We start from the raw sequence: 57,671 nt of genomic DNA, 5'->3' as shown, positions 1-57,671 counted from the left end.
ATTATCGAAACGCTCTCCAACCCCTATGGTATTGCCACCGTTTTCAATCTCAACGCCGAAGAGACCAAAAATATCGTGCCAATGGCGCGGGCGCTGATTGGCAATCGTTCGGCCGTAGTGGTGAAAACCCCCTCCGGCGACGTCAAGGCACGGACTATTCCGGCGGGGAATCTGCTGCTCATCGCTCAGGGGCGCAGCGTACAGGTTGATGTGGCCGCCGGGGCGGAAGCCATCATGAAGGCGGTTGACGGCTGCGGCAAACTGGACAACGTCGCGGGAGAAGCGGGCACCAATATCGGCGGCATGCTTGAGCATGTGCGCCAGACCATGGCTGAGCTTACCAATAAGCCAGCTCAGGAGATCCGCATTCAGGATCTGCTGGCCGTTGATACGGCGGTGCCGGTCAGCGTGACCGGTGGCCTGGCGGGGGAGTTCTCGCTGGAGCAGGCGGTGGGTATCGCCTCGATGGTCAAGTCGGATCGCCTGCAGATGGCCCTGATCGCCCGTGAAATTGAGCACAAACTGCAGATTGCGGTTCAGGTGGGTGGCGCTGAGGCGGAAGCGGCCATTCTCGGGGCGCTCACCACTCCCGGCACCACGCGCCCGCTGGCGATCCTCGATCTGGGCGCCGGGTCGACCGACGCCTCCATTATCAATGCGCAAGGAGAGATCAGCGCCACTCACCTGGCCGGCGCCGGCGATATGGTCACGATGATCATCGCCCGCGAGCTGGGGCTTGAGGACCGCTACCTGGCGGAAGAGATCAAAAAATACCCGCTGGCGAAAGTCGAAAGCCTGTTTCATCTGCGTCATGAAGACGGCAGCGTCCAGTTTTTTCCGTCGGCCTTACCACCGGCGGTATTTGCCCGCGTCTGCGTGGTGAAACCGGATGAACTGGTTCCCCTGCCCGGCGATCTGCCGCTGGAGAAAGTGCGCGCCATTCGCCGTAGCGCCAAATCACGCGTCTTTGTCACCAACGCCCTGCGGGCGTTACGCCAGGTGAGCCCTACCGGCAACATTCGCGACATCCCGTTCGTAGTGCTGGTGGGCGGCTCGTCCCTCGATTTCGAGATCCCCCAGCTGGTCACCGACGCGCTGGCGCACTACCGGCTGGTTGCCGGGCGCGGCAACATCCGCGGCAGTGAAGGCCCGCGCAATGCGGTCGCCAGCGGATTACTCCTTGCCTGGCAAAAAGGAGGTACGCATGGAGAGTAGCCTCGTCACCCCCGCCATCGTCATTGCGGTCACTGACGAATGCAGCGAACAGTGGCGCGATGTCCTGCTGGGCATTGAAGAGGAAGGCATTCCTTTCGTTCTGCAACCGCGGACCGGCGGCGATCTTGTCCATCACGCCTGGCAGGCGGCGCAGCGTTCGCCGCTGCTGGTGGGCATCGCCTGCGACCGGGAACAGCTCATCGTGCACTACAAAAATTTACCCGCATCAACTCCGCTGTTTTCGCTGAGGTATCACCAGGACAGGCTGGCCCGGCGAAACACTGGCAACAATGCGGCTCGTCTCGTCAAAGGGATCCCATTTCGGGATCGCAATGCTTAATCCACAGGAGAACACAATATGAATAACGCACTAGGACTGGTTGAAACGAAAGGCCTGGTTGGCGCCATTGAAGCCGCTGATGCAATGGTGAAATCCGCCAACGTGCAGTTGATTGGTTACGAAAAAATTGGCTCCGGGCTGATTACCGTGATGGTCCGCGGAGACGTCGGTGCAGTGAAAGCCGCCGTTGACGCCGGGAGCGCGGCGGCCAGCGTGGTCGGCGAGGTCAAGTCCAGCCATGTGATCCCACGCCCGCACAGCGATGTCGAGGCCATTCTGCCGAAATCCGTCTGACCTTGAAACAAGGAGCACTGCGTGAAGCAATCACTGGGATTACTTGAGGTCAGCGGCCTGGCCCTGGCCATCACCTGCGCCGACGCCATGGCGAAAGCGGCCGCCATCACGCTGCTCGCCCTGGAAAAGACCAACGGCTCCGGCTGGATGGTGGTGAAGATCGCCGGTGATGTGGCCTCTGTCCAGGCGGCGGTGATGACCGGGGCCGAACTCGCCGACCGGCAGCAGGGGCTGGTGGCGCAGAAGGTTATCGCCAGGCCCGGCGCAGGCCTGCTGCCAGCCCGCGTCGAAGCGCCTTCACCAGCACCTGACGCTGCTCTGGAAGAGGAGAACGCCACCGTAATGGATGAGCGCAGAGATCCCGCAGACACCCTCCCCCGCCCTGCGGAGCAGGTGACCTGCAACCTGTGCCTGGACCCGCACTGTCCACGGCAAAAAGGCGAACCTCGCTCGCAGTGCCTGCACGCCGGTAAACGAGGTGACGCGTAATGGATAAACAACAGCTGGCTTCAACAGTCAACAAAGTGCTGGATGAGATGCGCCAGCGTCCCATCCCTATCGGTATCTCCAGTCGCCATATCCATTTAGCGGCGGCTGACTACGCCAGGCTCTTTCCCGCTCAGCCTATCCAGCCGAAAAAAGCGCTGCTGCAGCCCGGACAGTATGCTGCAGAGCAGACGGTGACCCTGGTTGGCCCCAAAGGACGATTAAACAACGTGCGCCTGCTCGGCCCTTTGCGCCAGACCAGCCAGGTGGAAATCTCACGCACCGACGCCCGGACCCTCGGTATCGCCGCGCCGCTGCGCATGTCCGGCAATCTGCAGGACACGCCGGGGATCCGCCTGATAAGCCCCTTTGCCGAACTGGAGCTGAGCAGCGGGACGATCGTCGCCCAACGACATATTCATATGTCCCCGCTCGATGCCCTGATCCTGCGCGTCGCCCATGGCGATAGCGTCGCGGTGGCGATCGAAGGCAGCGACAGGCGGCTTATCTTCGACAATGTAGCGGTCCGCGTAGCCCCGGATATGCGTCTTGAGATGCACATCGATACTGACGAAGCCAATGCGGCAGGCGCTGACGCTGCGCAGGCCTGGGCTACGCTGGTGACGAAGCCATGAACCACGCGATGCTGCAGCGTATCGTCGAAGAGGTCGCCGCCCGCCTGCGTCGTCGCGCCCGGAGTACGGCCACGCTCAGCGTGGCCCAGCTCGGCGAAGCGGATATCCACAGCCTGCTGTGCCAGCACGCTTCGCTGCGCATCGTGCAGGTGGATTTACCGCTGCTGGAGCAGCTTACCGGCCAGCGCGCACTGACGGCCGCCGGTTGCGCGTTGCATGAGGCGATGGCCTGGGGCGTTCGGGTACAGCTAACGCTGCTTCCCGCCCTGCTCCCCGCGCTGGCGGTAAAAAAACTCGCCCGTTTGCCGCTGACGTTCAGCGACCCGCCTGGCCAGCCCGTCAGACTTCACGCCGCGTCGGTGCTCACCTACGCCGATGTAGCCCGCCTCCACGGAGGTTATCTGGTGCTGCGCCGCCGCCCCATTATCACCGCCCTCGCCCGCGAAGCGGCCGTCGCGCGGCATGTTCAATTGATTACGCAGGAGTGAACTATGCATCTGGCACGCGTGACCGGCGCCGTCGTCTCGACGCAAAAATCGCCCTCTCTGAACGGCAAAAAACTGCTGCTGGTACGCCGGGTAAGCACAGACGACGAACATCCATTTCCGCCCGCGAGCGGCGATGAAGTGGCGGTAGATTCGGTTGGCGCTGGCGTCGGCGAGCTGGTGCTGCTCTGCAGCGGCTCGAGCGCACGCCACGTCTTTAGCGGCCCGAATGAGGCTATCGATCTTGCCGTTGTGGGCATTGTTGACTCACTTTCACGCTAAGGGGGCGCCTGTGGCTATTTATACCCGAACCGGCGATGCCGGCAGTACATCACTCTTTACCGGCCAGCGGGTCAGCAAGACGCATCCGCGCGTCGAAGCCTACGGCACCCTGGATGAACTGAACGCGGTGCTGAGCCTGTGCGTCTGCGCCGTCGCTGAAGAAGAACATCGCGTCCTGCTCGAAGCCCTGCAGCAACATATTTTCTGGTTCAGCGCGGAGCTCGCCAGCGACAGCGAACAGCCATCACCGGGTAAGCGCTATATCAGCAGCGAAGAGATTGCCCTGCTGGAGCAGACCATCGATCGCGAGATGGCCCGCGTGCCGGCGCTGCACCAGTTTGTGTTGCCCGGACGGTGCGAAGCCGCCAGTCGTCTGCACCTGGCCCGCACCGTTTCCCGTCGGGCGGAGCGCCGGCTGGTCGAGCTGGCGGCAGAGGTCACTATCCGTCAGATACTGCTGCGTTATCTGAACCGCTTATCTGACTGCCTGTATGCCCTGGCGCGCAGCGAGGATCAGGCCGATCACCAGCGCCGCCTCGTGGCGGAGATTGCCGCCCGCTACCTGGCCGCCAGCGGGTCGCCTGCGTCCGACGCGCCCAAAGCCCAGGCCGGGTCGCTCTCCTTTCACGAGCTGCATCAGCTTACCCGTCAGGCTATCGAACACGCCCGCCAGCTGCAGGTGCCGGTGGTGGTGAGCATCGTTGACGCACACGGTACCGAAACCGTGACCTGGCGAATGCCCGATGCGCTGCTGGTCAGCAGCGAGCTGGCGCCGAAAAAAGCCTGGACCGCCGTCGCCATGAAAACCGCCACCCACGAGCTCGCGACGACCGTACAGCCAGGCGCTGCGCTGTACGGTCTGGAGAGCCATCTGCAGGGCAAAGTCGTCACCTTTGGCGGCGGATATCCGCTGTGGCGCGATGGCCAGCTAATAGCCGGCCTCGGGATTAGCGGCGGCAGCATCGAGCAGGATATGGCTATTGCACAGGCTGCTATGGCGGCCATTAACGTGAGAACACATCAATGAATACAGCAGAACTGGAAACCCTTATCCGCACCATTCTCAGCGAAAAGCTCGCGCCCGCCCCCGTTTCTCAGGAACAGCAGGGCATTTTCCGCGACGTCGGCAGCGCCATCGACGCCGCCCATCAGGCTTTTCTCCGCTATCAGCAGTGTCCGCTAAAAACCCGCAGCGCCATTATCAGCGCGCTGCGGGAGACGCTGGCCCCCGAGCTGGCGACGCTGGCGGAGGAGAGCGCCACGGAAACCGGCATGGGCAACAAAGAAGATAAATATCTGAAAAATAAAGCTGCCCTTGAGAACACACCGGGCATTGAGGATCTCACTACCAGCGCCCTCACCGGCGATGGCGGGATGGTGCTGTTTGAGTACTCACCGTTCGGGGTTATTGGCGCCGTGGCGCCCAGCACCAACCCAACGGAAACCATTATCAACAACAGTATCAGCATGCTGGCGGCGGGTAACAGCGTCTATTTCAGCCCCCATCCCGGCGCGAAAAAGGTCTCGTTAACGCTTATCGCCAGGATCGAAGAGATCGCCTACCGCTGCAGCGGGATCCGTAACCTGGTGGTGACCGTTGCCGAGCCGACCTTTGAAGCCACCCAGCAAATGATGGCCCACCCGCTGATTGCCGTTCTGGCTATCACCGGCGGCCCTGGCATTGTGGCGATGGGCATGAAAAGCGGTAAAAAAGTGATCGGCGCTGGCGCCGGCAATCCGCCGTGCATCGTTGATGAAACGGCCGATCTCGTCAAAGCCGCCGAAGATATCATCAGCGGCGCCGCCTTCGATTACAACCTGCCCTGTATCGCCGAAAAAAGCCTGATCGTCGTCGCCTCCGTCGCTGACCGCCTGATCCAGCAGATGCAGGATTTTGACGCGCTGCTGTTGAGCCCGCAGGAGACCGATACCCTGCGCGCCGTCTGCCTGCCCGACGGCGCGGCGAATAAAAAACTGGTTGGTAAGAGCCCGGCTGAGCTGCTGGCGGCCGCCGGTCTCGCCGTCCCTTCCCGCCCCCCTCGCCTGCTGATAGCCGAGGTGCAGGCGAACGACCCCTGGGTGACCTGCGAGCAACTGATGCCGGTGCTGCCGATCGTCCGGGTCGCCGATTTTGATAGCGCCCTGGCCCTGGCCCTGCGCGTTGAGGAGGGTCTGCACCACACCGCCATTATGCACTCGCAGAATGTCTCGCGGCTCAATCTGGCGGCACGCACGCTGCAGACCTCCATTTTTGTCAAAAATGGTCCGTCTTACGCGGGTATCGGCGTCGGCGGCGAAGGGTTTACCACCTTCACCATCGCCACGCCAACCGGAGAAGGCACCACCTCCGCGCGGACGTTCGCCCGCCTGCGGCGCTGCGTGTTGACCAACGGTTTTTCCATTCGCTAACCGGGGGCGCCATGCACACCTTTTCTCTGCAAACGCGCCTCTACAGCGGCCCGGGCAGCCTGGCCGCGCTGCAGCGCTTTAGCCATCAGCACATCTGGATCGTCTGCGACGGCTTCCTGGCGCGCTCGCCGCTGTTCGAGCGGCTGCGCGCCGCGCTGCCCGCCAGCAACCGCGTCAGCGTGTTCAGCGATATTACACCGGATCCGACCATTCACACCGTGGCGAAAGGGATAGCGCAGATGCAGGCCCTGCGTCCGCAAGTGGTGATCGGCTTCGGCGGCGGCTCGGCGATGGACGCCGCCAAGGCGATCGTCTGGTTCAGCCAGCAGGGCGGGCTGCCTGTCGACACCTGCGTGGCGATCCCCACCACCAGCGGTACCGGGTCGGAAGTGACCAGCGCCTGCGTCATCAGCGACCCGGAAAAAGGGATCAAGTACCCGCTGTTCCATGAGGCGCTCTGTCCCGACATGGCGATCCTCGACCCAACGCTGGTGATCAGCGTACCGCCCACCATCACAGCCCATACCGGACTGGACGTCCTGACCCACGCCCTTGAGGCATGGGTATCGCCGCAGGCCACCGATTTTACCGATGCGCTGGCGGAAAAGGCCGCCAGGCTGGTGTTTCGCGCCCTACCCGTTGCGGTTCGCCAGGGCGACTGCGTTGCGACCCGCAGCAAAATGCACAATGCTTCAACCCTCGCCGGTATGGCCTTTAGCCAGGCTGGCCTTGGGCTCAATCATGCTATCGCCCATCAGCTTGGCGGCCAGTTTCACCTTCCCCATGGCCTGGCCAACGCGCTGCTGCTGACCGCGGTGATCCGCTTTAACGCCGGCGAGCCGCGAGCGGCGAAGCGCTATGCGCGCCTGGCCAGGGCCTGCCGGTTCTGCCCGCCGGAAGCTGGCGAACAGGAGGCTCTCCAGGCGCTGCTTGCCGCGGTGGAAACACTGAAACAGCAGTGCGCCATTCCCACCCTCAAGGGCGCCTTGCAGGAAAAATATCCCCTTTTCTTATCGCGAATTCCCGCCATGGTGCCGGCCGCGCTGGCCGACGCCACCCTGCGCACCAACCCGCGTCCGGCCGATGGCGCGGCCATCGCGCAACTGCTGGAGAGCCTGCAATGAGTGAAGCGATAGTGCCACTACCAGACATGGACGCGGCGGAGATCCGCGAGCGCATCCGGGCCGCCGGCGTGGTGGGCGCCGGTGGGGCGGGCTTTCCGACCCACATCAAACTGCAGGCCAGGGTGGATACCGTGCTGGTGAACGCCGCTGAATGCGAACCGATGCTGAAGGTTGATCAACAGCTGATGGCGCAGCAGGCTGACCGGCTGATTCGCGGCCTGGGTTACGCAATGACCGCCACCGGCGCCCGGGAAGGGATCATTGCCCTGAAAGCGAAATATACTCCGGCGATTGCGGCGTTAACCCCGCGACTACCGGAATGGGCCCGGCTGCATATTCTGCCTGATGTCTATCCGGCCGGGGATGAGGTGCTCACTATCTGGCTGGCGACGGGTCGTCGCGTGCCGCCTGCCGCGCTGCCGGTCAGCGTCGGCGTAGTGGTCAATAACGTGCAGACGGTGCTCAATATCGCCAGAGCCGTGGAGCAGGGCTATCCGGTGACCCGCCGGACGTTGACCGTCAATGGCGCTGTCGCCCGTCCGCTGACGCTGACTGTCCCGCTGGGCATGTCGCTGCGCGAGGTGCTGGCCCTGGCCGGCGGCGCGACGGTTGCCGAACCGGGGTTTATCAACGGCGGTCCGATGATGGGCGCACTCATCACCTCCCTCGAGACACCGGTCACCAAAACCACCGGCGGCCTGCTGGTGCTTCCGGGCAACCATCCGTTGATCCAGCGGCGGCGGCAGGATGAGCACACCCTGCTCGCCATCGCCCGCACCGTCTGTGAGCAGTGCCGCTTATGCACGGATTTATGCCCCCGGCACCTGATCGGCCATGAGCTTTCTCCCCACCTGCTGGTGCGGGCGGTGAACTATCGCCAGGCGGCCACCCCGTCGCTGCTGCTCAGCGCCCTGACCTGCTCGGAGTGCAACGTTTGCGAGAGCGTCGCCTGCCCGGTGGGGATTTCCCCTATGCGCATCAACCGTCTGCTGAAACGTGAGCTGAGAGCGAAAAATCTGCGCTACGAAGGACCGCTGCGTCCGGCGGACGAGATGGCGAAGCACCGCCTGGTGCCGGTCAAACGGCTCATCAGCAAACTGGGGCTTGATCCCTGGTATCAGGAGGCGCCGCTGACGGCGGTGGAGCCGGAGGTGGGCTGCGTCACCCTGCCGCTGCGCCAGCATATCGGCATCAGCGCCGTCCCCTGCGTCGCGCCGGGAGAGCGAGTCACGCGCGGCCAGCTGCTGGCAGACATCCCTGCCGACGCCCTCGGTGCGCCGGTACACGCCAGTATTGACGGCCAGGTCTCCGCCATCACGGAGCAGGCCATTACGCTTGTAAGAGGTTAATCATGACCCAGGCTATCGGAATTTTAGAACTGACCAGTATCGCCAGGGGAATGGAGCTGGGCGACGTCATGCTGAAAAGCGCGAACGTACAGCTCCTGCTCTGCAGAACCCTTTGTCCCGGGAAATTCCTGCTGATGCTCGGCGGCGACGTCGGCGCCGTGCAACAGGCAATCGCCGCCGGCACGGCGCGCGCCGGGGAGATGCTGGTGGACAGCCTGGTGCTGGCCAACATTCACCCCAGCGTACTGCCGGCGATCAGCGGACTCAACGTGGTCGAGCAGCGGCAGGCGGCGGGGATCGTCGAAACCTGGAGCGTGGCAGCGTGCATCAGCGCCGCCGACCGCGCGGTGAAAGCGGCCAACGTCACCCTGGTGCGCATCCATATGGCGTTTGGTATCGGCGGCAAGTGTTACATGGTGGTGGCGGGTGATATCGCCGATGTCGACAACGCCGTCACGGTGGCCAGCGACAGTGCAGGCGAGAAAGGATTACTGGTTTACCGGGCAGTGATCCCGCGACCGCACGACGCGCTGTGGCAACAGCTGATGGAGGGATAATGGAACCGCAAACCCCTACCGAACGCATGATCCAGGAGTATGTCCCGGGTAAACAGGTCACTCTGGCGCATCTCATCGCCAATCCGGGCAAAGATCTGTTCAAAAAGCTGGGTCTGCCGGACGCGGTCTCCGCCATCGGCATTCTCACCATTACCCCCAGTGAGGCGTCAATCATCGCCTGCGACATCGCCACCAAGTCTGGCGCGGTGGAGATCGGCTTTCTCGATCGCTTCACCGGCGCGGTGGTGTTGACCGGCGATGTCTCCGCGGTGGAGTACGCGCTCAGGCAGGTCACACGCACCCTTGGTGAGCTGATGCGCTTCACCGCCTGTCCAATTACCCGGACCTGAGCCCATGAAACGCCTGATGCTTATCGGACCCAGCCAGTGCGGCAAAACCTCGCTGACCCAGGTATTGCGTGGCGAAACCCTGCGTTATCAAAAAACGCAGGCCATCGTCTGGACGCCGGCCGCCATCGACACCCCGGGGGAATATCTGGAAAACCGCTGCCTGTACAGCGCACTGCTCACCAGCGCCTGCGAGGCCGATGTCATCGCGCTGGTACTGAATGCCGATGCGCCCTGGTCACCCTTTTCTCCGGGGCTTACCGCTCCGATGAACCGCCCGGTCATCGGGGTGATCACCAAAGCCGATTTAGCCGCCCCGCCCCGTCTGCAACAGGTCCGGGCATGGCTCGAGGCAGCAGGCGCCGAACATATCTTTATCACCAGCGCGTTAACCGGCGACGGGCTTGATGACCTGCTCGCCTGCCTGAACGCAGAGGAATATCAATGACCTATAAAATCATGGCGATCAACGCCGGCAGCTCCTCCCTGAAGTTTCAGCTGCTTAACATGCCGCAGGGAGCGCTGCTCTGCCAGGGGCTGATCGAACGTATTGGCTTGCCCGAGGCCCGCTTCATGCTGAAAACGTCGGCACAGAAATGGCAGGAGACGCTGCCCATCGCCGATCACCATGAGGCAGTGACCCTGCTGCTGGAGGCGCTGACCGGCCGCGGGATCCTGAGCAGCCTGCAGGAGATAGACGGCGTTGGCCACCGCGTCGCCCACGGCGGCGAACGCTTCAAAGACGCCGCGCTGGTCTGCGACGACACCCTGCGGGAGATCGAACGCCTGGCGGAGCTGGCGCCGCTGCATAACCCGGTCAATGCGCTGGGCATTCGCCTCTTTCGCCAGCGGCTGCCGGCGGTACCGGCGGTAGCGGTCTTTGATACCGCCTTTCACCAGACCCTGAAGCCGGAGGCCTGGCTCTATCCCCTGCCCTGGCGCTATTACGCCGAGCTGGGCATTCGCCGCTACGGTTTTCACGGCACCAGCCATCACTATGTCAGCAGCGCGCTGGCGGAAAAGCTGGGCGTACCGCTGAGCGCCCTGCGGGTAGTGAGCTGCCACCTGGGCAATGGCTGTAGCGTCTGCGCCATCAAAGGCGGGCAGTCGGTGAATACCTCAATGGGCTTTACTCCCCAGTCCGGGGTGATGATGGGCACCCGCAGCGGCGATATCGATCCGTCGATTCTTCCCTGGCTGGTGGAGAAAGAGGGGAAATCCGCCCTGCAGCTCAGCCAGCTGCTGAATAATGAATCCGGGCTGCTGGGCGTCTCCGGCGTGTCTTCTGATTACCGCGACGTCGAACAGGCAGCCGACGCCGGCAACGAAAGGGCGGCTCTGGCGCTGTCGCTGTTTGCCGAACGCATTCGCGCAACTATCGGCAGCTATATCATGCAGATGGGAGGTCTGGACGCGCTGATCTTTACCGGCGGCATAGGCGAGCATTCCGCCCGGGCGCGGGCGACAATCTGCCGCAATTTGCACTTTCTCGGCCTCGCGCTGGACGACGAGAAAAACCAGCGGAGCGCGACCTTTATTCAGGCGGATAATGCGCTGGTCAAAGTGGCGGTGATCAACACCAATGAAGAGCTGATGATTGCCCGCGACGTCATGCGTCTTGCCTTGCCGCAGGCGCGCGAGCTGGCGGTGTCGGCATAAACGACGCGCCTCCTCTTGCGGAGAATCATGGTAACCGGCGGGTCGCCATGCCACTATGCGCCCTGGCGAAGGTAAGCGGAAAGGTGAAAACGTGGCTGTTGCACAATGTCCCGCCTCGTGCGGAGAACTTATCCAGGGCTGGATCCTCGGCAGCGAGAAACTGGTCTCCTGCCCGGTGGACTGGTACAGCACCGTCGAGGTCGAGACCGGGGTGCCGCGAAAAGATGAGCGGCCGCTGTCACGGGCGATGGTCGACCAGTTGCTGGCCCACTGGGGCTACCCCCCAGCGCTGAGCCAGCAGATCCGCATCACCCTGCACTCAACGATCCCGGTGGCCAAAGGGATGGCCAGCAGCACCGCCGATATCGCTGCCACCGCCGTCGCCACCGCCCATCATCTGGGCCATCTACTGGATGAGCCGACGCTGGCGCGCCTGTGCGTCGCGCTGGAGCCTACCGACAGCACCCTGTTTCGCCAGCTGACGCTGTTCGACCATAATACCGCCGCCACGCAAATCGCCTGTCCCCCTCCGCCAGCGCTCGACCTGTTAGTACTGGAGAGCCCGCTGACGCTGCGCACCACCGACTACCACCAGCTGCCGCGCGAGGCGGGTCTGTTGGCTAACGCCTCCCGGCTGCAGCTGGCGTGGGAGAAAGTACAGCAGGCCTGCCATTGCGGCAGCCCACAGCTACTGGGCGAAGCGGCGACCATCAGCGCCATCGCCAGCCAGCAGCTGTTGCCCAAACCGGGGTTTGACGCGCTACTGCAACTGGTGGAAAGCGCAGGATTGTATGGCCTTAATGTAGCGCACAGCGGCAGCGTCGTCGGCCTGCTGCTGGACCGCCGTCGTCATGACGTCGAATTTCTGCAATGGCGACTGGCAGACAGCGACATCGCCGCCCACTGGCCGCAGCAGCATCTGCTGGCGATGGTGCGTGGGGGCGTCACCCTGCAGTAGCCCTCAGGCCAGCACCCGCTGCAGCGCCGCCAGCAGCTGGTCATTTTCGCTGGCGCTACGGATCGCCACCCGGAAATAACGGCTATCCAGCCCCGGGTAGTTGGCGCAGCTGCGGATCAGCACATGCTGGCGCAACAAGGCGTATTGCAGGTCAAGCCCTTGCCTGTCGCAGCGCAAGAACAGGTAGTTAGCACGCCCGGGCCACACGGTCAGCCCGGTAATCTCTTTCAGTCGTGAATAGAAACGCGCCCCCTCCTCCTGCAGCCACTGCCAGGTGGCCCGCTGATACGCCCGGTCCTGGAGAATAATTTCCCCGGCCAGGGCGGCATAGGCATTGATGGACCACGGCATTTGTCGCTCGCGCAGTCGGGCCACTGCCTGGGCGTCAGCGTTGAGCAGGTAGCCAAGACGCAGCCCAGGAATGGCATAAAATTTGGTGAGAGAACGCAGAACCCAGACGTGCGGGTGCTGCGCCAGCAGGGGAATAAATCCCGGCTGGTCGGGCATAAAATCGAGGAAGGCCTCGTCAAGGATCAGGCTGATGTTCAGCGCCCGACAGCGCTGCGCAATGGCTTCCAGCAGGCCCCGCTCCGGCAGCAGGCCGGTGGGGTTATTCGGGGTGCAAAGAAACAGGCAGTCCAGCGCCGGAGTCAGGGCATCGAGGATGGCGTCAGTCAGCTGCCAGCCATCGCACTCCCGGAGGGCATACTCCACCACCTCGCAGTCCACCGTCTGCAGCGCCCGCCGGTACTCCGCGAAACCAGGAATGACGATCATCGCCCGCCGCGGCTTAAGGCCGTGGACGAGGGTGAAGATCGATTCAGTTTCGCCGTTGCCGGCAAGGATATGCGCCGCCGGCAGCTGATGGTGGGCAGCCAGCGCCTGATGCAGCTGTTGATATTCAACGTCAGGGTAGCGCTCGGCGCAGCCTGGGTTGTCGACGATCGCCTGCCTGAGCGAAGCTGGCATCCCCAGCGGATTGATGTTGGCGCTAAAATCCAGCAGCTCGCCGGGCGCAATACCCAGCAGGGCGGCGGCCTCGCGGATGTTACCGCCATGGGCGCTTTTCAGTAAGGCCATATCCCTTTCCTGTGTGGTTATCCGCGACGGGCCAGCGTCGCGCCGTCGGCGAAGTAGGCTTTAATCCCGGCGAGGATCGACTCGGCTACCTCCTGCTGGAATTTGGCCGTTTTCAGCTTCCGCTCTTCTTCCACGTTACTGATAAACGCCGTCTCCACCAGAATGGAGGGGATATCCGGCGCCTTCAGCACCGCAAAGCCCGCCTGCTCTACCCGATTCTTGTGCAGGTTATTGATATTGCCCATTTTCTCCAGCACCGCCTTGCCAAATTTGAGGCTGTCGGCGATGGTCAGGGACTGCACCATATCGAACATGGTGTGGTCGACATAGCGGTCGCCGCTCTTGCTGACCCCACCGATCAGATCCGAGGCGTTCTGCGTCTGGGCGAGATATTTTGCCGCGGTACTGGTGGCCCCCCTGGTGGAGAGGGCAAACACTGAGGAACCGCTGGGCTGGCGGCTGGTAAAGGCGTCGGCGTGAATAGATACGAACAGGTCGGCGCGCTGCTTCTGCGCCTTGGCGACACGCACCTTCAACGGGATAAACACGTCTTCGTTGCGGGTCATATAGGCCTTCATATTGCCTTCTTTGTCGATCAGCGCCCGGAGGCGGCGGGCAATCTGCAGCACCACATCTTTCTCGCGGGTGCGATACTTCCCCACGGCGCCGGAGTCTTCGCCGCCGTGTCCGGGATCGAGCATAATGACAATTGGCCGGTCACGCCCGGCTTTGCCCGGCTGTGGTCCGCTTTGCGCCGGCGGCACCTGACGCTCCAGATCGCCTTTGTTGTAATCCTCGAGCAGCGCCAGCAGCGGATCCTGAACATCGGTGGCGTTGGCGGGGTAGAGGTCCATCACCAGACGCTCTTTAAAGCCAGCCACCGGCGCGAGGGCAAACAGCTGCGGCTTAACGTTCTGCTTGAGCTCAAAAACCATGCGCACGGTTTGCGGATCAAACTGGCCCACGCGGGCGGACTGAATAAAGGGGTCGTCATCGCGGATCTGCCCCCCCATGCCCTTCAGCACTGAGTTCAGGTTAACCCCTTCCAGATCCACCACCACCCGCTCCGGGTTACTGAGGGCAAACTGCCGGTATTTCAGCACATGATTCGATTCTACCGTGACGCGCGTGTAGGTCGATGCTGGCCAGACGCGAACAGCGACCACCCGCGCATCGGCAGCCAGCCCCACAGGGCTCACGCTCATTAACCACATGGCGCCCGCGCCCTGCAGCAGACGGCGACGGCTTAATCCAGAGTTGTTTCCCGACATGCCACTCCCAAGCAATAAAAACGCATTTGTACCCAAAACAAACAGATTGACCAGAAACTTTAACGAAAGGCATATAACCTGTCATCTATAAAAGGGTAAACATTCATTGACACCCTGCGCCGGGTCACATGTTTTTCGTGGCTTAGCCTAAAATTGGCACTTGCGTTTAACAGCAAAACAGAATAAAAATACAATAATTACGAATAATCATGCATTGAGGGTTTGTCATGGTGAAGGAACGTCGCACTGAACTGGTAGAAGGATTCCGCCATTCTGTTCCCTATATTAATGCCCATCGGGGAAAAACGTTTGTCATCATGCTGGGCGGCGAAGCCATTGAGCATGAAAATTTCTCAAATATTGTCAATGACATAGGATTATTGCATAGCCTGGGCATTCGCCTGGTCGTGGTCTATGGCGCCCGCCCGCAGATTGACGCTAACCTCGCCGAGCACCACCACGAGCCGGTCTATCACAAGCAGACGCGAGTGACTGACGCTAAAACGCTTGAGCTGGTTAAGCAGGCGGCGGGGATGCTGCAGCTGGAGATCACCGCCCGCCTGTCGATGAGCCTCAACAATACCCCGCTGCAGGGGGCCCATATCAACGTTGTCAGCGGCAACTTTATCATCGCCCAGCCGCTGGGCGTCGATGACGGCGTCGATTATTGCCACAGCGGACGCATTCGCCGCATTGACGAAGAGGCGATTCATCGTCAGCTCGACAGCGGCGCCATTGTCCTGATGGGGCCGGTCGCGGTGTCGGTCACCGGCGAGAGCTTTAACCTGACTTCGGAAGAGATCGCCACCCAGCTGGCCATCAAGCTGAAGGCGGAGAAAATGATCGGCTTCTGTTCGTCGCAAGGGGTTTACAACCAGGCCGGGGAAATCGTCTCCGAACTGTTCCCTAATGAGGCGCAGGCCCGCGTCGAAGAGCTGGAAGCGGACGAAGATTATAACTCCGGCACCGTGCGCTTCCTGCGCGGGGCCGTGAAGGCCTGCCGCAGCGGCGTGCGGCGCTGCCACCTGATCAGCTATCAGGAAAATGGCGCGCTGCTGCAGGAGCTGTTCTCACGCGACGGCATCGGCACCCAGATCGTCATGGAGAGCGCGGAGCAGATCCGCCGGGCGACCATCAACGATATCGGCGGTATTCTTGAGCTGATAAGCCCGCTTGAGCAGCAGGGCATCCTGGTGCGCCGCTCCCGCGAGCAGCTGGAGATGGAGATCGACAAATTCACCATTATTCAGCGCGATAACACCACTATCGCCTGCGCTGCCCTCTATCCTTTCCCGGAAGAGAAGATCGGCGAAATGGCCTGCGTGGCGGTGCATCCGGATTACCGGAGCTCGTCGCGGGGAGAGGTGCTTCTGGAACGTATTGCCGCTCAGGCCAGACAGATGGGACTGAGCAAGCTGTTCGTGCTAACCACCCGCAGCATCCACTGGTTCCAGGAGCGCGGCTTCACGCCGGTGGATATCGACCTGCTGCCGGAGAGTAAAAAGCAGATGTATAACTATCAGCGCCGGTCGAAGGTGCTGATGGCCGACCTCGCTTAAGCCCTTCTTCACCCTTTCTAACGGCCCGGGATAGCGCGACGCTTATCGCTTTATCCTGGGCCGGTCTCCCGCCACTCTTCGCGCCAGCACTCGTCTGCGGTACGCGGGCTAAATTCCTGGTTTCCGCGCAGACCATTTCTTTCTCGCTGGCTCACCGATATGCTACTGGCTGTCGACAGGACGTCGACTGGCGCCACGGCCGCCACCCGCCCTGCAAGGATCGCTGAAATAATGGAAACCAAACCGAACTGGCTGGTCAGACATATCAACCTCATTACCGCCACGGTCACCCTCTATCCGTGGTTGCTGATGATACTGCTCCTCTGGGATAACCAGCGCCATCATCAGCATGGTTATGCCGCACTCGGCGCCGCCATCGCGATATTATTCCTGCTGGCCCTGACGTCCGGCATGAATGTTCTCATCTCCTCGCTGGTGATTTTTGTTGCCCGCTGTTCCACCCCACCGCTGGCCAGCGGCGCGGCAGTCCGCTTTTTCGCGATGAATTCGATATCACTATTGTGGCTCGGACTGCTGGCCATATGACCTTAAAGCGCCCCTCCGTCATCATGATTCAGGCGAAACGCACGATAAATAATTCATTACGCTAAGGACAGATAATGACTAAGAAAAGGCAGCCCAACTGGGTGATCAGAAACATCAAAAACATCGTGCTGGTCATCTCCCTCTATCCCTGGGTACTGTTGCTGATAACGATGATGGCGGGTAGCGGAGGCCCCTCATCCGGTGCCATGGCGGCCGGGCTGATGGGGGTATTGCTGTTTATCGTCATGTCGATAGCCAACCTGATTATTTCACTGGTTGTTATCGTTATTGCCGATCTCTCAACGTCATCACTCCCCATGCGCTATGGGGCCTATTTTTGCGCCATGAACTCGATATCGGTGCTCTGGCTCATCCCCCTGGTCTTCAGCTACTGATTTTTCTGCCAGTCCGGGCAACGGGCTGCATTATTTTCCCATCGCCCGGATGCGGCCTCTCAGGGGGCTTCGCGCCCGGCGAAAATCTCCGCCAGGCCGCTGCGCCGCTCGGTTCGCGTCACAATGGCCTGGGAGAGCACCTGCTCGTCGGCATAGAGCGACAATCGCTGTTTCGCGCGGGTGATCGCCGTGTAGACCAGTTCGCGGGTCACCAGCGGGACGCTGCGCGCCGGCAGGATCAGCGCCGCATGTTCGAACTCGGAGCCCTGCGATTTATGCACGGTCATCGCCCAGGCGGTATCATGCTCCGGCAGGCGACTCGGTTGCACCGACTTGATGGTGCCGTCGGGCATCAGGAACCACACCCGCAGCTCGCCGTTGCGCTCCAGCGCTATCCCGATATCGCCGTTAAACAGCCCCAGCGCGCTGTCGTTGCGCGATATCATGATCGGTCGGCCGTCATACCAGCGGGAGTGGCGCGGCAGGGCGATCGCCCGCTGGCGGTTGAGCCGCTGCTCCAGCCGCTCATTGACGCCGCTCACGCCGTACGGCCCTTCACGCAGCGCGCACAGAAGCTGGAATTCGCTGAAAGCGGCCAGCATGGCCTGCGGTTCGGCCCGCTCGCGGCGCAGTTGCAGGTAGCGTTCATAGCCCTGCTGGGCCGCGCCGAGCATGGCCTCGTACTCTTCGGTCGTGCTGAGGGGATGAAGCGCGATGTCGTCAAACGGCTGGCGCAGCGTGGCCTTCACCTCCGCGCGCGCGCCAGCATTCACCGCCCGCGCCAGGCTCCCGATGCCGGAGTGACTGCCGAAGCGATAGCTCTTTTGCAGCAGGCACAAGCTGTCTCTCAGCGCGCCAGCGATAGCCCCCTCGCCCGCCGGCACCGGCGAACCGGTCAGCCGGGTCAGCTCCTGCGCCCGCGCGACAGTGTAGCCCGAGCTCGCCCAGGCGCAGATATCCCCCAGCACCGCCCCCGCTTCCACGGAGGCCAGCTGGTCGCGATCGCCGAGGAAAATCACCCGCCCGTGGGCCGGCAGCGCGTCGATAAGCCGCGACATCATCGGCAGGTCAATCATCGAGGCTTCATCCACGACCAGCACATCCAGATGCAGCGGGTTGCCGGCGTGATAGCGCATGCGCTGGCTGCCGGGCTGGGCGCCCAGCAGACGATGCAGCGTGCTGGCCTCGGTGGGAATTAACGCTTTCTGCGCGTCGGTCAGCGGCAGCTTTCTCAGCGCCGCGCCCAGCGATTCGGTCAGGCGCGCCGCCGCTTTCCCCGTCGGTGCCGCCAGGCGAATACGACAGCGTGGACTGTCGTCAATCTGGATCAGCGCCGCCAGAAGCTTCGCCACGGTGGTGGTTTTCCCGGTCCCGGGACCGCCGGAGATCACCGAGATACGGCGAGTCAGCGCCACCGCCGCGGCCACTTTTTGCCAGTCGGTTTCGCCAGTGGCGGGAAACAGCGCATTTAGCGTTGACGCCAGCCGCGCCTCATCCATCTCCAGCACCCGGTTGGCTTCGTTAAAGAAGCGGGCGACGGTCAGCTCGTTGCGCCACATCCGGTTCAGATAGAGCCGGTCGCCGCACAAAATCATCGGCGCCGGAGCATCGCCGCAGCTCACCGCCGACGAAGCGAGCAGCAGCGCGGGCCAGTCCTCCGGCGCGCCGGCTTCGGCCAGCAGCCGATCGCGGATCTCCCCCGCTTTTCCGCTCAGCGCCTCGTCGCCGCTCAACCGCGACAGCGGCAGGCAAACGTGCCCCTCGCCAGCATCCCGGCTCAGCAAGGCCGCCGCCAGCATGACCGCCGGCGGGTCGTTTTGCGCCACCATCAGGGCAAACTGGACGTCCAGCGGCCGCAGCAGACGCTGCTCCACCGCCGCCAGCAGTAATTGTTCGAAAGTCATGAGGTCTCCTCCTGAGTTTCTCCGGCAAAAAGCTGATCCAGACCGTCAATCAGCGGTCTCACCGGCCGGGTGGTGAAGATCCCCTGCCCCCCCTCCTGCCCGTCCATGCCGCGCAGGAAAAGATAAATCACGCCGCCGAAGTGGCGGTCATAGTCATAATCGGCCAGCCGGTGGCGCAGATAGCGGTGCAGCGCCAGGCTGTACAACTGATACTGCAGATCGTAGCGGTGGGCACGCATCGCCTGCTCCATTGCCGGCCGGGTGTAGGCCTCGCGGTCTTCCCCCAGCCAGTTGGATTTGTAATCCAGCAGGTAATAACGGCCTTCGTGGCGGAAGACCAGATCGATAAAGCCCTTCAGCATGCCACGCACCTGGCGGAAATCCAGCGGTGGCGTGTCGGCGGAGAGGGGATCGTACTGGCGGATAAGCGCGTCAAGGCGCTCCGCCGTCAGCAGCTGAGCGATAGGCAGATAAAACGCCATCTCCACCTGTTTATCCCGCGCCGCAAGCTGATTGAGCGCAATATCCGCTCCCGGCAGGCGAGTCTTCAGCACGCCCCCCAGCCAGTCGGTCAGCACCGGCGCCCACTGCGCGTCAAACCCGCTCAGCTGCAGCTTCTCCGCCATCCACCCGTCCGGCACCGGCTGGGTGAAGTCCAGCTCCTCAAACAGGCTGTGCAGGAAGGTCCCCGGCGCGGCGCCGCGCGGAAACTGGTGCGGAGTCAGCTGCGGCTCTTCCACGACTTCGCCGACGCCGGCGGCATCGACATCCAGACGCGGCAGCAGATCCTGCCCGCCGCTGAAACCATGCTGTTGCAGTCCGGAGTAGCTGGTCACCCGCCAGTCGTCGGCGATGCGGCGCTGCAGCTCGCGCGCCGACAGCGGGGGGATGGTCGCCGCGGGCGCCTGCCACGGGGTCAGATCCAGCTCGCCCGGTCTCTGTAATGCAATATCGCCATGACAGAAGTCCGCCAACCGCGCGGCCAGCCCGGCGGCGTCCATGGCTTCGCCCGCCTGCAACAGCCGCCCCAGCGCGCTGAGGTGGAAATCGCTGTTGCCGGATTTCCGGCTGCTGAGCGGCGCCACGCCGAGGCTGCAGTGCCAGACCGCACGGGTCAGGGCGACGTACAGCAGGCGCAGATCTTCCGCCAGCCGTTCCGCCTCCGCCAGCTCGAGACTGGCCTCATCCTGGCCCAGATCCAGTACCGCCGCGAACGTCTCGCGATCGTGGTAGAACGCCTGGTCCTGTTTACGAAACCGGGCGATAAACGGCAGCCAGACCAGGGGGTACTCCAGCCCTTTTGACTTGTGAATGGTGACAATTTGCACGAGGTGCTTATCGCTTTCGAGACGCATCTGCTGGCTGGCGGCGTTGCTGTCCGGCTCGGCGATATGCTGCGCCAGCCAGCGCACCAGGGCATGCTCGCTTTCCAGCTGGCTGGCCGCCTCCTGCAGCAGTTCGCTGATATGCAGAATGTCGGTTAAGCGCCGCTCGCCGCCGCGGGTCGCCAGCAGATTCTCGGCGATATGCCGGGCCGTCATCAACGCCCGCAGCATCGGCATCACTCCGCGCTGACGCCAGATCTGGCGGTATTCGCTGAACTCTTCCACCAGCGCGTCCCACGCCTGCTCATCCTGGTTCAGGTTTTCAATATCCAGCGCGGTCAGGCCAAACATCGAGGTCGCCAGCGCGCTGCGCAGGGTATTTTCCCGCTCCGGGGCCAGCACCGCCTGCAGCAGCCAGAGCAGCTCCTGGGCCTCCAGCGTCTCGAAAACGCTGTCGCGGTTGGAGAGGTAGACCGAGGGGATGCCCAGCGTCTGCAGCGCTTCACGCACCTGCGCCGCCTCCAGCCGGTTGCGCACCAGCACGGTGATATCCGAGGCCTGCACCGGGCGCGAGGTTTCCCCGCGCCACAGCAGCGCGCGCCCCTGCTGACCGGCGCTCAGCCAGTCGCGGATCTGCGTGGCGCAGAGCTGCGCCATAAACGTTTGGTAATCGCCAGACCCGACGGTGTCGCCGGGCATCAGCCAGACGTTCATCGCCGGTACGTCCGCCGCGTCAACGGTAAAGCGCAGCCCCTGATTCTTTGCCGCCGCCTTCACCGGCAGGAACGGGATCTCACGAAACATGAAGGGGTTATCGCTGAGGCCGAACAGCCGGTTGACGCTGCCCACCATGCCCGGCGATGAGCGCCAGTTGGTATCGAGGGTGTAGTGCGCGGCAACGTCGCCGCGCGCTTTCATATAGGTAAAGATATCGGCGCCGCGAAAGGCGTAGATGGCCTGCTTCGGATCGCCGATCAGCAGCAGCGCCGTCTCCGGCTGCCGGCGCCAGATGCGGCGAAAAATCCGGTACTGCTGGGGGTCGGTGTCCTGAAATTCATCGATCATCGCCACCGGAAAACGCTGGCGAATGGCGCTGGCCAGCGTCTCGCCGCTGTCGCCGCGCAGCGCCTCGTCAAGCCGGCTGAGCATATCGTCAAACCCCAGCTCGCCGCGGCGGCGCTTTTCGCGGGCGACCGCATCGCGGATCTCGACCATCGCTCTCGCCAGCACCAGATCGGTGAGCGTCAGCGAGGAGGCCAGCAGCGACTCCACGGCGCTAAACAGGGGATGCACCGGTGGTTCGCCACCGGCTTTGGTGCGCTCGAGCAGAAACGACTGGGCAAATTTCTCCAGCGCGTCGGGCAGCTGGTAGCTTAACGTCTCTTCCTGCGCCCAGGCGTTCACTTTCTCAAGCCATTTGCCCTGGTTGCCACGATTGTATTTCCGCCGGTCGAGCCCGGAGTTTTCCAGCACGCCTTCGATCTCGCTCACCTGCTCGCGCCACTGCTGCTTGAGCGAGTCAATGCGGGCGATGATCTGCTGATGGCGTTCGGCCAGCGTCTCGTCGGGGGCCGGCGGCGACTTAAGCTGCGGCGCTTCGCCCTGCAGCCAGCGGTCAAGAGACTTCAGCAGATCGCGCGGCCCTTTCCAGACGTCGTGGATCACCGCCGCGATATCGCGGGTCAGCGGATAGCAGTGGCGGCGCCAGAAGTCAGCGCAGGCCTGATAGCGCAGGCGGGATTCATCCTCGATCAGCTGCTGCTCGAACAGCATGCCCGACTCGAAGGCGTTAAGGCTCAGCATCCGCTGGCAAAAGCCGTGGATGGTGAAAACCGCCGCCTCGTCCATCTGCCTTTCGGCCAGCAGCAGCGTCTTCGCGGCGTCGTCTTTGTCGGCGATCTCCGCCAGCAGCGAGCTGTAGAGCGGGTTGTCGGATTCGCCGCGCAGGCAGGCGATGCGCAGTTCGTGGATGTTGCTGCGGATACGCCCGCGCAGCTCTTCGGTCGCCGCCTCGGTAAAGGTCACCACCAGCAGCTCTTCGACACTGATAGCGCGGGAATAGGCGGACTCGCCGCCCAGCCCCAGCAGCAGCCGCAGATACAGCGCGGCGATGGTAAAGGTTTTTCCGGTGCCCGCAGAGGCTTCTATCAGGCGCTCGCCCCTCAGGGGCAAGCGCAGGGGATCCAAAGACTCAGCGGTGTCGGTCATTCATTCTCTCGCATCAGGGGTAAGGATTGCTGCAATGCGCTGACGTTTTCCCACACTTTGCCGCCTTTCGGCTGGGCATAGTCCGCTTTGCCATTCTGGCTACCGGAAATCTGGGACAATATCGTCATGCCCTGCGGATCCACCACCGTCTGATGGAAGAAGTCGGCAAGTTTTTGCGGCGTCAGCAGTTTAATCTGAGCCACTACTTTATCACGTGAATCAAAACGCATATTACCGCGATCGAAATCTTTGCTCAGTTTCGAGGCTTCATCGCCCAGCGTCTGCGGCGCCTGCAGCATCTGGCTTATCACCGCCTGCTGGAGCTGAGCAAACTCTTCCGGCTTCATCGCCCGCAGCTTCGCCTCCGCGGTGGGAAAGAAGGCCTGGAACCGCTGCCAGAGGAAGGCCGGCTGCTTATCGCTACTCTGCAGCAGGAAGCCCATGCCCCACTGGCGCCCCACGTTCATCGGGAAGGCAAAGACCGCATAGCCGAGCTGCTCTTCGGTACGCAGCTGGTTGTAGAACCACGGCTGAATAATCTGCCCCAGCAGGGTGCTGGCGGCGGTGCTGCTGAACTCATCCACGTTGGGCGGCGCGAACACCGCGGCCAGCGCGGAGTCGGTGCTGTTGCCCGCTTTGTTGAAGATCGCCAGCTGCTGCCGGTTCACCACCACGTCTTTATTGCGGCACCATTCGTTGCCGTCAGCGCCCAGCTGCTGCTGGATCTGGCGGGCCAGCGTCGTGGCGGCATCGGCGGTCATATTGCCGATCACCATCAGTTCAGGACGCCCCTTGGTTTTCAGGTTGGCGCGGTAGTCGAGCACCTCTTTAAGAGTGATGGAGGGCAGCAGCGCCCGGCGCACTTCGCGCTGGAAGTACGGCACCTGGGAGACCATCTGGATCGGCATTATCGCCTGATCGTAGGCTTTGCCTTTCTCGGCGGAGTCCATCATCTGCGCATACCAGGATTTGGCCTGCTCCAGCTGTTCCTCGGTCGGCGTATAGCTGAAGTATCCCTGCAACAGATCGCTGAACAGTGCCGGAAGGTGCTGGGTATAGCCGTTGGCATTAACCATTAATCCGTTATTAGCGCCGGTGGAGAACGAAATGCCGCCGACCGCCGCCTGGTTACTGAGCTGGTCGAGGGCGATGCCGGCGAGATAATCGTTGAGGGCAAACATCACCTGCCGGCGAGCGCTGTCCATCGCCTGGGGGTTACGCAGCACCAGGGAGATATCCGCCTTCGGCTCGCTGGCAAAATACTGGCTCGGGGCATACACCACCCGCAGCGTCGGTTCATCAAGGATCAGCTGCGGATGCGGCCAGGCTTTATCGCTTTTGATGAGGGTGAAATCATCCGGAATATAGGGGTTGAGCACCGGCAGCTGTAGCTGGATGGCCTGCGATTTTTGCTGCCAGTCAGCGAACGTCTGCTCGCTAATCTTATCCACCTGATACGGCGCATCGACAAAATAGGCCGTCTTGTTATGCGGCTCCTGGGGGCTGATATACCAGATACGGGCGTTCTGCGGGGTCATCATCGCCAGCCGATCTTTGATCGCCTGCGGGTCGTACTGGTCGGCAATATTCACCACGTCCAGCGCATGCTCGACCGGCACCCGGATCATGGTATCCGCCAGCCATTCCACGTAGTCCATGTCGCGGTTGATCGACGGATAGCGGAAATCCAGCGCCAGCACATGCGCCAGTTCGTCGAAGTACCGTTTGTCGATGCCCTGAGTACGCAGGAGGTCGAGATAGCTGAAAATGGCCGCCGTCACTTCGTCGCGGTGCGCCAGGCCTTTATCGGTGAGGGTAGCAGAGATCGCCAGTACGCCGCTGTTGCCGTTTACCACCGGATCGGAATCGGCGCGGATACCTTCCGCCAGCCCCTGCTTTTGCAGCCAGTCGGAGAGCGTGCCCGGGCTGCGGTTGCCGATGAGATAGGTGACCAGCTCATCGGTTTTGCTGCGGAAGCGATCGCTGTTGTTGTCGATGCGAAACTCGACGCGCAGCACTTTGCGCGGCATCGCCGGCACATAGTGAATAATGATGCCTTTTTGCGCATCCGTTACCACCGGGACGGTAATTTCCGGCCTGCTGATCTGACGATTCGGCACGCGGCCAAAGGTGTCAGCAGCCATCCGCGCCAGCGCCGGCAACGGCTTGTTGCTGTAGATCACCGCTTTCATCAGGTTGGCGGAGTACCAGCTATCGCGGAAGGTATGCAGCGCATCAAGTACCGGGCTGCCGGGCTTATCGCTGAGCGTCTCGAGGTTACCACCGGAGAAGTGGGCCGCCGGGTGGGCCGGGTTGATGGTCTCCGCGCTGACCTGGGCCATGCGCATCCCGTCTCGCGTCCGGGCCATCGTCAGCTCGGCGTTGACCGCGTTACGTTCGCGGTCGGCATATTTTTTATCCAGCAGCGGCGCGGCGATGGCGTCGGCCAGGCGGTCTACGGCCCCGTCCAGCGCATCATTTTCCACTTCGAGATAAAACGCGGTGCGGTAAGGCGCGGTGCTGGCGTTATGGCTGCCGCCGTGCAGTTTAAGAAACTCTGCAAGGCTGTCAGGCTGGGGATATTTTTGCGACCCCATCAGCGTCATATGTTCCAGAAAATGCGCCAGCCCCTGATGATCGGCCGGATCCTGCAGGGATCCCACCGGCACCACCAGCGCCGACAGCGATTTCACCGCCTGCGGATCGGAAACCAGCAGCACGACCATGTCGTTATCAAGGCGGATCGCCTGATACTGACGCGTATCTTTTTCGCTTTTGCGGATCGTCTCCTGAATCGGCTGCCATCCGGTGTCGGCCTGACTAAACGGCGCCCAGAGGGCGGCCAGCACAACAAAAACCTTGAACCATAAACTGCGGGGCATTCACGAACCTCATCATTAACAAACTTGCGCTGCACAGCGTGCAGCCTTTTATGTCCATCAGTCCGTGATACGTTGCGCATAATAAATGAACCGCCATTCACTGCGCAATTTTTATACTATTTAAATTTGTGTGGACTGATGGTAACGATATAGCGGTAACAGATAACGCTGCGTCTGAGCAATAATTTCTTCGTAATGCGCCGGCTCCAGCGAACGCCACAGGCGTTGATACCAGATATCGGCGCCCTCCCCGCTGACCACCATGTTACCTTCGTAGGTCTGCAGGAATTTGCTCCGCGCTTTCTGCTGCGTCTCTTCGTCCATTAAGATGACATCCTTTTCGGCGTCGTAACAAGCTTTCAGCCAGGCGCCACCACTTTCCGGCAGCAGCAGCAGCGGCTGCGACATCCCCAGCAAATAGCCATCCACCAGCGCATTAAGGTACGCCTGCGCCTCGGCGGGCGCCAGCGCCGGGAAGCGCCACTCTCCCTCTTTCCGTACAAACAGCCGGCTCTCGCCGGTGCCGCCGCTGGCACAGTAGACAAGGTGTTCCAGCCAAAGTTGCATCCCCTGGGAGACGCTCAGCAGCGAAGGCCGCCAGCGCAGCAGACCGTCCGGCTGCACCTGCTGCAGCCAGCCGGTCAGGTTCACGCCGCCGCACTGCAGATCGATCTCCATGCTCTGCGCCTGCTGGCGCTCGGCCATCACCCGCTCGGCCAGCGCCTGCATCTCCAGGCGCTGCGTCTCCCAGACCAGCTCGCCAAAGGCGCCATACGGTAGCTCGCCGGCGGCGCGGAAGCGGCGGAACATGGCTGAGACGTCCTGCTCCTCGATAAGCGTATTGAGCAGTTGCTGATTCAGTTGATAACGGCTCAGCCCTTCAAGAGTGAAGGGCTCGTCGTCTGGAATATCGTCCTCTTCGGCGCGGAAATTGACCCGCAGACGCTGCTGAAAGAACGCGCGAACCGGGTGCTGCCAGAAGCGTAAGAGCTGCTCGAACGGCAGGCTGTCAATCGGCGGCGCGGTGAGCGGCTGTATAAAATCGCTATGCGCCTCTCCCTGCTGGCCGGCGGCGGCCAGCCATTCACGAGCGTAGCTCTTGTTCTCGTCTTCCTGGAAATTAGCGACGTCGAACGGCATGCGCGTATGCAGATGGGTGATATGGGCTTTGACCCGGGCTTCGCTGGCGTCGCAGTCAAGCTCTTCGTCGCCAGCGAGACAGTGGCTCTGGCCGATATAATCCACCAGCTCCTGCACCAGCACCGAGGGAAAGCGCTCGCTGTTGTCCTGAATCGAACGGCCGATGTAGCTGATATACAGCGTCTGTTCGGCGGACATCAGCGCTTCGAGGAACAGATAGCGGTCATCATCGCGCCGGCTGCGGTCGCCGCGCTGCGGCTTCTGGCTCATTAAATCAAAGCCCAGCGGCGGCAGCGTTCGCGGATAAACCCCGTCGTTCATCCCCAGCAGGCAAACCACTTTGAAAGGAATAGAGCGCATCGGCATCAGGGTGCAGATGTTGACCGGGCCAGCAAGAAAGCGCTGGCTGATCCGCTGCTGATCGAGACGCTGGGCCAGCTCATCGCGCAGTAGCGTCAGCGGCACCTGGTCGCCATACTGTGCTTCCAGACCGCTATCAATAACCGCCAGCCACTGTTGCTCAATCAGCGCCAGCGCCGCTTCGGTCTCGCTGTCCGGCAGGAAAAAGTCATTCAGCAGATCGCGACAGACCGGCAGCCACTCCGCCAGCGGCCGCTGCTGGGCAAGGCCGCGTCGCCACAGATTAAGCTGCATCAGTAGCGACGCGAGGTTGCCCACCAGTTCGGCGATCAAACCGCTGGATTCGTCATACGGCAGCACCGACTGCCACTCTCCCTCGCGGCTGTCCATCGCGTAGCCCAACAGCATACGGGTGAGGCCGAACCGCCAGGTATGCTGCCCGGTCGCTGGCAGGTCCAGTTCGCGGACGTTGTCGTCATCCATTCCCCAGCGGACGCCGGACTCGTTCACCCACTGGCGCAGGTAGCGCAGCCCTTCTTCCGTGATATTAAAGCGCGCCGCCAGCACCGGCACGTCCAGCAGCGCCAGCACATCTTCGCTGGCGAAGCGGCTGTCCGGCAGCGAGAGCAGCGTGATAAACGCCTGCAGCACCGGGTGCGACTCGCGGGCGCGACGGTCGGAGATCGCCCACGGCAACCAGCGATCGCCGCTGGCCGCGCCAAACACCGCCTGAATATAGGGACTGTAGCTGTCGATATCCGCCACCATGACGATGATATCCCGCGGCGTGAGCGTCGGATCCGCCTCCAGCATCGCCAGTAGCCGATCGTGCAGAACCTCCACTTCGCGCTGCGGACTGTGGCAGACGTGAATGCTCAGGCTGCGGTCATCCAGCGCCAGCGGACGTTTGTCGCGACTGTGGGCGAACGCCTCTGCGCTCTGCCCGGCCACCGCCGCGTTGCGCAGTTCGAGGATATCCGATTGCAGGTTATGCAACAGGTTATCGGGGGCAATATCGACAAAGGCGTCCAGCTCCTCATAGCGCTCCAGCCCCGCCAACAGGTAGATATAATCGCGCCCCAGTTTGCCCCAGGAGGCGAGCAACGGGTTGCCGACATCCTGTTCCCCAGCGTCATTAAACAACCCCGGCGCCTGCTCGGTGTCGCGAAACAGGGGTAGCGCGCGTGCCTCGCGGTGATGGCGCCGCTGGCGCGACAGCAGCTTCGCCAGGAACGCCGGATCCTTAATGTCTCCCCAGTAGTAGCGGCAGGGGTTGGTAAACAAGACATAGACATCGACATGCTTACCCAACGCCTGCAGCGCCTGAAGATAGACCGGCGGCAGCGCGGAAATCCCGCAGATGAAGACGCGCGACGGCAGCCCGGCGGGCGGTTCGTCCGCTTTTTCCAGGGTACTGATAAAGCGCTGGTAGAGATTGGCGCGGTGCCACTGCGGCTGCCCCAGCTCGGCGGTGTATCTCACCAGCGCCTGCCACAGCGGCGCCTGCCACTGCTGGGCATCGCCGAGACCTTCCACCCGCTGGCCGGCCTCCCAGCGCATCAGCCACTCCGGGCGATAGACGAGGTACTGGTCATAGAGGTCCGCCACCCGGGCGGCGAGTTGAAACAGCTTGCGCTTGTCGCCGTCATCGCTCAGATACTGGCGCAGCAAGATAAAATCGTCTTCCTCCAGGTGCTGCGGCAGGAGGGTCATCAGCTTCCAGCTCATGCTCTGCTTGCTGAAGGCGCTTTCGCCAGGAATATCTTTCAGGACGCGCACAAACATGTCCCAGATAAAGCTCGCCGGCAGCGGGAACTCGATATTGGCGGCAATTCCGAAGCGCGAGGCCAGGGTCATCTGCAGCCACTGCGCCATACCGGTACTCTGCACCAGCACCATTTCGGCCTGAAAAGGGTCATCCAGCCGCTGGCGCTCGACGATAAATTCCATCAACGCCTCGAGAACATCCAGCCGGTTTGAGTGGTATACCCTTAACATAATTGCTCCTGACTACTGACTAACCGGGCAATGCAGCCGGGTCATCTGCACCCGCTTGGCAACGGGCATACTGATCGTTACCGTGATGCTGACACATCTTTGCGTCGATGTCTGCATACGGCTTACCTGCCCGCGAGCCGGCGAGGGCGGCGCGGAGAGCTGGCTATAGCGCCACGCGTCGCGCCACAGCTGACGGGTCTGGTTCAACTGGACAATTCCTTGCGCCATTCCGCGCTGATAGCCGCCCAGCGCGGTGACCGTCAGCACCATCAGCGCCATCGCCAGCACCGTCTCCGGCAGGCTAAACCCCCGCTGATGCTTCAGGGCATTTGACATAAGCTCACCTCCCTGAGCGGGCAAAAATCGCTCCAGCCGTGGGCGGAAAAACGCACCTGCCCGCCGCGCACCTCGCCGGACTGCCAGACCTGCACCTCGCCGCTGGCGCTGCTGAGCAACAGTGAACCGTCGCCGAAGATACGCAGGCAGGCGCGCCAGCCCTGCGGCGTCTGCTCCCGGCAGGCCAGCGGCAGCTGCGCCGACCAGGCCTGTTGTTTTCCCCACTGCAGCGCCGAATGGGCTATCGCCGTATCGCGGATCGCCTGCGTTTCGCTGGCGGTTTGCGCCAGCAGCGCCCGCTGCTGCAGGTTAAGCCCCTCGAGTAACAGGCTGCCGAGGGTCAGCAACAGGAGCACCATCAGCAGCGACGACATTCCACGCTGACGGCTCACAGGTTATACCCCGTCACCCGCTGCTCAACCTCGCTCGTCAGGCCCCTCTGTTGCGCGGAGCGCGCCGCCAGCGTCACGCTCAGCTCCGGCGCGAAGCCCGAGGTGACCTGACGTTGTACCGAGAAGCGCGTCACCACGATGGCGGCCGGGTTGGTGATTTTCTCCCATCCGCCCCCGCGGCAGTCGCTGGCCCCGCGCAAGGTCTCCAGCGCGCCGTCGCGCAGGCGAAAGCCGGTGCTCTCCGCCGCTGCCGCGGGGGAGGTTTCCCATCTCCCGTTGCTGTTCGCATCCCAGCGCACAATCAGACACTCGCCATCAGCGGCTAGCTCCAGCCCGGCTCCGCCGCACGCTCCCCGGCAGTACCCGGCGCGCTGGAGATGTTTTCCCACGGCATGCACGCGCTGCCACAGCTCGTTCTCCAGGGCCAGCTGTTCGCCCTGGCGCAGAATATGACGCTGCAGGGCAGGCAGAAAACGGCAGGCCCCCATCAGCAGCAGCGAGCCGATGGCCATGGCGATAAGCGCCTCCGCCAGGGAAAATCCTCGACTGTTCACTGACACCCTCCTGCGCTGTCACTGCGGCATAAACGAATCCGCCCCCAGTGTGAGATCACAATACTCCAGCTGCCGGCCGCGCTCTGCAGCCGCAGATTCCCCGCCCAGGCGGTGCTACGCAGACCATAAAACCCCAGACCAGGCGTAACGCCAGCCAGCGTGATCCCCGGCCAGCGCGGGCGCAGCGTGAAGGATGTCCCCGAGGCGCATTCCGGCCCCTCCCCCTCCGCGCTCAGGCACCAGCCCACTTCGTCCTGGCCGACGCGAAGCACGCGGTCCCGGTTGTACGCGTTGGCGTCATCGCGCAGAAAGAGCAGAAAATCCCGCACCTGGACGGCGGTTTGCCACAGTTGTTGCTGTTGCTGCCAGCGCTGCCAGCCGTACAGGCCGCCGACGCTGAGGATCATCATCAGTGTCAGCGTTACCAGGGTTTCCATCAGGGTGTAGCCATGTTCTCTGTTCATGGCGTCGAGTATGCCGCGGCGGTTGACCCTGGCGCGACGACGGAAAATAGCTTTCCCGGCCAGATACGCAAAAAAGGTTTGCATACTCGACAGAGGAACATTTTTTTGCGAGCGTCTACCCAACTTCGCCCACCGCAACCGCCGGGGGGGCAGTGGGCAGGCTGAAGCGACCTTATCCCTGTGGCTATGGAGATAGCCTCCATTCTGATGGTGCAAAAGGCATAAAAAAACCGGCGCCATCGGGCGCCGGTTGGTCATCTCTGCAGGGGAGGGTTAAATCGCCACCGGCGCTTTAATGCCCGGGTGCGGATCGTAACCTTCAATCTCGAAGTCTTCAAAACGGTAGTCGAAAATCGACGCCGGTTTGCGTTTGATGACCAGCTTCGGCAGCGGACGCGGTTCGCGGCTCAACTGCAGGTTGGTCTGCTCAAGATGGTTGCTGTACAGATGGGTGTCGCCGCCGGTCCAGACGAAATCACCGACCTGCAGATCGCACTGCTGCGCCACCATATGCACCAGCAGCGCGTAGCTGGCGATATTGAACGGCAGGCCGAGGAATACGTCACAGGAGCGCTGATACAGCTGGCAGGAGAGCTTGCCGTCAGCGACGTAGAACTGGAAGAAGGCGTGGCACGGCGCCAGCGCCATTTTATCCAGCTCGCCGACGTTCCACGCCGAGACGATGATCCGGCGGGAGTCCGGGTCGTTTTTCAGTTGGTTCATCACCGTGGTGATCTGGTCGATATGACGACCGTCCGGCGCAGGCCAGGAACGCCACTGTTTGCCGTAGACCGGCCCCAGGTCGCCATTTTCATCTGCCCACTCGTCCCAGATGGTGACGTTGTTGTCGTGCAGATAGGCGATGTTGGTGTCGCCCTGCAGGAACCACAGCAGTTCATGGATGATGGAGCGTAAATGACAGCGCTTGGTGGTCACCAGCGGGAAGCCTTCCTGCAGGTTAAAACGCATCTGATGGCCGAAAATAGAGATCGTGCCAGTGCCGGTGCGGTCATTTTTTGGCGTGCCCTCGGTGAGCACTTTCTGCATCAAATCAAGATACTGTTTCATGGTTCCTCAAGAATTCTGTTGCTGCGGACGATGGCGGTAAGCCCAAACCATCATGATGATACCCGCAAGCACCATCGGGATCGAAAGAATCTGCCCCATGCTGATGTACTGCACCCAGCCGCCGGTGAACTGGGCGTCGGGCTGGCGGAAGAATTCCACGATGATGCGGAACAGGCCGTAGCCAATCAGGAACAGACCGGAAACGGAGCCGGTCGGGCGCGGTTTACGGATAAACAGGTTCAGGATCAGGAACAGCACCACGCCTTCCAGCGCCAGCTCGTACAGCTGCGACGCGTGACGCGGCAGCGCGCCGTAGGTATCGAACAGCGATTGCCATTCCGGATGCGTCGGCAGCAGCGCCAGGTCTTCGGCACGGGAGCCCGGGAAAATCATCGTGTAGTGGAAGCTCGGGTCCACGCGGCCCCACAGCTCACCGTTGATGAAGTTGCCCAGACGTCCGGCGCCAAGGCCAAACGGGATCAGCGGCGCGATAAAATCGGAGACCTGGAAGAAGGTGCGTTTGGTGCGTCTGGCGAAGATAATCATCACCAGGATCACGCCGATCAGGCCGCCGTGGAACGACATGCCGCCGTCCCAGACGCGGAACAGATACAGCGGATCGGCAAGAAATACCGGCAGGTTGTAAAACAGCACGTAGCCGATACGGCCGCCCAGGAAGACGCCGAGGAAGCCCGCGTAGAGCAGGTTTTCCACTTCATTTTTCGTCCAGCCGCTGCCCGGACGATTCGCCCGACGGGTGGCCAGCCACATCGCAAAGACAAAGCCCACCAGGTACATCAAACCGTACCAGTGGAGGGAGACCGGGCCTAGAGAAAAAATGACCGGATCGAACTCCGGAAAATGCAGGTAGCCACTATTCATCTGTCACCATAAAGACTTGTTATTCCGCCGAAAGTGGACAGCGGTGATGATCTATGCCCGATAAAAACGGGCACGCCGAAGGAGGCGAATCATAGCATAAGCCTGGAGTGCGATCCGCGCCGAACGTGTAAAAGATATGTATACGGATGCTAACAGAATGCCGTTTTCCCGGCGGTACCCTATTTTGCCGGATGGTGCGAGCAGAGGATCCCCGGGTTACGGCTTACGCCTCACCCGGGCTACCGCTACCGCCCGCCGCGGATCAGGCCGCCGAGACCGCGACGCTCCATAAAGGCCGCCACCTGATGGCGCACCTCAGCGGTCATCTGGGCATCAAGGCTGCGACGCGACAGCTCCTGCGCCTCTTCGATATCAATGCGGCGCAGCAGATATTTCACCCTCGCCACCGAGCGGCCGTTCATCGACAGATGGCGATAACCGAGGCCGATAAGGATCGTCACGCACATCGGGTCGCCCGCCATCTCGCCGCACAGTCGCAGATCGATGCCAAAGCGCTCCGCGTCATGGGCGATCATCGCCAGCGCCCGCAATACCGCCGGATGCAGGCTGTCATACATGCTGGCGACCCGGGTATTGTTGCGGTCGACGGCCAGCAGGTACTGGGTCAGGTCGTTCGTCCCTACCGAGATAAAATCGATCCGACTGGCCAGCTGCGGCAGCATAAAGACCATCGACGGGACCTCCAGCATCACCCCCAGGCGCGGACGTGGGATGGCGTAGCCGATCATCTCTTCCACTTCCCGGCTGGCGCGGTCGATCAGCCGACGGGCCTCATCCACCTCCTCCAGACTGGTCACCATCGGCAGCAAAATGCTGAGGTTGCCGGTGGCGGCGTTGGCGCGCAGCATCGCCCGCACCTGGATCAAAAAGATCTCCGGCTGATCGAGGGTGATGCGGATCCCGCGCCAGCCGAGGCACGGGTTCTCTTCGCTGATCGGCATATACGGCAGCTGTTTATCCGCGCCGATGTCCAGGGTACGCAGGGTCACCGGTTTGCTGTTAAACATCTGCAGCATGCCCTGATACTGGGCGACCTGCTCCTCTTCAGAGGGGAAGCCGCTCTGCAGCATAAAGGGAATTTCGGTACGGTAGAGGCCAATGCCGTCAACAAAGCTGCCGAGCTTCTCTTCGTGCTCCGGGCTTAAGCCGGCGTTGAGCATGACTTTCACCCGCTCGCCGCTTTTCAGCTCCGACGCGCGCTGGAGATCGTCCTCCGCCAGGCGGCTGAGCTCGTTCTCTTCGCTAATAAGGCGCTGATATTCCTGCAACAGGACAGGTTCGGGATCCACCAGCAGCTCACCGCGATAGCCATCGACAATCAGCGTATGGCCATGCAGCAGAGAGGGCTGGATATCGGCGCCCATCACCGTCGGGATCCCGAGGGCGCGTACCATAATGGCGGCATGGGAGTTGGCGGCGCCATCGCGCACCACCACACCGACCAGACGATCCTGCGGCACTTCGGCGAGGGTGGTGGCCGACAGCTCGTCCGCCACGAGGATAATGCGCGCCGGCCAGGTGTTGGGCCCCTGAATGCTGTCGTCGAGATGGAACAGCAGACGCTGACCCAGGGTACGCAGATCGCCGGCCCGCTCTTTCAGATAACCGTCGCTGAGCGCGGCAAACTGTTCGGCGAACTTCTCAATGATCTTTTTGACCGCCCACTCGGCCACCGCGCCTTTGTCGACTTCGGCAAACAGCTCGCGACGCAGGCGGGCGTCGGAGAGGAGGTGCGAGTAAAGATCGAAGATCGCCGCCGTCTCTTTTTGCGCGCCGGCAGCATAGCGTTTGCTGTAGCGACGAAATTCGTTAGCCGCCTCTTCCAGCGCGCCGGTCAGGCGTTCGCGTTCCGAGGCGGTGTCCAGCGTCGAGGCTTCATACACCTGCTCCATCAGCGGCAGGCTGACGTCCATCCAGCCCTCGGCGATCGCCACCCCGGAAGAGGCCGGGAGGGCGCGAATGCGCGTCTGACGATACTGGCCGAACAGGGCGTTCAGCTGGGACTGGGAGAGGATCGCCGCCATCTGGGTGGCGAGGGTGACGAGGAAAGACTCTTCGCTTTCATCAAACTGACGCAGCTCGCGCTGCTGGACCACCAGCACGCCCAACAGCTGGCGGCGCTGAATGATCGGCACGCCAAGGAAGGCGCGGAAGCGGTCCTCTTTGACGGCAGGGATATATTTGAAGCTGGGGTGTTTTTGCGCATCGGCGAGGTTGATGGGCTCCGCCAGGCGGCCAACCAGACCCACCAGGCCTTCATCGAACGCCAGCGCAACGGTGCGCCCGCGAGGTTTTTTTAACCCGCGGGTGGCCATCAGGTAATAGCAGCGTCGGTCATTGTCAGCCAGGTAAACCGAGCAGACTTCCGTCTCCATCGCCTGGCAGACATCCGTCACCAGAATATCCAGCGCCTCGTTTAAACGCGACGCACTCGCGACCTTCTCGACTATTTCTCGCAACCGAGTGAGCATAATGTGCGTGGCTTAACCTCTTTTACGTCGATAAGCAGGCGCGCTTTGCGGCTTAGGTGCACTCTCCGCCAGCGACATGGTCACGCTGGCGAACTCTTTCATCACCCGGCGGTAGACGTCGCGCTTGAACGACACCACCTGGCGGACCGGGTACCAGTAACTCACCCAGCGCCAACCATCAAATTCTGGTGTACTGCTGGTTTGCATATTGATGTCCGCATCGTTGCCGATCAACTGCAAAAGAAACCACTTTTGTTTCTGGCCGATACAAACCGGCTTTGTGTCCCAACGCACCAAACGTTTAGGCAACTTGTAACGCAGCCAGTTACGGGTTGAGGCAAGGATCCGCACATCTTTACGGCTTAACCCGACCTCTTCAAACAATTCCCGATACATCGCCTGCTCTGCGGATTCTCCTGGATTTATGCCCCCTTGCGGGAACTGCCACGAGTGCTGACCATAGCGCCGGGCCCACATGACCTGGCCCTGACGATTACAGATTACAATACCGACATTTGGGCGGTAGCCATCGTCATCAATCACCGGACTACCTCAAGATAAGCTTCAATGTGAATGATTGTTTCACACTCGCCGGAAACGGTAAACCACTCTGTTCGCACACTGAGAACGGATAACATTTGAATAACTCACAGTAATGGCCAGAGTTATAAACAACGAATGCGGCTTAGGCCCTATTTTATTCACTTTTTCTGTGGATAGAGTTGTGAAGAAGTACGGAATTACCCCGGGAAAACCCGGAGTAATCTGAACATCGCACCGCTAACACCTTAAAATAATGATAGCATATTCATCAAGTTAGAATATATTCCTTTCATTTATTACAACGTAACGTGACGATCATCACATATGCGATCCGCTGACTGATGAAAGATCGAGCAATGTCGATTTTATCCACAGATTACGCGCAGACCGCGGGCAGGTTTTCTCTAAAATTTCGATTTTCGTCGCACGTCAAGGCTGTAAATCGAACCAGTAGTGAGGCTTTTCCCCAGTTATCCCAATTTTCTGTGGATAACATGGTGTAAGATCCTGTTTATTGTCAGTGACCAGTTCTGGAAAACCTGTTTTCACGGTTTTCACCCGCGGCGCAATAAGTTTAAAAACTCATATAAATCATGACATTGGTATAGTTACTCAGAAAACGGTAAACTCTATCCACAACGCGCAAAAATAGCGCTCATTTTTTAGCCAAAGGTAGCGCCCTATGCCCACTATCGCCCCTCTCTCCTCGCCGCCGCAAAGTCAGGAACAGTTGCTGGCCCAGGCCCGTCAGCTGGCTGGCTATTCGCTGGGCGAGCTGGCGGCGCTGGCCGGGATCCCCATTCCGCGCGATCTGAAACGCGATAAAGGCTGGACGGGCATTCTGCTGGAGCTGTGGCTGGGCGCCAGCGCAGGCAGTAAACCCGAGCAGGATTTCGCCGCGCTGGGGGTCGAGCTCAAAACGATCCCCATCGACAGCCGGGGGCGTCCGCTGGAGACCACCTTCGTCTGTGTCGCCCCGTTAACCGGCAATAGCGGCGTCACCTGGGAGAGCAGCCATGTGCGGCATAAGCTGCAGCGCGTCCTGTGGATCCCGGTGGAGGGTGAGCGCACCATTCCGCTGGCGGCGCGGCGCGTCGGCGCACCACTGCTGTGGAGTCCGGACGAAGACGAGGAGCGCCAGCTGCGCATGGACTGGGAGGAGCTGATGGATCTCATTGTTCTGGGCGAAGTTGAGCGCATTACCGCCCGCCATGGCGAGGTGCTGCAGTTAAGACCGAAAGCCGCCAACAGCAAGGCGCTGACCGAGGCCATCGGCGCGCACGGGGAGACGATCCTGACGCTGCCGCGCGGCTTTTACCTGAAAAAGAATTTTACCGCCGCCCTGCTCGCCCGCCATTTCTTGTTACAACACGATTAATTTTTTGTTCTGCGTTAGGGCTTGCATATAATTGCTGCTTTCTATTTTGCAGGACTTTGAACAATGTTATTTGCATGGATAACCGATCCTAACGCCTGGCTGGCGCTGGGCACGTTGACGCTGCTGGAGATCGTGCTCGGGATCGATAATATTATTTTTCTCTCTCTGGTCGTGGCCAAGCTCCCCACCGCCCAGCGCGCCCACGCGCGACGGATCGGTTTGATGGGCGCGATGGTCATGCGCCTGGCGCTGCTGGCCTCTATCGCCTGGGTAGTGAAACTGACCAACCCGCTCTTCACCGTCCTCGGTCAGGAGATTTCGTTTCGCGACCTGATCTTGCTGCTCGGTGGGCTATTCCTTATCTGGAAAGCCAGTAAAGAGATCCATGAATCTATCGAAGGTGAAGAAGAGGGGCTGAAGACCAACGTCCACTCCTTTCTCGGCGCTATCGTGCAGATCATGCTGCTGGATATCATCTTTAGCCTCGATTCAGTGATCACCGCCGTCGGCCTGTCGGATCATCTGTTCATCATGATGGCGGCGGTGGTGATTGCGGTGGGGGTGATGATGTTCGCCGCGCGACCTATCGGCGATTTTGTTGACCGCCATCCTTCGGTGAAAATGCTGGCGCTGTCGTTTCTGATCCTCGTCGGCTTTACCCTGATGCTGGAAAGTTTCGACGTTCATGTGCCGAAGGGATACATCTATTTCGCCATGTTCTTCTCTATTGCGGTGGAGAGCCTTAACCTGCTGCGTAATAAGAAAAACCCGCTGTAAACCACAAAATTGCAGCCTGGTCACAGGCTGCAACCCTTTTTCAGACTTTACTGCTTTTTATGTCTCACAAATCAGGCTATTAATAGACGGGTATGGGGTGCAGCTACTCAAGAGGTGATGACGATGAAAAAATGGGCAGTATTGATTTCCGCCGTAGGACTGGCGTTCTCGGTTTCCGGTTGCAGCAGCGATTACGTCATGGCGACCAAAGATGGGCGAATGATCCTGACCGACGGTAAACCTACCGTGGATGACGATACCGGTTTAATCAGTTACGAAGATCAGCAGGGTAATAAAATGCAGATCAATCGTGACGACGTTTCGCAAATCATTAAGCGTTAATCTTTCCCCGTCGGCCCCAGCCTCTGTTGACGCTGCGCTTACCGACAACCAGTCTTTTGAGAAGAGTCGGGACACACCAGGACGCCGCGGGTTCCACCCACCGCCCCTCCTCGTCACCCGGCTTTTTTGATTTTTTACTTCCTCTTTTTCTCACCCTCTGCCATGTTGATACTCCTTTGTCGGGGAATGCCTGACCTTATAAATAAAAAGGAAGCTGGCTATGCAGTATCACCGTATCCCACACAGTTCACTTGAAATCAGCACCCTCGGGCTGGGGACCATGACCTTTGGCGAGCAGAACAGCGAAGCTGATGCCCATCAGCAGCTCGACTATGCGGTCGCCAACGGCATCAATCTGATCGATGTCGCCGAAATGTACCCCGTCCCGCCGCGCCCGGAAACTCAGGGGCTGACTGAAACCTACGTCGGCAACTGGCTGGCGAAACGCGGCAATCGCGAAAAGCTGGTGCTGGCCTCCAAAGTTAGCGGGCCCGCGCGCAATAACGACAGCAGCATTCGGCCCAATCACGTCCTGGACCGCAAAAATATCCGCGAGGCGCTGCACGCCAGCCTGAAGCGGCTGCAGACCGATTACCTCGACCTGTACCAGGTACACTGGCCGCAGCGCCCAACCAACTGCTTTGGCAAGCTGGGTTATACCTGGGCTGATGCCGCGCCCGCCGTGACCCTGCTGGATACCCTCGAAGCGCTGACCGAGTTCCAGCGCGCCGGGAAGATCCGCTACATCGGCGTGTCGAACGAAACCGCCTTCGGCGTGATGCGTTATCTGCACCTGGCGGATAAGCACGACCTGCCGCGGATCGTGACGATTCAGAATCCTTACAGCCTGCTGAACCGCAGCTTTGAAGTCGGCCTCGCGGAAGTGAGTCAGTTCGAAGGCGTGGAGCTGCTGGCCTACTCCTGCCTGGCTTTCGGCACACTGACCGGGAAGTATCTCAACGGCGCGAAGCCGGCAGGGGCGCGTAACACGCTGTTCAGCCGCTTTACGCGCTACAGCAGCGAGCAGTCGCAGAAAGCGGTAGCGGCCTATGTGGATATCGCCAAACGCCACGGCCTCGATCCGGCGCAAATGGCGCTGGCCTTTGTGCGTCGGCAGCCATTTGTCGCCAGCACCCTGCTGGGGGCGACGACCATGGCGCAGCTGCAGGCCAACGTGGAAAGTTTGCAGCTTGAACTGAGTGAAGAGGTATTAGCGGAGATTGAGGCGGTGCATCAGGTTTATACCTACCCGGCACCGTAAGAAAGCAAAGCCCCGGGTAGCGGCGTATACGCCACCACCCGGGCTACCGAAGAGCAGACATTGATGAACCCGTCGCCCGGTTAAGCGCAGCGCAAGCCGGGAGGTTATTTACGCCGCCCCCAGACCCACAGCGCGGCGATGGCCACGGCAAAGACCGCGCCAAACCCTATCCCAACGGCGACCGGCGGAACGCCCACGCTCACCGCCAGGGAATAGAGCCCCAGCATCAGCAGCATCGCCACGTTTTCGCCCAGGTTCTGTACCGCAATGGCGTTACCTGCCCCGACCGAATGTTTCCCACGCTCCTGCAGCAGCGCGTTCAACGGTACGATAAAGAACCCGCCGAACACCCCGAGCAGTAACAGCAGACCGAACGCCGGCAGCAGCGACTGCTGCACCGCAAAGGCCATCACCGCGATACCGATCAATATTCCCGCCGGCATACAGCGCGATACCGTCTCCAGGGTCACCAGCTTCGCCGCCGCCCCGGCCCCCAACACAATCCCCACCGCCACCATCGCATTAAGATAGGTAGGCATGGCGTTGCTGGTAATGCCCAGCGCCACCGGCACCCAGATCACCAGCAGGAAGCGCAGGGTCACGCCAGCGCCCCAGAACAGGCTGGTCCCCATCAGCGAAAAGCGGGTTTCGCCGTTGCGCCACAGCGTGCGGCAGGCGCTGAAGAAGCTGTGCGTCATTGGCTTAAAACGCCACGACTGCCCCGGGCGCGCCGCCGGCAGCTTGGGTATCCACAGGTTAGCCACTACCGCCCCGCCGTAGACCAGCGCGCAGACGATCAGCGCCGCCAGCACGTGCCAGTCGGCGAGGATCCCGCCGGCCATGGAGCCCAGCAGGATCGCCGCGATGGTCGAGGACTCCATCAGTCCGTTAGCCTTCACTAACTTATCGCCGGTAGTCAGTTCGCCGAGAATGCCATACTTGGCCGGCGAATAGGCGGCGGCGCCAATCCCCACCAGCGTATAGCCGATAAACGGATTGACACCGAAGCAGATGCAGCCGGCGCCGAGCAGCTTCAGACCGTTGGCCACCATCATCACCCGGCCTTTGGCAAAGCTATCGGCAAACTGGCCGACAAAAGGAGCAAAAAGAATGTAAGCGCCCACAAACAACATCTGCAGGACCGGCTGGCTCCACTCCGGATAATAGAGCTGCTTCATCAGCGCCAGGGTGGCGAAGAGAAGCGCATTGTCGCCGAAGGCCGACAGGAACTGGGCGCAGATCACCGCCAGCATCCCTTTCGAGTACAGCGAAGGGTTAGTATGTACTGACTCACTCATGGGTTGTTTCCGCCTCGTCGACCATGTTTTTCAGGGTGACATAGTCTGGCTTGCCGCTGCCCAGCACCGGCAGTTGCTTCAGCCAGCGTATATCTCGCGGTACCGCCAGCTCCGGTACTCCGTGCTGGCGAGCGTAGCGCAGCAGGGCTTCGCGAGTCAGTTCATTATCGGTGGTAAACAGCACCAGCGCCTCGCCTTTGCTGGCGTCCTGCTTAATCGCCGTGGCGTGCATTTTGTCCGGCGACGCGCCGAGGGCCACCTGCTCCACCATCTCGAGGGAGATCATCTCGCCGGCGATTTTGGCAAAGCGCTTCGCGCGGCCCTGGATGCGAACATAGCCCTGCTCGTCGAAGGTGACGATATCGCCGGTGTCATACCAGCCCGCTTCCTTCTCGCCGTGCTGGTTTTCCGCCGCTGGCGCTTCCAGCACCCCGGGGTTTTCCACCCGCAGGTAGCCTTTCATGATGTTCGGCCCTTTTAGCTGCAGCCGCCCCCCTTGCTCAATGCCTGGCATCGCCAGCAGGCGGGCGTCCATCCCCGGCAGGATACGGCCCACGGTGCCGACCTTCGCCGCCATCGGTACGTTAATCGATACCACCGGCGCGCACTCGGTCACGCCATAGCCTTCGAGAATGCGCAGGCCGAATTTATCCTGCCACAGCTGTTTGGTGCTCTCCTGCAGCTTCTCCGCCCCGGCGACCACATAGCGCAGGCGATAGAAATCATACGGATTAGCGAAGCGGGCATAGTTGGCGAGGAAGGTCGAGGTACCGAACAGCACCGTGCAGTTGCGATCGTAGACCAGCTCCGGCACCACGCGATAGTGCAGCGGGCTGGGATAGAGAAACACTTCTGCCCCGGTAAACAGCGGCGTCAACAGGCCGACGGTGAGGCCAAAGGAGTGGAACAGCGGCAGCGCCGACATAAAGCGGTCGTTGGCGGTAAAGTCGGCGATAGTTTTGATCTGCTCGACGTTGGCCAGCAGGCTCTTATGGCTGTGCACCACCCCTTTCGGATTGCCCTCCGAGCCGGAGGTGAAGAGGATCATCGCCGCGTCTTCCGGCTGCTGCTTAACCTGCGCCAGACGCGGCGCCAGCAGATGTCCGAAAATCCATAGTTTGTCAGCGAGGGTGATATCACCTTTAAGATCTTCGAGGAATACCCAGCGCACCTGGGTCAGTTGCTCCGGCAGATGCCAGAGTTTGCCTTTATCGAGGAAGGTGCGTGAGGTAAAAATAGTGTTGATTTCCGCGGCGGCTATCGCGCTGCTGAGCCCTTTCACCCCGGCGGTATAGTTCATCATCGCCGGAATACGCCCGCGGGCGATAGCGCCGAAAATCACCGCCGCGCTGATGCCGGCGTTAGGCAGCATCAGGCCAATCTTTTCGCCCCGCTGGCTGTATTTTTCCAGAATGCGGGCGACAAACAGGGTTTTGGTCAGCAGCTTGCGATAGGTATCCGGCTGGAAGTTGATATCCTCCACGCAGGGTTTGCGCGCGCCGAAGCGGTCCTGTGCCGCCAGCAGCGATTCATACAGGGTTTCCCGCGGACGCACTGCCATCCGGGCTTCCATCATGATTTGATGCAGCATTTCCCCGGCGATTTTCCGCCGGTCGCGGGCGCGCGGCGCCTCGGGCATCGGCAGATGGGTGGGCGGCAGCAGATGCAGCTGAATACGCGGGAACAGGCGACGCTTCACCAGCCCCTTCAGCCGGCTGAAGGGCGTCAGTTCGGCGCCGTCAATGCGTAGCGGCACGATGGTCGCCTGCGATTTGGCGGCGACAAAGGCGGCGCCGTCATAAATTTTCATCAGCGAGCCGCTAACCGAAATTCGCCCTTCCGGGAAGATAACCACCGGCCGCCCCTGCTCAATCAGCCGCACCAGATGTTTGATCGACATCGGTTTGGTCGGGTCCAGCGGTACAAAATCGATAATCGGCGTCAGCGCGCGCATAAACCAGCGCTGGCTGATTGAGGTATAGACCGCAAAAACCGGTCGGACCGGCAAAAACAGCGCCAGCAGAATGCCGTCGAGGAAAGAGACGTGGTTCGGGGTAATTAAGACCTTTTGCTGGTATAAAGCCTGCGTGTCGCCGGTCAGTCTGACCCGGTATAACCCCTTGAACAGCAGTCTGAAAAATCCCAAAAGCATAACAACTCCATATGACCGGTGATGAGTCAAAGCAGGTTACACGAGAAGGCATGGGAAAGCAGTGCAGCGGGGAGATTTTCGGAATAAAAAAAACCTGCGCATCCGCGCAGGTCGGTGTAAGACGTTCAGTACGAAGAGCGTACCTAAGAAACTCACCTATCAATACCTCTGGGATCTCGATTGTCGCGTTTTTTGGCCGTAACGGGCCAGCGGGAAAACGCAAGGGAGTGAGCCTAAGTGCAACCAGGTATTACGATTTTCGCTATCTGTAACAACGCCGATAGCGGGCAAAAAAAAACCTGCGCATCTGCGCAGGCTGGTGTAAGTAAAGTGGTCAACGTGACGTTGACTCCACCTATCAATACCTCTGGGATAGCCAGAATATCAACCGGGTCCGCGAACAAACCAGCGAACATTCGCAACAGCGCATCGCAAAGTGTAAGCAAAGGTTTGTATTTCCCTGCGTCGGTTTCAATTAGCGATGACGTCAATGTAAACAGGTTACCCATAAGCCCGGTCTGAATCACATTTGCGCCATTCCTTCGCCGCCGCGCCTTGAATCTGCCGCTCTTTCCCGTAACATAGCAGTATGTAAACGCTTACCCTATAAAAGGCATGGTATGGCGACAATTAAGGATGTAGCCCGACTCGCAGGAGTCTCCGTCGCTACCGTCTCCCGCGTCATCAATAACTCTCCCAAAGCCAGCGAAGCCTCGCGTCAGTCCGTGGGCGCGGCGATGGAAACCCTGAACTATCATCCCAATGCGAACGCCCGGGCCCTGGCCCAGCAGTCAACGGAAACCGTCGGCCTGGTGGTGGGTGATGTCTCCGACCCCTTCTTCGGCGCGATGGTCAAAGCCGTCGAACAGGTGGCCTACCGCACCGGCAACTTTTTGCTGATTGGCAATGGCTACCACAACGTGCAGAAGGAACGCCAGGCGATAGAGCAGTTGATCCGCCACCGCTGCGCGGCGCTGGTGGTGCACGCCAAAATGATCCCCGATGAGGAACTGGCGGGGTTAATGAAGCAGATCCCCGGCATGGTGCTGATCAACCGCATCCTGCCCGGGTATGAAACCCGCTGCGTGGCGCTGGACGACCGCTATGGCGCCTGGCTGGCGACCCGTCATTTGATCCAGCAGGGGCACACGCGTATCGGCTATCTGTGCTCAAACCACCATATCTCCGATGCGGAAGATCGACTGCAGGGGTACTACGCGGCGCTGGAAGAGAGCGGCCTGCCGTGCAATGACCGGCTGGTCGCCTTTGCTGAACCGGATGAAAGCGGCGGCGAACTGGCAATGACCGAACTGCTTGGCCGCGGCCGCCACTTTAGCGCCGTCGCCTGCTATAACGACTCGATGGCCGCCGGCGCGATGGGCGTACTCAACGACAACGGCATCGACGTCCCGCGGGAAATTTCGCTGATTGGCTTCGACGATGTCCTGATTTCGCGCTATGTCCGTCCGCGGCTGACCACTGTCCGCTACCCGATCGTCACCATGGCGACCCAGGCGGCCGAGCTGGCCTTAGCCCTGGCGGAGTACCGCCCGGCCCCGGAGATCACCCACCTGTTCAGCCCGACGCTGGTGCGCCGTCACTCGGTGGTCGCCCCGCTGGAAGGCGATAAATCGTAGCGATAGAGATGCACGGCGGTGGCCGGGTAATCCAGCCCCTCGCCGATGTAGCGCCAGCCGAAGCGTTCATAGAAATCCCGGCAGGCGGAGTAGAGATAGAGCTCCCGAAAGCCCGCGCGGCGGGCATAATCGATCACATGCCGCTGCAGTTTTCCGGCCAGCCCCTGACCGCGGGCGACGGGCGCGACGTACAGCGCCGCCAGCCAGGGAAACAGATCCTGGCGGCTGATCAAGTCGCAGCGCCAGAGGCCAATCGTGCCGAGCAACTGCTCGCCTTCCACGGCAATAAAGGTCAATGGCAGCGCCTCCGCCGTCTGGCTATGCTGCACAATGCTGGCGAAAAACTCCCGCGGCAGCGTCTCGCCGCCAAAGGCGTGCCACAGCCAGTCGGTTACCTGCGGGGCGTACTGCGGCGCAGCGTACAGCGGCAGGATCGTCATACCAGCTTCCCCTGAAAAATCGGCACCGAGTCGAACAGATAGCCGTCAAAGTCGGGGGCGTCTTCATCGGACAGCTCCAGCAGACTGTTTTTGACGTTTTCCAGATGCTGCCACATCGCCTGCCAGGCGCCCATCACATCGCGACGCCGCAGCGCGGCGAGCAGCGTCTGTCGGTCACCGAGCCACTTCAGCCGCCAGGCGCGGCTGGCAATATGCACATTGAACTGCTGCCACAGTGGGCTGCTGTCCATCTGCAGCCAGATCCGCTCCACCGTCGCCAGCAGCATCTGGTTCTGCGTCGCCCCGGCCAGCACCAGATGGAACAGACGAGCGTTATCCTGCGCGGTGTCGTTGAGGGCGATAGCCCGCTGCTCCTGCTCGACAATCCGCTTCAGATTGTCGATATCGGCGCGGGTGGCCATTTTCGCGGCAAAGGCGGCGATATTACTCTCCAGCAGCTGGCGCGCCTGCAGAATTTCAAACGGACCGACGTCGCTGCTGAGCAGTTGCTCCTCTTCGCTGTCGTTTTCATGGGGAATACGCATGACGTACACCCCGGATCCCTGACGAATATCCACCGTCCCCTGCAGCTCCAGCATCAGCAGCGCTTCGCGCACGATGGTCCGGCTGACGCCGTAGGTTTCGGCAATATGGCGTTCCGGCGGCAAACGCGACCCGACCGGGTAGCGCCCCTGCGCGATCTGGGCGCGTAAGTCATCACCAATCTCCTGATAGGGCTTCTTTTCCGGCGGAATTATCGCTTTTTCCACAAAATCACCTGTGCGTTACATGCCTGCGAGTCAAATACGCCGCTATCTTAGCAAATATTGCCCCCGGCTAGCGGTATTCATCATCGATATCCAGCACCAGTTCACGCCGTTCGCCCAGCTGACGAAACCAGTGCGCCGAGGCTTTGGGTCGCCGGGCGCGATGGTTTTGCAGGTCGATTTCGATAAGCCCGTAGCGGTTTTTAAAGGCGTTCATCGGCGACACGTTGTCGGTAAACGCCCACAGCATATAGCCCTGGCAGTTGGCCCCTGCCTCGCGGGCGCGCAGGGTGTGCCACAGATGTTCGCTGATAAAACGGATGCGGTAACTGTCATCGATGGTGCCTTCGCGATTACGGAACTGGCCTTCGTTTTCCACCCCCATCCCACTCTCCGCCACGAACCAGGGGATGTTGCGATAGTCATTTTTGATCCGCATCGCCATATCAAAGATGATTTGCGGGTAGATTTCCCAGCCGCGGGAGGCGTTCATTCGCCGGCCGGGCAGCTCAAACGGCTCATAATACCAGGCCGGATGAAACGGGGTATGCGGATGCCAGGCCCGCGACGGGGCTTTGACCCGGTGCGGGTAGTAAAGATTAATCCCCAGCTCATCGACGGTGTGCTCGCGAATAATCGCCAGATCCTCCTCGCTGGCGTCCCACGTCACCTGATGCTGTTCGAGCAGTGCAAGAAGCTCCGGCGGCCAGACCCCGTGCACCAGCGGGTCGAGGAACATGCGGTTGTAGAACAGATCGTAGATCTCCGCCGCGCGCAGGTCATGGGGGGCGCGTGAGCGTGGGTAGGTCACCTCCGGATTGAGGATGCAGCCGACGGTCCCGGGATAGCCGAGCTCGCGAAACCGCTTCACGACGCTGGCGGTCGCCAGCACCTTATGATAGTTCCACTGCATCCAGGTGCTGGTGTTCTGCTCATAGGGCCAGCGCAGGGCATCCAGATAGACCCGGGTCTGTACCACAATTGGCTCATTAAAGGTAAACCAGCGGGTCACCTTCGGGTGGTAGCGGGCAAAGACCTGCTCCGCGTAGCGCACAAACAGCTCGACCACCGTTTTCGACCCCCAGCCGCCATACTTTTCCAGCAGATAGCCGGGCAATTCATAATGCTCAAGGCAGATCATCGGCGTGATGCCGTTGGCCAGCAGCGCATCGAACAGCTGGTCGTAATAGGCCGCATACTCCTCATCCACCGTGACGTTTTCATAGTCGGTCAGAAAGCGCGACCAGTTGATTGAGGTGCGGTAGTGGGTCAGCCCGGCCAGCTTCATCAACTGCACATCTTCCTGAAAGCGGTTGATAAAATCGGTGGCCACCGCCGGGCCATAGCCGTTATGCCAGACGTGGCGGTCGTTTTTGTACCAGAGATCGGGCCAGGAGTCCTGCCCCGGTTTTTTCCCGCTCCAGCCCTCGGTCTGCCAGGCGGAAGCCGCCGCGCCAAGGATAAAATCATCGGGAATGGTCATCCGTACGGTAGTCATAGGCTCCTCAGACAGGGTTGGCGGTCTGTTGATTGTCGGCCTGACGCTGTGCGGCATCGGCACGGCGGGAGGCGATTTTGACGAAAGGCAGATAGATAAGCACCGCGGTCACGATGCAGATAAGCTGGGTCACCACCGCCCCCATCGAGCCGGCGGTGGAGAGCCAGGCGTTGATCAGCGGCGGCGTGGTCCAGGGCACCATCACTACCGCCTTGCCGGCGAAGCCGGTCAGGGTGGCGAAATAGCCGATGCTGCCGGTCACCAGCGGGGTGATGATAAACGGGATAGCGAGGATCGGGTTGAGCATGATCGGCATCCCGAAGATCACCGGCTCGTTAATATTGAACAGCCCCGGACCTATCGACAGCTTGGCGATCTCTTTCATCTCTTTGCGCTTCGTGGCGATCATCACCGCAATCAGCAGGCCGATGGTCAGCCCCGAGCCGCCGATGCTCATGTAGACGTCCCAGAAGGGCATCGTGATAATGTTCGGTACCTCTTTTCCCTGCTCAAAAGCGCTCATATTGACGGTGATCGCCCCCAGAAGCAGCGGCTCGCGGATCGGCTTGATCATCTGGTTGCCGTGAATGCCGATCACCCAGAACAGCTGGGCGACGAACATCAGCAGCAGGATCCCCGGCAGGCTCTGCACCACCCGCTCCAGCGGCTGCTGCACCACCTGGTAGACCGCATCGTACAGATACATTCCCGTCAGTTGGTGAAAGAGAAAACCCAGGGTGGCGATCGCGGTGGTGGTGATGATCGCCGGGATCAGTGCCGAAAAAGAGGCGGAAACGTTCGGCGGCACGGTATCCGGCATTTTAATTTTCAGTCCCTTGCGCCCCTCCAGCCAGCAGTAAATCTCCACTGACAGAATGGCGATGAACATCCCGAGGAACAGGCTGCGGGTATCGGAGAACTGGCGCAGCAGGACATCTTTCACCACGTGCATCTGGCCATCGACCATCATCTCCACCGTCGTCGGCGTGACGCAGATAAAGCAGATCACCGCCAGCAGGCCGGGAAACAGGCTTTTGATGCCGTTGATCCGCCCCAGCTCAATACCGATCAGAAACACGGCGCCGATATTGAGGAAGTTGAGCGTGGCGTAGTTAAGCGCGCTGGTGATCGGCTTCAGCGCCGCAAGAAAGGAGAGCGAGGAAAAGCTGGCGAGCCCATTCTTCGGATCCAGCACCATATTGGAGATCAGTACCGAAAAGGCCCCGACGATGATCACCGGCATCAGAGTAATAAACGCCGATTTGATCGCCATAATGTAGCGATAGCTGTTGAATGTCGTCGCGAAACGCCCCAGCGCGTCGATCAGTTTGTCCTGTAATGCCATAAAAGAGTACCTCAGAGTAAAGGGCTTATTGCGGCCAGGTGAACAGCCAGAGACTTTTGGCATACCAAAACATAGTCGCCAGGCAAAAATAGTTCTGTGACAGCGCTCGCAACGCGCACTGTGGTATCCCAAATATCCGATAGAATCGACATTGGCATACCAGACTATGCCGGCTCGTCAGTTCCTGCCAAAAGCGTGATCGCGATGGTTTTTCCGCCCCGCCCCGTCGATATGTCCCTTTTCGGTCTGTGATAAACTGCGCTTTACCACGTGAAATCAGGAATCGATGAATGGCTACAATGCTGGATGTCTCAATTCGCGCAGGCGTCTCGAAAGCGACGGTTTCCCGCGTGTTGAACGGCACAGGTCAGGTGAAAGAGAGCACCCGCCAACAAGTCTTTAAAGCGATGGAAGAGCTGGGCTACCGGCCGAATTTTCTCGCACGCTCGCTGGCCAATCAGACCAGCAATAGTATTGGGCTGGTCGTCTCCACCTTCGACGGCTTCTACTTTGGCCGTCTGCTGCAGCAGGCGTCACGCCAGACGGAAGCCTGGGGAAAGCAGCTTATCGTCACTGACGGCCATGATACGCCGGAGCGCGAAGAGGAAGCGGTGCAGATGCTCGCCGACCGGCAATGCGATGCGATCATCCTCTATACCCGGCACATGAGTGAGAAGGCGATCATGTCGCTGATTAATTCGATCGCCATGCCGCTGGTGGTGATTAACCGCGATGTGGCGCAGGCCCGCGAACGCTGCGTGTTCTTCGAGCAGCAGGAAGCCGCCTTTCAGGCCGTGGAGTATCTGATTACCCAGGGCCACCGCGATATCGCCTGCATGACCGTCCCGATGCACACCCCTACCGGCCAGGCTCGCCTGCAGGGCTACCGCAACGCGCTGATAAAACATGGTATTGAGTGGGATCCGAGCCGGGTGAAGTACGGGGACTCGACGATGACCCGCGGCTACGAACTGTGCCGGGAACTGCTGGACGAGAAAGCCCGCTTCAGCGCGCTGTTTTCCTGTAACGATGATATGGCGCTGGGGGCGTCAAAGGCGCTGCATCAGGCGGGGCTGCGTATTCCGCAGGATGTGTCGCTGTTTGGCTTCGACGATGCGCCAAGCGCGAAATGGCTGGAGCCGGGGCTGTCGACGGTCTATCTGCCGATCGACAACATGATCACCACGGCTATCGATCAGGCGATCAAGCTTGCTAACCAGCAGCCGATAGAAACGATCCCGCCGTTTACCGGCACGCTGGTGTTGCGCGAGTCGGTAACGACGGGACCTTTTTTTAAATAAGCTCTAAGGCCAGCAGCTCCTGAATGGTCTGGCGACGGCGGATCAGCCGCGCCTTGCCGCCATCAAACAGCACCTCCGGCAGCAGCGGACGGCTGTTATAGTTGGATGACATCGAAGCCCCGTAGGCGCCGGTGTCATGGAGCACCAGATAGTCCCCAGGCACCACCGCCGGCAGCAGGCGGGTCTCGACTTTGCCCCCTTCCTGCTGGGTAAAGACGTCCCCGGATTCGCACAGCGGCCCGGCCACCACGGTTTCCACCTGCGGCGCGGCGCTGAGCTCGCGACCATCCGCCGCCAGAGCGGTGATATGGTGATAGCTACCGTACATTGCCGGGCGCATCAGGTCGTTAAAGCCGGCGTCAATCAGCACAAAGTGACGGCTGCCCATCTCTTTCACGCTGCGCACCTGCGACACCAGCACGCCGGACTCGGCCACCAGGAAGCGTCCGGGTTCAATCTCCAGTTTCACCGGGTGCCCCAGATGGGCCGCGATCTGCTCCCTGGCGCGGTTCCACAGGCCATAATAGTGGGCGGTGTCGATGGCCTCTTCGCCTTCGCGGTAAGGAATCGACAGACCGCCGCCGGCGGAGATGGCCTGCAGATCCTGGCCAAAGTCGACGACCTGACGCACCATCGCGCCGCACACCTGCTCCAGGTGACCGTAGTCAACGCCAGAGCCAATATGCATATGGATCCCGACCAGCTGCAGCTGATAGCGACGCATCACTTCCAGCGCCGCCGGCAGGTGGCTGTACCAGATACCATGCTTGCTGTTCTCCCCGCCGGTATTGGTTTTCTGGCTGTGGCCGTGACCAAAGCCCGGGTTGACGCGCAGCCAGACGCGATGGCCCGGCGACACCTCGCCCAGCTGGCTCAGCATGTCGATCGAGCCGGCGTTCACCGGGATCTGTAACGCTTTCACCCGATCGAGGGTGGCGTCGTCGATCAGATCGGCGGTAAAGACGATATCCTCTGGATTCTGCTGCGGATCGTAGCCCGCCGCCAGCGCCCGCTCGATCTCCCCCAGCGACACCGAGTCCACCTTCACCCCCTGCTCACGCATCAGACGCAGAATATGAATGTTAGAGCAGGCTTTTTGCGCAAAACGTACCACGTCAAACTGGCTGAGCTGGGCAATCTGGCGGCGAATAATCTGCGCATCATAGACCCAGACTGGACAGCCAAATTCCGCGGGCAGGCGCAGCAGGTTATCCGCGGTCAGGTCAGTATCGGTGGCGTAAAGCGAGTGTGGCATAAGAACTCCGGTGCAGTGCGTGTGTTGGTCGCTGTTTTTTTTCGATTACGCCACAGTGGCGGACGAATAAAAAATATCGTTTTATCGCGACTCTATGCAAAAATGATATGGTTACAGCCGAGCCTCATGGAGACCGCATGCCAGCCGTTAATTTGCGTCATATCGAAATCTTTCACGCAGTGATGACCACCGGCAATCTGACCGAAGCGGCGCGGATGCTGCACACCTCGCAACCCACGGTCAGCCGCGAGCTGGCGCGCTTTGAGAAAGTGCTCGGCCTGAAGCTGTTTGAACGGACCCGCGGTCGCCTGCAGCCGACGGTGCAGGGCCTGCGTTTGTTTGAGGAGGTTCAGCGTTCCTGGTACGGCCTGGACCGCATCGTCAGCGCCGCCGAGAGCCTGCGCGAGTTCCGCCAGGGCGAGCTGTCGATCGCCTGCCTGCCGGTCTTTTCCCAGTCCTTTCTGCCGCTGCTGTTGCCGCCCTTTCTCGCTCGCTACCCGGAGGTCAGCCTGCAGATCGTCCCCCAGGAGTCGCCGCTGCTGGAGGAGTGGCTCTCCGCCCAGCGCCATGACCTCGGCCTGACGGAGACCCTGCATACCCCGGCGGGCACCGAACGCACCCCGCTGCTGACGCTGAATGAAGTCTGCGTGCTGCCTGCCGGCCATCCGCTGGCGGTGCAGACGACGCTGACCCCCGCCGATTTTCAGGGCGAAAACTACATCAGCCTGTCGCGCACCGACAGCTATCGCCAGCTGCTCGACGCCCTGTTCCTTGAGCATCAGGTTAAACGGCGGATGGTGGTCGAAACCCACAGCGCGGCCTCGATCTGCGCCATGGTGCGCGCCGGCGCCGGGATCTCGGTGGTGAATCCCTTGACCGCTCTGGACTATGCCGATAGCGGCGTGGTGGTGCGCCGCTTTAGCGTCGAGGTGCCGTTTACCGTCAGCCTGATCCGCCCCCTCCACCGCCCGCGATCGGCGCTGGTCGACGCCTTTGTTGCACACCTGCAGGAGAGTCTGCCGCAGATCCTCACGCCGCTGGCGTCGGTCCTGCAGAGAGCATAAAGTTGACCGCGTCTTCTGCGTGGATCGCCGCAGTGTCAAAGACCGGCAGCGGGCTGAGCTCGGCAGGCACCAGCAGGCCAATTTCCGTACAGCCGAAAATAACCCCTTCCGCCCCCTGCTCCGCCAGGGCGGCGATCACCTGCAGATAATAATCCCGCGACGCCTCGCTGAAGGTGCCGAGACAGAGTTCATCGAAGATGATCTGATTGATCCGCGCCCGATCGTCAGCCTCGGGGATCAGCGTCTCGATGGCAAACTGCTCCTGCAGACGACCGCGGTAAAAGGTCTGCTCCATGGTATAGCGGGTGCCCAGCAGCGCGACCCGGCGCTGGCCTTTGGCAGCAATCGCCCGCCCGGTGGCATCGGCAATATGCAGGAAGGGAACCTGGCAGCGGGCGGCGATGGCATCCGCGACTTTATGCATAGTGTTGGTGCACAGGACAATGCCTTCGGCCCCCGCCTGCTGCAGCCCAACCGCGGCTTCAGCAAGGATCTCCCCGGCGCGATCCCAGTCGCCGGCGGACTGGCAGGCTTCGATGTCGTGAAAATCGACGCTGTGCAGCACCAGGCTGGCAGAGTGCAGGCCGCCCAGTCGCGCCTTAACGCCCTCATTGATCAACCGATAATAGGGGATCGTGGACTCCCAGCTCATGCCGCCTAACAGGCCAATGGTTTTCATCTTCTGCTCCTTATGTCGTTTCTGCCAGTGAAGCAAACTTGTGATCAACTTTCCACTTCTCTGGCCGCGTATTTCTTTTTCATGAAGAGTGGGATAAGTTAAATGAAACAATGTTTCACTTTAACAACAGGACCGCCCGATGTTTATTTTCCATAAAGACACCACCCTTGAAGACCTCGGCAATGGCGTAACCCGCCGCATTCTGGCCCACGACGGAAAAATGATGGCCGTGGAGGTGAATTTTGCCGCCGGCGCCGTCGGCCCGATGCATAACCATCCCCACGAACAGCTCACCTATGTGCTCTCCGGTGAGTTTGAATTCACCATCGGCGAGGAGACGCGCGTCGTCAGTGCCGGCGATACGTTGTATAAGCAGCCAGGGATCATGCACGGCTGCGTCTGCCTGCAGCCCGGCACGCTGCTCGATACCTTCACGCCGGTCCGCGAAGATTTTCTCTCACGCTGATCCATGATGGGGGCGTTTACCGCCCCCGGTTTAAGAGTTACCGCAGGCATTAAAAAAGATGCCGTCACAATCATTATCCTGGTAATAATATTTTTCACTCAGTTAACGCTGAACCTTCATTCTTTTCAGGCTCCCGCAGCCCCCTAAAATGCTTACCACCTCACCTTTTTGAAACATCGTTTCGACTTTGATCACATTTCCATCCTGATCTGCATGACGCAGAAATAAATCGCAATAAAATGAAATTAAAACGGTGTTTTATAAAAAATAGAGCAGCATAAAAGCGAGCCTGACAGCACGCCACTTGCTGGCTCACTTAAATAATAACCCATTCATTAACAAGGACATGTTAATCAGAGGAAGCGTTCAGACATTTTTGCGTTGTCAGGCGAAAAGGCCGACAGCGCCGCGTCACCGAATCCGTATTACAACTCGTAAGCCAGGTAGGTATGTATGAATGAAAACAAGCTGCTGGGATTGGCATGGATATCACCCTATATCATCGGGCTGATCGTCTTTACCGCTTTTCCCTTTGTTTCATCTTTCTTTCTCAGTTTTACTGAGTACGACTTGATGAGCCCGCCGGTATTTAACGGCATCGAAAACTATCGCTATATGTTGACCGAGGACAGCCTGTTCTGGAAATCGATGGGCGTGACCTTTGCCTACGTTTTTTTAACTATTCCCTTAAAACTGGCTTTCGCCCTCGGCATTGCTTTTGTGCTCAATTTCAAACTGCGCGGCATCGGCTTTTTCCGTACCGCCTACTACATTCCGTCGATTCTCGGCAGCTCAGTGGCTATTGCGGTACTGTGGCGCGCCCTGTTCGCCATTGACGGCCTGCTGAATAGCTTCCTCGCCGTCTTTGGCATCGATGCCGTCAACTGGCTGGGGGAGCCTTCGCTGGCGCTGATGTCGGTCACCCTGCTGCGCGTCTGGCAGTTTGGTTCCGCGATGGTCATCTTCCTCGCCGCGCTGCAGAACGTTCCGCAGTCGCAGTATGAGGCGGCGATGATCGACGGCGCCTCAAAGTGGCAGATGTTCATGAAGGTCACCGTGCCGCTGATCACTCCGGTCATTTTCTTCAACTTTATTATGCAGACCACTCAGGCGTTCCAGGAGTTTACCGGCCCGTACGTGATAACCGGCGGCGGCCCAACCTATTACACCTACCTGTTCTCACTCTATATCTACGATACCGCCTTTAAGTACTTCGACATGGGCTATGGCGCCGCGCTGGCGTGGGTGCTGTTCCTCGTCGTCGCGGTCTTTGCATCGATAGCCTTTAAATCATCGAAATACTGGGTCTTCTACTCCGCCGATAAGGGAGGCAAAAATGGCTGATATTCAACAGATGGCACCGGTAATGAGCAACGCCGATCGTGAGGTCGCTCGTACGCTGCGTCGGGAAAAGGTGAGTCGGGTGGTACGCTACGTCGTGTTGATATTCGTCGGCCTGCTGATGCTCTACCCGCTGGCGTGGATGTTCTCCGCCTCGTTCAAGCCGAACCATGAGATCTTCACCACCCTCGGACTGTGGCCTGCCCACGCGACCTGGGACGGGTTTATTAATGGCTGGAAAACCGGCACCGAATACCATTTCGGCCACTATATGCTTAACACCTTTAAGTATGTGATCCCGAAGGTGGTGTTAACGATCATCTCCTCCACCATCGTGGCGTACGGCTTTGCACGCTTTGAAATCCCGTGGAAGAAGTTCTGGTTCGCAACGCTCATCACCACCATGCTGCTGCCGAGCACCGTCCTGCTGATCCCGCAGTACCTGATGTTCCGTGAAATGGGGATGCTGAACAGCTATCTGCCGCTGTACCTGCCGCTGGCCTTCGCCACCCAGGGATTCTTTGTCTTCATGCTGATCCAGTTTCTGCGCGGCGTCCCACGCGATATGGAAGAGGCGGCGCAGATCGACGGCTGCAACTCCATCCAGGTGCTGTGGTACGTGGTCGTGCCGATCCTCAAGCCGGCCATTATCTCGGTGGCTCTGTTCCAGTTCATGTGGTCGATGAACGACTTTATCGGCCCGCTGATCTACGTCTACAGCGTCGATAAGTATCCCATCGCGCTGGCGCTAAAAATGTCCATCGACGTCACGGAAGGCGCGCCGTGGAACGAAATTCTGGCAATGGCGAGTATCTCCATTCTGCCGTCCATCATTGTCTTCTTCCTGGCTCAACGCTACTTCGTGCAGGGCGTGACCAGCAGCGGAATCAAAGGTTAAGAGGGAAATATCATGGCTGAAGTCATTTTCAACAAACTGGAAAAAGTTTACTCCAACGGGTTTAAAGCGGTGCATGGTATCGACCTGAAGATTGCCGATGGCGAATTTATGGTGATCGTCGGCCCCTCCGGCTGCGCCAAATCGACCACCCTGCGCATGCTGGCGGGTCTGGAAACCATCAGCGGCGGCGAGGTGCGGATTGGGGACAAAATCGTCAACAACCTGGCGCCAAAATCACGTGGCATCGCGATGGTGTTCCAGAACTACGCCCTCTATCCGCATATGACGGTGCGCGAAAACCTCGCCTTCGGCCTGAAGCTGAGCAAGCTGCCGAAGGCGCAAATCGACAGACAGGTGGACGAAGCGGCGAAAATTCTCGAACTGGAAGAACTGCTCGATCGCCTGCCGCGCCAGCTCTCCGGCGGCCAGGCGCAGCGCGTGGCGGTGGGTCGGGCGATCGTCAAAAAACCGGACGTTTTCCTGTTCGACGAACCGCTCTCCAACCTTGACGCCAAACTGCGCGCCTCGATGCGGATCCGCATTTCCGATCTGCATAAGCAGTTGAAAAAATCCGGCAAACCGGCGACCACCGTCTACGTCACCCACGATCAGACGGAAGCGATGACCATGGGCGACCGCATCTGCGTGATGAAGCTCGGCCACATTATGCAGGTTGATACGCCAGACAATCTCTACCACCAGCCGAAAAATATGTTTGTCGCCGGGTTCATCGGCGCGCCGGAGATGAATATTCGCCCCAGCCAGCTGGTTGAGCACGACGGTCGCCTGCATCTGACGCTGGGCGATCAGCGACTGCCGCTCAACGACCTGCTGCAAAGCAAAGTTGAGACCCATAAGAATCAGCAGGTTTTCTTTGGCGTGCGCCCGGAGTTTGTCTCTCTCTCCGATGAACCCTTTGCCGAGGGTTCCTGCACGGGTGAAATGGTACGTGTGGAAAACATGGGACATGAATTCTTTGTTTATCTGAAGGTTGCTGATTATGAGCTGACCGCCCGCGTGCCGTCCGATGAAGCGAAACCCATGCTCGAGAAGGGCCTTCATCGCAAGGTGTATTTCAAATTTGATCTCAATAAGTGTCACATCTTTGACGCGAAAACCGAACAGAACCTCTCTCTGTGAACACTGGAGTATTAAAATGAAAAACGTGCTTTTAAGCGCCGTCATCTCCGCCACTCTGGGCCTTACCGCATTACCGTCAATGGCGAAGGATGTCGACCTGCGTATGTCCTGGTGGGGGGGCAACGGCCGCCATCAGGTCACCCTCAAGGCGCTGGAGGAATTCCACAAACAACATCCCGACATTAACGTCAAAGCAGAATACACCGGCTGGGACGGCCATCTTTCGCGCCTGACCACCCAGATTGCCGGCGGCACTGAGCCTGACGTGATGCAGACCAACTGGAACTGGTTGCCGATCTTTTCGAAAAATGGCGAGGGCTTTTACGATCTCAATACCCTGAAAGACGAGATCGACCTCAGCCAGTTCGATGCCAAAGAGCTGCAGTCCACCACGGTCAACGGCAAGCTTAACGGTATTCCCATTTCCGTCACCGCCCGCGTCTTCTACTTTAACGACGAAGCGTGGAAAAAGGCGGGCATCGCCTTCCCGAAAACCTGGGATGAGCTTATGGCGGCGGGCAAAACCTTCGAAAGCAAGCTCGGGAAACAGTACTACCCGGTCGTGCTCGAACACCAGGACGTGCTGGCGCTGCTCAACTCTTATATGGTGCAAAAATACAATCAGCCGGCCATCGATGAGAAGGGGCGCAAATTTTCCTACAGCAAAGCGCAGTGGGCAGATTTCTTCGGTATGTATAAGAAGCTTATCGACAACCATGTGATGCCGGACACCCGCTACTATGCCTCGTTCGGCAAGAGCAACATGTACGAGATGAAGCCGTGGATCCAGGGTGAATGGGGCGGCACCTACATGTGGAACTCCACCATCAACAAATATTCCGATAACCTGAAGCCGCCGGCGAAGCTGGTGCTGGGGGAATACCCGATGCTGCCGGGCGCCACCGACGCCGGACTGTTCTTCAAGCCCGCGCAAATGTTGTCGATTGGCAAATCGACGAAAAACCCGCAGGCGGCGGCGAAAGTGATTAACTTCCTGCTGAACAGTAAAGAAGGGGTGGATATTCTCGGACTGGAGCGTGGAGTACCACTGAGTAAAGCGGCGGTCAACTACCTGACCGAGGACGGGATCATC

The 57,671-nt window shown here is 60.4% G+C and carries 54 protein-coding genes (1 of these 54 running past the window's edge); 32 read left to right on the top strand and 22 right to left on the bottom strand.

What is annotated here, in order from left to right; all coding sequences use genetic code 11:
• The 16 genes from CW267_RS11195 to CW267_RS11120 form a co-directional block, all read left to right on the top strand.
• A protein-coding gene (locus tag CW267_RS11195; protein ID WP_016161756.1) for a diol dehydratase reactivase subunit alpha crosses the window boundary here: on the top strand, positions 1-1,215 show its 3' portion. 618 nt of this gene lie to the left of the window's left edge; only the last 1,215 of its 1,833 coding nucleotides appear in the window; the start codon falls outside the window, past its left edge; its stop codon occupies positions 1,213-1,215.
• Entirely contained in the window at positions 1,205-1,555 is a 351-nt protein-coding gene (locus CW267_RS11190) for a glycerol dehydratase reactivase beta/small subunit family protein (RefSeq protein ID WP_012540672.1), read from the top strand. The genes CW267_RS11195 and CW267_RS11190 overlap by 11 nt, the downstream gene beginning before the upstream one ends.
• Before the next feature lie 18 nt (positions 1,556-1,573).
• Entirely contained in the window at positions 1,574-1,849 is a 276-nt protein-coding gene (pduJ, locus tag CW267_RS11185) for a propanediol utilization microcompartment protein PduJ (RefSeq protein ID WP_002915806.1), read from the top strand.
• Positions 1,850-1,870: 21 nt separating this feature from the next.
• On the top strand, positions 1,871-2,338 hold the full coding sequence (locus CW267_RS11180; protein ID WP_012967299.1) for a BMC domain-containing protein: 468 nt from the start codon (positions 1,871-1,873) through the stop codon (positions 2,336-2,338).
• A complete protein-coding gene (locus CW267_RS11175) occupies positions 2,338-2,970 on the top strand; it encodes a phosphate propanoyltransferase (protein ID WP_008806307.1) in 633 nt (210 codons plus the stop codon). The genes CW267_RS11180 and CW267_RS11175 overlap by 1 nt, the downstream gene beginning before the upstream one ends.
• Complete coding sequence (gene pduM / locus CW267_RS11170; protein ID WP_049139872.1) at positions 2,967-3,458, top strand: microcompartment protein PduM; 492 nt, start codon at positions 2,967-2,969, stop codon at positions 3,456-3,458. The genes CW267_RS11175 and pduM overlap by 4 nt, the downstream gene beginning before the upstream one ends.
• 3 nt (positions 3,459-3,461) lie before the next feature.
• On the top strand, positions 3,462-3,737 hold the full coding sequence (locus tag CW267_RS11165; RefSeq protein WP_008806309.1) for a EutN/CcmL family microcompartment protein: 276 nt from the start codon (positions 3,462-3,464) through the stop codon (positions 3,735-3,737).
• Positions 3,738-3,747: 10 nt separating this feature from the next.
• A complete protein-coding gene (gene pduO, locus CW267_RS11160; RefSeq protein ID WP_049139874.1) occupies positions 3,748-4,764 on the top strand; it encodes a two-domain cob(I)yrinic acid a,c-diamide adenosyltransferase PduO in 1,017 nt (338 codons plus the stop codon).
• The gene (gene pduP / locus CW267_RS11155) at positions 4,761-6,146 is read left to right on the top strand and encodes a CoA-acylating propionaldehyde dehydrogenase PduP (RefSeq protein WP_032755433.1); all 1,386 of its coding nucleotides are present in this window, start codon (positions 4,761-4,763) and stop codon (positions 6,144-6,146) included. Before pduO ends, pduP begins: the two co-directional genes overlap by 4 nt.
• A gap of 11 nt (positions 6,147-6,157) precedes the next feature.
• Complete coding sequence (gene pduQ / locus CW267_RS11150) at positions 6,158-7,270, top strand: 1-propanol dehydrogenase PduQ (protein WP_032740964.1); 1,113 nt, start codon at positions 6,158-6,160, stop codon at positions 7,268-7,270.
• On the top strand, positions 7,267-8,619 hold the full coding sequence (locus CW267_RS11145) for a 4Fe-4S dicluster domain-containing protein (protein WP_032740965.1): 1,353 nt from the start codon (positions 7,267-7,269) through the stop codon (positions 8,617-8,619). Before pduQ ends, CW267_RS11145 begins: the two co-directional genes overlap by 4 nt.
• Before the next feature lie 2 nt (positions 8,620-8,621).
• Positions 8,622-9,176 (top strand): propanediol utilization microcompartment protein PduT, encoded by a 555-nt coding sequence (gene pduT / locus CW267_RS11140; RefSeq protein WP_023298168.1) that lies wholly within the window; start codon positions 8,622-8,624, stop codon positions 9,174-9,176.
• Positions 9,176-9,526, top strand: a complete 351-nt coding sequence (pduU, locus tag CW267_RS11135) for a propanediol utilization microcompartment protein PduU (protein ID WP_002915850.1) — start codon at positions 9,176-9,178, stop codon at positions 9,524-9,526. Before pduT ends, pduU begins: the two co-directional genes overlap by 1 nt.
• Positions 9,527-9,530: 4 nt before the next feature.
• Positions 9,531-9,971, top strand: a complete 441-nt coding sequence (gene pduV / locus CW267_RS11130) for a propanediol utilization protein PduV (RefSeq protein ID WP_008806315.1) — start codon at positions 9,531-9,533, stop codon at positions 9,969-9,971.
• A complete protein-coding gene (locus tag CW267_RS11125; RefSeq protein WP_038421749.1) occupies positions 9,968-11,182 on the top strand; it encodes an acetate/propionate family kinase in 1,215 nt (404 codons plus the stop codon). Before pduV ends, CW267_RS11125 begins: the two co-directional genes overlap by 4 nt.
• A gap of 91 nt (positions 11,183-11,273) precedes the next feature.
• A complete protein-coding gene (locus CW267_RS11120) occupies positions 11,274-12,140 on the top strand; it encodes an L-threonine kinase (RefSeq protein ID WP_032737189.1) in 867 nt (288 codons plus the stop codon).
• Between the two features lie 3 nt (positions 12,141-12,143).
• Here CW267_RS11120 and cobD read toward each other — a convergent pair whose 3' ends face one another.
• Together cobD and amiC are read right to left on the bottom strand one after the other, a co-directional pair.
• Positions 12,144-13,220: a threonine-phosphate decarboxylase CobD gene (gene cobD / locus CW267_RS11115; protein ID WP_049153383.1), complete on the bottom strand. Its 1,077-nt coding sequence runs from the start codon at positions 13,218-13,220 to the stop codon at positions 12,144-12,146.
• A gap of 17 nt (positions 13,221-13,237) precedes the next feature.
• Positions 13,238-14,491 (bottom strand): N-acetylmuramoyl-L-alanine amidase AmiC, encoded by a 1,254-nt coding sequence (amiC, locus tag CW267_RS11110; protein WP_008806319.1) that lies wholly within the window; start codon positions 14,489-14,491, stop codon positions 13,238-13,240.
• A gap of 227 nt (positions 14,492-14,718) precedes the next feature.
• Between amiC and argA the strand changes: the two genes are divergently transcribed.
• From argA to CW267_RS11095, 3 genes are all read left to right on the top strand, one after another.
• Positions 14,719-16,050 carry an amino-acid N-acetyltransferase gene (gene argA, locus CW267_RS11105; protein WP_004149616.1) on the top strand — a complete coding sequence of 444 codons (1,332 nt, stop codon included), beginning with the start codon at positions 14,719-14,721 and terminating at the stop codon, positions 16,048-16,050.
• A 231-nt stretch (positions 16,051-16,281) separates the two neighbouring features.
• On the top strand, positions 16,282-16,596 hold the full coding sequence (locus tag CW267_RS11100) for a hypothetical protein (protein WP_049153381.1): 315 nt from the start codon (positions 16,282-16,284) through the stop codon (positions 16,594-16,596).
• 74 nt (positions 16,597-16,670) lie between these two features.
• Positions 16,671-16,991 carry a hypothetical protein gene (locus tag CW267_RS11095; RefSeq protein WP_023340690.1) on the top strand — a complete coding sequence of 107 codons (321 nt, stop codon included), beginning with the start codon at positions 16,671-16,673 and terminating at the stop codon, positions 16,989-16,991.
• A 59-nt stretch (positions 16,992-17,050) separates the two neighbouring features.
• Here the strand turns inward: CW267_RS11095 and recD are convergent, their stop codons facing one another.
• The 12 genes from recD to rppH all read right to left on the bottom strand — a co-directional run bounded on the left by recD (position 17,051) and on the right by rppH (position 35,539).
• Positions 17,051-18,895: an exodeoxyribonuclease V subunit alpha gene (gene recD, locus CW267_RS11090; RefSeq protein WP_012967289.1), complete on the bottom strand. Its 1,845-nt coding sequence runs from the start codon at positions 18,893-18,895 to the stop codon at positions 17,051-17,053.
• The gene (gene recB / locus CW267_RS11085; protein ID WP_100781244.1) at positions 18,892-22,428 is read right to left on the bottom strand and encodes an exodeoxyribonuclease V subunit beta; all 3,537 of its coding nucleotides are present in this window, start codon (positions 22,426-22,428) and stop codon (positions 18,892-18,894) included. The genes recD and recB overlap by 4 nt, the downstream gene beginning before the upstream one ends.
• A complete protein-coding gene (ptrA, locus tag CW267_RS11080; protein ID WP_008806323.1) occupies positions 22,425-25,310 on the bottom strand; it encodes a pitrilysin in 2,886 nt (961 codons plus the stop codon). Before ptrA ends, recB begins: the two co-directional genes overlap by 4 nt.
• Positions 25,311-25,430: 120 nt before the next feature.
• Complete coding sequence (recC, locus tag CW267_RS11075) at positions 25,431-28,808, bottom strand: exodeoxyribonuclease V subunit gamma (protein WP_008806324.1); 3,378 nt, start codon at positions 28,806-28,808, stop codon at positions 25,431-25,433.
• Positions 28,809-28,820: 12 nt separating this feature from the next.
• Positions 28,821-29,144: a prepilin-type N-terminal cleavage/methylation domain-containing protein gene (locus CW267_RS11070; protein ID WP_008806325.1), complete on the bottom strand. Its 324-nt coding sequence runs from the start codon at positions 29,142-29,144 to the stop codon at positions 28,821-28,823.
• Positions 29,129-29,536, bottom strand: a complete 408-nt coding sequence (locus CW267_RS11065; protein ID WP_046621764.1) for a DUF2509 family protein — start codon at positions 29,534-29,536, stop codon at positions 29,129-29,131. Before CW267_RS11065 ends, CW267_RS11070 begins: the two co-directional genes overlap by 16 nt.
• Positions 29,533-30,090, bottom strand: coding sequence for a prepilin peptidase-dependent protein (locus tag CW267_RS11060; RefSeq protein ID WP_023298179.1), 558 nt, complete (start codon positions 30,088-30,090; stop codon positions 29,533-29,535). The genes CW267_RS11065 and CW267_RS11060 overlap by 4 nt, the downstream gene beginning before the upstream one ends.
• The gene (locus CW267_RS11055; protein WP_016161770.1) at positions 30,087-30,638 is read right to left on the bottom strand and encodes a prepilin peptidase-dependent protein; all 552 of its coding nucleotides are present in this window, start codon (positions 30,636-30,638) and stop codon (positions 30,087-30,089) included. Before CW267_RS11055 ends, CW267_RS11060 begins: the two co-directional genes overlap by 4 nt.
• A gap of 189 nt (positions 30,639-30,827) precedes the next feature.
• Positions 30,828-31,622: a thymidylate synthase gene (thyA, locus tag CW267_RS11050; RefSeq protein WP_008806329.1), complete on the bottom strand. Its 795-nt coding sequence runs from the start codon at positions 31,620-31,622 to the stop codon at positions 30,828-30,830.
• A 6-nt stretch (positions 31,623-31,628) separates the two neighbouring features.
• On the bottom strand, positions 31,629-32,504 hold the full coding sequence (gene lgt / locus CW267_RS11045) for a prolipoprotein diacylglyceryl transferase (RefSeq protein ID WP_002915934.1): 876 nt from the start codon (positions 32,502-32,504) through the stop codon (positions 31,629-31,631).
• Positions 32,505-32,749: 245 nt separating this feature from the next.
• Entirely contained in the window at positions 32,750-34,996 is a 2,247-nt protein-coding gene (ptsP, locus tag CW267_RS11040; RefSeq protein WP_100781243.1) for a phosphoenolpyruvate--protein phosphotransferase, read from the bottom strand.
• A 12-nt stretch (positions 34,997-35,008) separates the two neighbouring features.
• Positions 35,009-35,539: an RNA pyrophosphohydrolase gene (gene rppH / locus CW267_RS11035; RefSeq protein ID WP_004205443.1), complete on the bottom strand. Its 531-nt coding sequence runs from the start codon at positions 35,537-35,539 to the stop codon at positions 35,009-35,011.
• A gap of 453 nt (positions 35,540-35,992) precedes the next feature.
• Between rppH and CW267_RS31580 the strand changes: the two genes are divergently transcribed.
• The 5 genes from CW267_RS31580 to CW267_RS11010 all read left to right on the top strand — a co-directional run bounded on the left by CW267_RS31580 (position 35,993) and on the right by CW267_RS11010 (position 39,297).
• Positions 35,993-36,136, top strand: coding sequence for a hypothetical protein (locus CW267_RS31580; RefSeq protein WP_012540652.1), 144 nt, complete (start codon positions 35,993-35,995; stop codon positions 36,134-36,136).
• Positions 36,137-36,221: 85 nt separating this feature from the next.
• Positions 36,222-36,917, top strand: a complete 696-nt coding sequence (mutH, locus tag CW267_RS11025) for a DNA mismatch repair endonuclease MutH (protein ID WP_008806331.1) — start codon at positions 36,222-36,224, stop codon at positions 36,915-36,917.
• 63 nt (positions 36,918-36,980) lie between these two features.
• The gene (locus CW267_RS11020) at positions 36,981-37,694 is read left to right on the top strand and encodes a TerC family protein (RefSeq protein ID WP_004205441.1); all 714 of its coding nucleotides are present in this window, start codon (positions 36,981-36,983) and stop codon (positions 37,692-37,694) included.
• 123 nt (positions 37,695-37,817) lie between these two features.
• The gene (locus tag CW267_RS11015; RefSeq protein WP_002915974.1) at positions 37,818-38,036 is read left to right on the top strand and encodes a YgdI/YgdR family lipoprotein; all 219 of its coding nucleotides are present in this window, start codon (positions 37,818-37,820) and stop codon (positions 38,034-38,036) included.
• A gap of 220 nt (positions 38,037-38,256) precedes the next feature.
• Positions 38,257-39,297: an NADP(H)-dependent aldo-keto reductase gene (locus tag CW267_RS11010; RefSeq protein WP_008806332.1), complete on the top strand. Its 1,041-nt coding sequence runs from the start codon at positions 38,257-38,259 to the stop codon at positions 39,295-39,297.
• Between the two features lie 104 nt (positions 39,298-39,401).
• Here the strand turns inward: CW267_RS11010 and lplT are convergent, their stop codons facing one another.
• Both lplT and aas read right to left on the bottom strand, forming a co-directional pair.
• On the bottom strand, positions 39,402-40,595 hold the full coding sequence (gene lplT, locus CW267_RS11005; protein ID WP_012967281.1) for a lysophospholipid transporter LplT: 1,194 nt from the start codon (positions 40,593-40,595) through the stop codon (positions 39,402-39,404).
• Positions 40,588-42,747, bottom strand: coding sequence for a bifunctional acyl-ACP--phospholipid O-acyltransferase/long-chain-fatty-acid--ACP ligase (gene aas, locus CW267_RS11000; RefSeq protein ID WP_012540651.1), 2,160 nt, complete (start codon positions 42,745-42,747; stop codon positions 40,588-40,590). Before aas ends, lplT begins: the two co-directional genes overlap by 8 nt.
• A gap of 620 nt (positions 42,748-43,367) precedes the next feature.
• Here aas and galR point away from each other — a divergent pair.
• Complete coding sequence (gene galR / locus CW267_RS10990) at positions 43,368-44,384, top strand: HTH-type transcriptional regulator GalR (protein WP_008806335.1); 1,017 nt, start codon at positions 43,368-43,370, stop codon at positions 44,382-44,384.
• Here galR and CW267_RS10985 read toward each other — a convergent pair.
• The 4 genes from CW267_RS10985 to CW267_RS10970 form a co-directional block, all read right to left on the bottom strand.
• Positions 44,345-44,824, bottom strand: coding sequence for a GNAT family N-acetyltransferase (locus tag CW267_RS10985; RefSeq protein ID WP_023323237.1), 480 nt, complete (start codon positions 44,822-44,824; stop codon positions 44,345-44,347). The two genes, galR and CW267_RS10985, sit on opposite strands and share 40 nt — an antisense overlap.
• Positions 44,821-45,594 (bottom strand): GntR family transcriptional regulator, encoded by a 774-nt coding sequence (locus tag CW267_RS10980; protein WP_008806337.1) that lies wholly within the window; start codon positions 45,592-45,594, stop codon positions 44,821-44,823. The genes CW267_RS10985 and CW267_RS10980 overlap by 4 nt, the downstream gene beginning before the upstream one ends.
• Before the next feature lie 67 nt (positions 45,595-45,661).
• Positions 45,662-47,089 carry a glycoside hydrolase family 1 protein gene (locus CW267_RS10975; protein WP_038421762.1) on the bottom strand — a complete coding sequence of 476 codons (1,428 nt, stop codon included), beginning with the start codon at positions 47,087-47,089 and terminating at the stop codon, positions 45,662-45,664.
• Between the two features lie 7 nt (positions 47,090-47,096).
• Complete coding sequence (locus tag CW267_RS10970) at positions 47,097-48,434, bottom strand: PTS sugar transporter subunit IIC (protein WP_008806339.1); 1,338 nt, start codon at positions 48,432-48,434, stop codon at positions 47,097-47,099.
• A gap of 299 nt (positions 48,435-48,733) precedes the next feature.
• Here CW267_RS10970 and CW267_RS10965 point away from each other — a divergent pair, with 299 nt between their 5' ends.
• Positions 48,734-49,735, top strand: a complete 1,002-nt coding sequence (locus CW267_RS10965; RefSeq protein WP_162493303.1) for a LacI family DNA-binding transcriptional regulator — start codon at positions 48,734-48,736, stop codon at positions 49,733-49,735.
• Here the strand turns inward: CW267_RS10965 and lysA are convergent.
• A complete protein-coding gene (gene lysA / locus CW267_RS10960; RefSeq protein WP_022064917.1) occupies positions 49,728-50,990 on the bottom strand; it encodes a diaminopimelate decarboxylase in 1,263 nt (420 codons plus the stop codon). The two genes, CW267_RS10965 and lysA, sit on opposite strands and share 8 nt — an antisense overlap.
• Positions 50,991-51,127: 137 nt before the next feature.
• On the opposite strand from lysA, the gene CW267_RS10955 reads away from it, so the two are divergent.
• Positions 51,128-52,054, top strand: coding sequence for a LysR family transcriptional regulator (locus CW267_RS10955; RefSeq protein ID WP_008806342.1), 927 nt, complete (start codon positions 51,128-51,130; stop codon positions 52,052-52,054).
• Here the strand turns inward: CW267_RS10955 and CW267_RS10950 are convergent.
• The gene (locus CW267_RS10950; protein ID WP_012540646.1) at positions 52,020-52,733 is read right to left on the bottom strand and encodes an aspartate/glutamate racemase; all 714 of its coding nucleotides are present in this window, start codon (positions 52,731-52,733) and stop codon (positions 52,020-52,022) included. The two genes, CW267_RS10955 and CW267_RS10950, sit on opposite strands and share 35 nt — an antisense overlap.
• 139 nt (positions 52,734-52,872) lie before the next feature.
• Here CW267_RS10950 and CW267_RS10945 point away from each other — a divergent pair, with 139 nt between their 5' ends.
• From CW267_RS10945 to CW267_RS10925, 5 genes are all read left to right on the top strand, one after another.
• Positions 52,873-53,199, top strand: coding sequence for a cupin domain-containing protein (locus CW267_RS10945; protein WP_012540645.1), 327 nt, complete (start codon positions 52,873-52,875; stop codon positions 53,197-53,199).
• Between the two features lie 453 nt (positions 53,200-53,652).
• The gene (locus CW267_RS10940; protein WP_004205419.1) at positions 53,653-54,543 is read left to right on the top strand and encodes a carbohydrate ABC transporter permease; all 891 of its coding nucleotides are present in this window, start codon (positions 53,653-53,655) and stop codon (positions 54,541-54,543) included.
• Complete coding sequence (locus CW267_RS10935) at positions 54,536-55,438, top strand: carbohydrate ABC transporter permease (protein WP_008806346.1); 903 nt, start codon at positions 54,536-54,538, stop codon at positions 55,436-55,438. The genes CW267_RS10940 and CW267_RS10935 overlap by 8 nt, the downstream gene beginning before the upstream one ends.
• A 12-nt stretch (positions 55,439-55,450) precedes the next feature.
• On the top strand, positions 55,451-56,578 hold the full coding sequence (locus tag CW267_RS10930; RefSeq protein ID WP_100781242.1) for an ABC transporter ATP-binding protein: 1,128 nt from the start codon (positions 55,451-55,453) through the stop codon (positions 56,576-56,578).
• 16 nt (positions 56,579-56,594) lie between these two features.
• The coding region (locus CW267_RS10925) for an ABC transporter substrate-binding protein (protein WP_101148626.1) at positions 56,595-57,671 on the top strand (1,077 nt) is incomplete at its 3' end.

Origin of the sequence: Klebsiella sp. X1-16S-Nf21, assembly GCF_002837615.1 — a bacterium.
Lineage (GTDB): Bacteria > Pseudomonadota > Gammaproteobacteria > Enterobacterales > Enterobacteriaceae > Klebsiella > Klebsiella variicola.
This window is presented reverse-complemented; position numbering and strand designations above follow the sequence as displayed.

Coding starts and splice junctions, on each gene's coding strand:
- CW267_RS11190 (WP_012540672.1), top strand. CDS start 1,205: ATGGAGAGTAGCCTCGTCACCCCCGCCATCGTCATTGCGGTCACTGAC.
- pduJ (WP_002915806.1), top strand. CDS start 1,574: ATGAATAACGCACTAGGACTGGTTGAAACGAAAGGCCTGGTTGGCGCC.
- CW267_RS11175 (WP_008806307.1), top strand. CDS start 2,338: ATGGATAAACAACAGCTGGCTTCAACAGTCAACAAAGTGCTGGATGAG.
- pduM (WP_049139872.1), top strand. CDS start 2,967: ATGAACCACGCGATGCTGCAGCGTATCGTCGAAGAGGTCGCCGCCCGC.
- CW267_RS11165 (WP_008806309.1), top strand. CDS start 3,462: ATGCATCTGGCACGCGTGACCGGCGCCGTCGTCTCGACGCAAAAATCG.
- pduP (WP_032755433.1), top strand. CDS start 4,761: ATGAATACAGCAGAACTGGAAACCCTTATCCGCACCATTCTCAGCGAA.
- pduQ (WP_032740964.1), top strand. CDS start 6,158: ATGCACACCTTTTCTCTGCAAACGCGCCTCTACAGCGGCCCGGGCAGC.
- CW267_RS11145 (WP_032740965.1), top strand. CDS start 7,267: ATGAGTGAAGCGATAGTGCCACTACCAGACATGGACGCGGCGGAGATC.
- pduT (WP_023298168.1), top strand. CDS start 8,622: ATGACCCAGGCTATCGGAATTTTAGAACTGACCAGTATCGCCAGGGGA.
- pduU (WP_002915850.1), top strand. CDS start 9,176: ATGGAACCGCAAACCCCTACCGAACGCATGATCCAGGAGTATGTCCCG.
- pduV (WP_008806315.1), top strand. CDS start 9,531: ATGAAACGCCTGATGCTTATCGGACCCAGCCAGTGCGGCAAAACCTCG.
- CW267_RS11125 (WP_038421749.1), top strand. CDS start 9,968: ATGACCTATAAAATCATGGCGATCAACGCCGGCAGCTCCTCCCTGAAG.
- cobD (WP_049153383.1), bottom strand. CDS start 13,220: ATGGCCTTACTGAAAAGCGCCCATGGCGGTAACATCCGCGAGGCCGCC.
- amiC (WP_008806319.1), bottom strand. CDS start 14,491: ATGTCGGGAAACAACTCTGGATTAAGCCGTCGCCGTCTGCTGCAGGGC.
- argA (WP_004149616.1), top strand. CDS start 14,719: ATGGTGAAGGAACGTCGCACTGAACTGGTAGAAGGATTCCGCCATTCT.
- CW267_RS11100 (WP_049153381.1), top strand. CDS start 16,282: ATGGAAACCAAACCGAACTGGCTGGTCAGACATATCAACCTCATTACC.
- CW267_RS11095 (WP_023340690.1), top strand. CDS start 16,671: ATGACTAAGAAAAGGCAGCCCAACTGGGTGATCAGAAACATCAAAAAC.
- recD (WP_012967289.1), bottom strand. CDS start 18,895: ATGACTTTCGAACAATTACTGCTGGCGGCGGTGGAGCAGCGTCTGCTG.
- recB (WP_100781244.1), bottom strand. CDS start 22,428: ATGACCGACACCGCTGAGTCTTTGGATCCCCTGCGCTTGCCCCTGAGG.
- ptrA (WP_008806323.1), bottom strand. CDS start 25,310: ATGCCCCGCAGTTTATGGTTCAAGGTTTTTGTTGTGCTGGCCGCCCTC.
- recC (WP_008806324.1), bottom strand. CDS start 28,808: ATGTTAAGGGTATACCACTCAAACCGGCTGGATGTTCTCGAGGCGTTG.
- CW267_RS11070 (WP_008806325.1), bottom strand. CDS start 29,144: ATGTCAAATGCCCTGAAGCATCAGCGGGGGTTTAGCCTGCCGGAGACG.
- CW267_RS11055 (WP_016161770.1), bottom strand. CDS start 30,638: ATGCAAACCTTTTTTGCGTATCTGGCCGGGAAAGCTATTTTCCGTCGT.
- thyA (WP_008806329.1), bottom strand. CDS start 31,622: ATGAAACAGTATCTTGATTTGATGCAGAAAGTGCTCACCGAGGGCACG.
- lgt (WP_002915934.1), bottom strand. CDS start 32,504: ATGAATAGTGGCTACCTGCATTTTCCGGAGTTCGATCCGGTCATTTTT.
- ptsP (WP_100781243.1), bottom strand. CDS start 34,996: ATGCTCACTCGGTTGCGAGAAATAGTCGAGAAGGTCGCGAGTGCGTCG.
- mutH (WP_008806331.1), top strand. CDS start 36,222: ATGCCCACTATCGCCCCTCTCTCCTCGCCGCCGCAAAGTCAGGAACAG.
- CW267_RS11020 (WP_004205441.1), top strand. CDS start 36,981: ATGTTATTTGCATGGATAACCGATCCTAACGCCTGGCTGGCGCTGGGC.
- CW267_RS11015 (WP_002915974.1), top strand. CDS start 37,818: ATGAAAAAATGGGCAGTATTGATTTCCGCCGTAGGACTGGCGTTCTCG.
- CW267_RS11010 (WP_008806332.1), top strand. CDS start 38,257: ATGCAGTATCACCGTATCCCACACAGTTCACTTGAAATCAGCACCCTC.
- lplT (WP_012967281.1), bottom strand. CDS start 40,595: ATGAGTGAGTCAGTACATACTAACCCTTCGCTGTACTCGAAAGGGATG.
- aas (WP_012540651.1), bottom strand. CDS start 42,747: ATGCTTTTGGGATTTTTCAGACTGCTGTTCAAGGGGTTATACCGGGTC.
- galR (WP_008806335.1), top strand. CDS start 43,368: ATGGCGACAATTAAGGATGTAGCCCGACTCGCAGGAGTCTCCGTCGCT.
- CW267_RS10985 (WP_023323237.1), bottom strand. CDS start 44,824: ATGACGATCCTGCCGCTGTACGCTGCGCCGCAGTACGCCCCGCAGGTA.
- CW267_RS10975 (WP_038421762.1), bottom strand. CDS start 47,089: ATGACTACCGTACGGATGACCATTCCCGATGATTTTATCCTTGGCGCG.
- CW267_RS10970 (WP_008806339.1), bottom strand. CDS start 48,434: ATGGCATTACAGGACAAACTGATCGACGCGCTGGGGCGTTTCGCGACG.
- CW267_RS10965 (WP_162493303.1), top strand. CDS start 48,734: ATGCTGGATGTCTCAATTCGCGCAGGCGTCTCGAAAGCGACGGTTTCC.
- lysA (WP_022064917.1), bottom strand. CDS start 50,990: ATGCCACACTCGCTTTACGCCACCGATACTGACCTGACCGCGGATAAC.
- CW267_RS10955 (WP_008806342.1), top strand. CDS start 51,128: ATGCCAGCCGTTAATTTGCGTCATATCGAAATCTTTCACGCAGTGATG.
- CW267_RS10950 (WP_012540646.1), bottom strand. CDS start 52,733: ATGAAAACCATTGGCCTGTTAGGCGGCATGAGCTGGGAGTCCACGATC.
- CW267_RS10945 (WP_012540645.1), top strand. CDS start 52,873: ATGTTTATTTTCCATAAAGACACCACCCTTGAAGACCTCGGCAATGGC.
- CW267_RS10940 (WP_004205419.1), top strand. CDS start 53,653: ATGAATGAAAACAAGCTGCTGGGATTGGCATGGATATCACCCTATATC.
- CW267_RS10935 (WP_008806346.1), top strand. CDS start 54,536: ATGGCTGATATTCAACAGATGGCACCGGTAATGAGCAACGCCGATCGT.
- CW267_RS10930 (WP_100781242.1), top strand. CDS start 55,451: ATGGCTGAAGTCATTTTCAACAAACTGGAAAAAGTTTACTCCAACGGG.